This is a genomic window from Paracoccus gahaiensis, assembly GCF_005048225.1.
Classification (GTDB): domain Bacteria; phylum Pseudomonadota; class Alphaproteobacteria; order Rhodobacterales; family Rhodobacteraceae; genus Paracoccus; species Paracoccus gahaiensis.
On record NZ_SUNI01000023.1, the window covers coordinates 1 to 51142 of the forward strand.

At 59.8% G+C, this 51142-nt stretch carries 57 protein-coding genes and 3 pseudogenes; 36 read left to right on the plus strand and 24 right to left on the minus strand.

Annotation, left to right across the window (positions count from 1 at the left end):
* Positions 1 to 539: 539 nt before the first annotated feature.
* Complete coding sequence (locus FA743_RS16955; protein ID WP_246055022.1) at positions 540 to 2153, plus strand: Na/Pi cotransporter family protein; 1614 nt, start codon at positions 540 to 542, stop codon at positions 2151 to 2153.
* A 402-nt stretch (positions 2154 to 2555) separates the two neighbouring features.
* On the opposite strand, the gene FA743_RS16960 is transcribed toward FA743_RS16955, so the two are convergent.
* Complete coding sequence (locus tag FA743_RS16960; RefSeq protein WP_246055015.1) at positions 2556 to 3752, minus strand: MFS transporter; 1197 nt, start codon at positions 3750 to 3752, stop codon at positions 2556 to 2558.
* The gene (locus tag FA743_RS16965; protein ID WP_136887270.1) at positions 3734 to 4270 is read right to left on the minus strand and encodes a TetR/AcrR family transcriptional regulator; all 537 of its coding nucleotides are present in this window, start codon (positions 4268 to 4270) and stop codon (positions 3734 to 3736) included. Before FA743_RS16965 ends, FA743_RS16960 begins: the two co-directional genes overlap by 19 nt.
* 341 nt (positions 4271 to 4611) lie before the next feature.
* Between FA743_RS16965 and FA743_RS16970 the strand changes: the two are divergent.
* Positions 4612 to 5082 (plus strand): annotated as a pseudogene (locus tag FA743_RS16970) (transposase); the annotation flags it as partial.
* Positions 5083 to 5416: 334 nt separating this feature from the next.
* On the opposite strand, the gene FA743_RS16975 reads toward FA743_RS16970, so the two are convergent.
* The 5 genes from FA743_RS16975 to FA743_RS16995 all read right to left on the minus strand — a co-directional run bounded on the left by FA743_RS16975 (position 5417) and on the right by FA743_RS16995 (position 10313).
* The gene (locus FA743_RS16975; protein WP_136887271.1) at positions 5417 to 6847 is read right to left on the minus strand and encodes a bifunctional metallophosphatase/5'-nucleotidase; all 1431 of its coding nucleotides are present in this window, start codon (positions 6845 to 6847) and stop codon (positions 5417 to 5419) included.
* Positions 6848 to 7087: 240 nt separating this feature from the next.
* Positions 7088 to 8056: an MBL fold metallo-hydrolase gene (locus FA743_RS16980; protein WP_425467203.1), complete on the minus strand. Its 969-nt coding sequence runs from the start codon at positions 8054 to 8056 to the stop codon at positions 7088 to 7090.
* Complete coding sequence (locus FA743_RS16985) at positions 8053 to 8979, minus strand: MBL fold metallo-hydrolase (protein WP_136887272.1); 927 nt, start codon at positions 8977 to 8979, stop codon at positions 8053 to 8055. Before FA743_RS16985 ends, FA743_RS16980 begins: the two co-directional genes overlap by 4 nt.
* A 45-nt stretch (positions 8980 to 9024) precedes the next feature.
* The gene (locus tag FA743_RS16990) at positions 9025 to 9579 is read right to left on the minus strand and encodes a thioredoxin family protein (protein ID WP_136887273.1); all 555 of its coding nucleotides are present in this window, start codon (positions 9577 to 9579) and stop codon (positions 9025 to 9027) included.
* Positions 9576 to 10313 carry a cytochrome c biogenesis CcdA family protein gene (locus FA743_RS16995; RefSeq protein WP_136887274.1) on the minus strand — a complete coding sequence of 246 codons (738 nt, stop codon included), beginning with the start codon at positions 10311 to 10313 and terminating at the stop codon, positions 9576 to 9578. Before FA743_RS16995 ends, FA743_RS16990 begins: the two co-directional genes overlap by 4 nt.
* Positions 10314 to 10427: 114 nt before the next feature.
* Here FA743_RS16995 and FA743_RS17000 point away from each other — a divergent pair, with 114 nt between their 5' ends.
* Both FA743_RS17000 and FA743_RS17005 read left to right on the plus strand, forming a co-directional pair.
* Entirely contained in the window at positions 10428 to 10874 is a 447-nt protein-coding gene (locus FA743_RS17000; RefSeq protein WP_211242307.1) for a thioredoxin domain-containing protein, read from the plus strand.
* 36 nt (positions 10875 to 10910) lie between these two features.
* Positions 10911 to 11393, plus strand: a complete 483-nt coding sequence (locus FA743_RS17005; RefSeq protein ID WP_246055016.1) for a DUF302 domain-containing protein — start codon at positions 10911 to 10913, stop codon at positions 11391 to 11393.
* 46 nt (positions 11394 to 11439) lie between these two features.
* Here the strand turns inward: FA743_RS17005 and FA743_RS17010 are convergent, their stop codons facing one another.
* A complete protein-coding gene (locus tag FA743_RS17010) occupies positions 11440 to 12504 on the minus strand; it encodes a YeeE/YedE family protein (protein WP_246055017.1) in 1065 nt (354 codons plus the stop codon).
* Positions 12498 to 12902, minus strand: coding sequence for an ArsR/SmtB family transcription factor (locus FA743_RS17015; protein ID WP_136887275.1), 405 nt, complete (start codon positions 12900 to 12902; stop codon positions 12498 to 12500). Before FA743_RS17015 ends, FA743_RS17010 begins: the two co-directional genes overlap by 7 nt.
* A gap of 158 nt (positions 12903 to 13060) precedes the next feature.
* Here FA743_RS17015 and soxX point away from each other — a divergent pair, with 158 nt between their 5' ends.
* The 8 genes and pseudogenes from soxX to FA743_RS17055 all read left to right on the plus strand — a co-directional run bounded on the left by soxX (position 13061) and on the right by FA743_RS17055 (position 19643).
* Positions 13061 to 13540 (plus strand): sulfur oxidation c-type cytochrome SoxX, encoded by a 480-nt coding sequence (soxX, locus tag FA743_RS17020; protein ID WP_136887276.1) that lies wholly within the window; start codon positions 13061 to 13063, stop codon positions 13538 to 13540.
* A 53-nt stretch (positions 13541 to 13593) separates the two neighbouring features.
* A complete protein-coding gene (gene soxY / locus FA743_RS17025) occupies positions 13594 to 14040 on the plus strand; it encodes a thiosulfate oxidation carrier protein SoxY (protein ID WP_136887277.1) in 447 nt (148 codons plus the stop codon).
* Between the two features lie 22 nt (positions 14041 to 14062).
* On the plus strand, positions 14063 to 14392 hold the full coding sequence (soxZ, locus tag FA743_RS17030; protein ID WP_136887278.1) for a thiosulfate oxidation carrier complex protein SoxZ: 330 nt from the start codon (positions 14063 to 14065) through the stop codon (positions 14390 to 14392).
* Between the two features lie 80 nt (positions 14393 to 14472).
* Positions 14473 to 15345 carry a sulfur oxidation c-type cytochrome SoxA gene (gene soxA, locus FA743_RS17035; protein ID WP_211242308.1) on the plus strand — a complete coding sequence of 291 codons (873 nt, stop codon included), beginning with the start codon at positions 14473 to 14475 and terminating at the stop codon, positions 15343 to 15345.
* Between the two features lie 72 nt (positions 15346 to 15417).
* Positions 15418 to 17109 (plus strand): thiosulfohydrolase SoxB, encoded by a 1692-nt coding sequence (soxB, locus tag FA743_RS17040; protein WP_136887320.1) that lies wholly within the window; start codon positions 15418 to 15420, stop codon positions 17107 to 17109.
* A 13-nt stretch (positions 17110 to 17122) separates the two neighbouring features.
* A complete protein-coding gene (gene soxC / locus FA743_RS17045) occupies positions 17123 to 18394 on the plus strand; it encodes a sulfite dehydrogenase (RefSeq protein ID WP_136887279.1) in 1272 nt (423 codons plus the stop codon).
* Positions 18378 to 19082 (plus strand): annotated as a pseudogene (locus FA743_RS17050) (c-type cytochrome); the annotation flags it as partial. The gene soxC and the pseudogene FA743_RS17050, both read left to right, overlap by 17 nt.
* 126 nt (positions 19083 to 19208) lie before the next feature.
* The gene (locus tag FA743_RS17055) at positions 19209 to 19643 is read left to right on the plus strand and encodes a pseudoazurin (RefSeq protein ID WP_136887281.1); all 435 of its coding nucleotides are present in this window, start codon (positions 19209 to 19211) and stop codon (positions 19641 to 19643) included.
* A 62-nt stretch (positions 19644 to 19705) separates the two neighbouring features.
* Here the strand turns inward: FA743_RS17055 and FA743_RS17060 are convergent, their stop codons facing one another.
* From FA743_RS17060 to FA743_RS17080, 5 genes are read right to left on the minus strand one after another with little or no spacing between them, the layout of a single operon-like run.
* Positions 19706 to 21448 (minus strand): SulP family inorganic anion transporter, encoded by a 1743-nt coding sequence (locus FA743_RS17060; protein ID WP_136887282.1) that lies wholly within the window; start codon positions 21446 to 21448, stop codon positions 19706 to 19708.
* Positions 21449 to 21451: 3 nt separating this feature from the next.
* Positions 21452 to 21835, minus strand: a complete 384-nt coding sequence (locus FA743_RS17065; protein WP_211242309.1) for a rhodanese-like domain-containing protein — start codon at positions 21833 to 21835, stop codon at positions 21452 to 21454.
* 10 nt (positions 21836 to 21845) lie between these two features.
* Positions 21846 to 22763: an MBL fold metallo-hydrolase gene (locus FA743_RS17070; RefSeq protein ID WP_136887283.1), complete on the minus strand. Its 918-nt coding sequence runs from the start codon at positions 22761 to 22763 to the stop codon at positions 21846 to 21848.
* Positions 22760 to 23200, minus strand: a complete 441-nt coding sequence (locus FA743_RS17075) for a DUF6691 family protein (protein ID WP_136887284.1) — start codon at positions 23198 to 23200, stop codon at positions 22760 to 22762. Before FA743_RS17075 ends, FA743_RS17070 begins: the two co-directional genes overlap by 4 nt.
* Positions 23200 to 23706, minus strand: a complete 507-nt coding sequence (locus tag FA743_RS17080) for a YeeE/YedE family protein (protein ID WP_342774415.1) — start codon at positions 23704 to 23706, stop codon at positions 23200 to 23202. Before FA743_RS17080 ends, FA743_RS17075 begins: the two co-directional genes overlap by 1 nt.
* A gap of 42 nt (positions 23707 to 23748) precedes the next feature.
* Here FA743_RS17080 and FA743_RS17085 point away from each other — a divergent pair, with 42 nt between their 5' ends.
* Positions 23749 to 24063 (plus strand): ArsR/SmtB family transcription factor, encoded by a 315-nt coding sequence (locus FA743_RS17085; RefSeq protein WP_136887286.1) that lies wholly within the window; start codon positions 23749 to 23751, stop codon positions 24061 to 24063.
* A gap of 34 nt (positions 24064 to 24097) precedes the next feature.
* Here the strand turns inward: FA743_RS17085 and FA743_RS17090 are convergent, their stop codons facing one another.
* The 5 genes from FA743_RS17090 to dsbD all read right to left on the minus strand — a co-directional run bounded on the left by FA743_RS17090 (position 24098) and on the right by dsbD (position 28723).
* Entirely contained in the window at positions 24098 to 24646 is a 549-nt protein-coding gene (locus tag FA743_RS17090; protein ID WP_136887287.1) for a L,D-transpeptidase, read from the minus strand.
* A 78-nt stretch (positions 24647 to 24724) separates the two neighbouring features.
* On the minus strand, positions 24725 to 25357 hold the full coding sequence (locus FA743_RS17095; RefSeq protein ID WP_136887288.1) for a DsbA family protein: 633 nt from the start codon (positions 25355 to 25357) through the stop codon (positions 24725 to 24727).
* A complete protein-coding gene (locus FA743_RS17100; RefSeq protein ID WP_246055018.1) occupies positions 25354 to 26118 on the minus strand; it encodes a L,D-transpeptidase in 765 nt (254 codons plus the stop codon). Before FA743_RS17100 ends, FA743_RS17095 begins: the two co-directional genes overlap by 4 nt.
* Positions 26118 to 26918, minus strand: coding sequence for a TlpA disulfide reductase family protein (locus FA743_RS17105; RefSeq protein ID WP_136887290.1), 801 nt, complete (start codon positions 26916 to 26918; stop codon positions 26118 to 26120). Before FA743_RS17105 ends, FA743_RS17100 begins: the two co-directional genes overlap by 1 nt.
* Positions 26915 to 28723, minus strand: coding sequence for a protein-disulfide reductase DsbD (gene dsbD / locus FA743_RS17110; RefSeq protein WP_342774416.1), 1809 nt, complete (start codon positions 28721 to 28723; stop codon positions 26915 to 26917). The genes FA743_RS17105 and dsbD overlap by 4 nt, the downstream gene beginning before the upstream one ends.
* Positions 28724 to 28808: 85 nt before the next feature.
* Between dsbD and FA743_RS17115 the strand changes: the two genes are divergently transcribed.
* From FA743_RS17115 to FA743_RS17205, 19 genes and pseudogenes are all read left to right on the plus strand, one after another.
* The gene (locus FA743_RS17115) at positions 28809 to 29483 is read left to right on the plus strand and encodes a winged helix-turn-helix domain-containing protein (protein WP_136887291.1); all 675 of its coding nucleotides are present in this window, start codon (positions 28809 to 28811) and stop codon (positions 29481 to 29483) included.
* Positions 29483 to 30808, plus strand: a complete 1326-nt coding sequence (locus FA743_RS17120; protein WP_246055020.1) for a sensor histidine kinase — start codon at positions 29483 to 29485, stop codon at positions 30806 to 30808. Before FA743_RS17115 ends, FA743_RS17120 begins: the two co-directional genes overlap by 1 nt.
* A gap of 100 nt (positions 30809 to 30908) precedes the next feature.
* Positions 30909 to 31529 (plus strand): DsbA family protein, encoded by a 621-nt coding sequence (locus FA743_RS17125; protein WP_136887292.1) that lies wholly within the window; start codon positions 30909 to 30911, stop codon positions 31527 to 31529.
* A 4-nt stretch (positions 31530 to 31533) separates the two neighbouring features.
* Positions 31534 to 31728: pseudogene (locus FA743_RS17130) on the plus strand (DUF411 domain-containing protein); the annotation flags it as partial.
* Positions 31729 to 31754: 26 nt separating this feature from the next.
* Complete coding sequence (locus tag FA743_RS17135) at positions 31755 to 32288, plus strand: L,D-transpeptidase family protein (protein WP_425467205.1); 534 nt, start codon at positions 31755 to 31757, stop codon at positions 32286 to 32288.
* A gap of 164 nt (positions 32289 to 32452) precedes the next feature.
* Positions 32453 to 32860 carry a hypothetical protein gene (locus tag FA743_RS17140; RefSeq protein ID WP_136887293.1) on the plus strand — a complete coding sequence of 136 codons (408 nt, stop codon included), beginning with the start codon at positions 32453 to 32455 and terminating at the stop codon, positions 32858 to 32860.
* A gap of 71 nt (positions 32861 to 32931) precedes the next feature.
* Complete coding sequence (locus tag FA743_RS17145; protein WP_136887294.1) at positions 32932 to 33150, plus strand: hypothetical protein; 219 nt, start codon at positions 32932 to 32934, stop codon at positions 33148 to 33150.
* Positions 33147 to 34550: a TolC family protein gene (locus FA743_RS17150; RefSeq protein WP_246055021.1), complete on the plus strand. Its 1404-nt coding sequence runs from the start codon at positions 33147 to 33149 to the stop codon at positions 34548 to 34550. Before FA743_RS17145 ends, FA743_RS17150 begins: the two co-directional genes overlap by 4 nt.
* A complete protein-coding gene (locus tag FA743_RS17155; RefSeq protein WP_136887295.1) occupies positions 34547 to 35914 on the plus strand; it encodes a multicopper oxidase family protein in 1368 nt (455 codons plus the stop codon). Before FA743_RS17150 ends, FA743_RS17155 begins: the two co-directional genes overlap by 4 nt.
* A 33-nt stretch (positions 35915 to 35947) precedes the next feature.
* A complete protein-coding gene (locus FA743_RS17160) occupies positions 35948 to 36427 on the plus strand; it encodes a cupredoxin domain-containing protein (protein WP_136887296.1) in 480 nt (159 codons plus the stop codon).
* A 17-nt stretch (positions 36428 to 36444) separates the two neighbouring features.
* Complete coding sequence (locus FA743_RS17165) at positions 36445 to 36726, plus strand: copper-binding protein (protein WP_211242310.1); 282 nt, start codon at positions 36445 to 36447, stop codon at positions 36724 to 36726.
* Positions 36727 to 36755: 29 nt separating this feature from the next.
* A complete protein-coding gene (locus FA743_RS20810; RefSeq protein WP_136887297.1) occupies positions 36756 to 37304 on the plus strand; it encodes a DUF305 domain-containing protein in 549 nt (182 codons plus the stop codon).
* 178 nt (positions 37305 to 37482) lie between these two features.
* Positions 37483 to 37944, plus strand: coding sequence for a Cu(I)-responsive transcriptional regulator (gene cueR / locus FA743_RS17175; protein ID WP_136887298.1), 462 nt, complete (start codon positions 37483 to 37485; stop codon positions 37942 to 37944).
* On the plus strand, positions 37941 to 38396 hold the full coding sequence (locus FA743_RS17180) for a DUF411 domain-containing protein (RefSeq protein ID WP_136887299.1): 456 nt from the start codon (positions 37941 to 37943) through the stop codon (positions 38394 to 38396). The genes cueR and FA743_RS17180 overlap by 4 nt, the downstream gene beginning before the upstream one ends.
* A gap of 8 nt (positions 38397 to 38404) precedes the next feature.
* Complete coding sequence (locus tag FA743_RS17185) at positions 38405 to 39166, plus strand: MauE/DoxX family redox-associated membrane protein (RefSeq protein ID WP_342774417.1); 762 nt, start codon at positions 38405 to 38407, stop codon at positions 39164 to 39166.
* Positions 39167 to 39332: 166 nt separating this feature from the next.
* Entirely contained in the window at positions 39333 to 39815 is a 483-nt protein-coding gene (locus tag FA743_RS17190) for a DUF305 domain-containing protein (protein ID WP_136887301.1), read from the plus strand.
* Positions 39816 to 39972: 157 nt separating this feature from the next.
* Positions 39973 to 40173: a heavy-metal-associated domain-containing protein gene (locus tag FA743_RS17195; protein ID WP_136887302.1), complete on the plus strand. Its 201-nt coding sequence runs from the start codon at positions 39973 to 39975 to the stop codon at positions 40171 to 40173.
* A 176-nt stretch (positions 40174 to 40349) separates the two neighbouring features.
* Entirely contained in the window at positions 40350 to 40634 is a 285-nt protein-coding gene (locus FA743_RS17200) for a CopG family ribbon-helix-helix protein (protein WP_136887303.1), read from the plus strand.
* The gene (locus FA743_RS17205) at positions 40622 to 40915 is read left to right on the plus strand and encodes a type II toxin-antitoxin system RelE/ParE family toxin (RefSeq protein WP_136887304.1); all 294 of its coding nucleotides are present in this window, start codon (positions 40622 to 40624) and stop codon (positions 40913 to 40915) included. The genes FA743_RS17200 and FA743_RS17205 overlap by 13 nt, the downstream gene beginning before the upstream one ends.
* Positions 40916 to 41119: 204 nt before the next feature.
* On the opposite strand, the gene FA743_RS17210 is transcribed toward FA743_RS17205, so the two are convergent.
* Together FA743_RS17210 and FA743_RS17215 are read right to left on the minus strand one after the other, a co-directional pair.
* Positions 41120 to 42445 carry a DUF2254 domain-containing protein gene (locus FA743_RS17210; protein WP_136887305.1) on the minus strand — a complete coding sequence of 442 codons (1326 nt, stop codon included), beginning with the start codon at positions 42443 to 42445 and terminating at the stop codon, positions 41120 to 41122.
* A 142-nt stretch (positions 42446 to 42587) separates the two neighbouring features.
* Positions 42588 to 43799, minus strand: coding sequence for a class I SAM-dependent methyltransferase (locus FA743_RS17215; RefSeq protein ID WP_136887306.1), 1212 nt, complete (start codon positions 43797 to 43799; stop codon positions 42588 to 42590).
* 323 nt (positions 43800 to 44122) lie between these two features.
* Here FA743_RS17215 and FA743_RS17220 point away from each other — a divergent pair, with 323 nt between their 5' ends.
* Complete coding sequence (locus FA743_RS17220; protein WP_136887307.1) at positions 44123 to 45148, plus strand: fatty acid desaturase; 1026 nt, start codon at positions 44123 to 44125, stop codon at positions 45146 to 45148.
* 624 nt (positions 45149 to 45772) lie between these two features.
* Here FA743_RS17220 and FA743_RS17225 read toward each other — a convergent pair.
* Complete coding sequence (locus FA743_RS17225) at positions 45773 to 46195, minus strand: BLUF domain-containing protein (RefSeq protein WP_136887308.1); 423 nt, start codon at positions 46193 to 46195, stop codon at positions 45773 to 45775.
* A 342-nt stretch (positions 46196 to 46537) separates the two neighbouring features.
* Entirely contained in the window at positions 46538 to 46924 is a 387-nt protein-coding gene (locus tag FA743_RS17230; RefSeq protein ID WP_136887309.1) for a hypothetical protein, read from the minus strand.
* A 281-nt stretch (positions 46925 to 47205) separates the two neighbouring features.
* Between FA743_RS17230 and FA743_RS17235 the strand changes: the two genes are divergently transcribed.
* Entirely contained in the window at positions 47206 to 47967 is a 762-nt protein-coding gene (locus FA743_RS17235; RefSeq protein WP_136887310.1) for a Crp/Fnr family transcriptional regulator, read from the plus strand.
* Positions 47968 to 48410: 443 nt separating this feature from the next.
* The gene (locus FA743_RS17240) at positions 48411 to 48620 is read left to right on the plus strand and encodes a hypothetical protein (protein WP_136887311.1); all 210 of its coding nucleotides are present in this window, start codon (positions 48411 to 48413) and stop codon (positions 48618 to 48620) included.
* Between the two features lie 120 nt (positions 48621 to 48740).
* Here FA743_RS17240 and FA743_RS17245 read toward each other — a convergent pair whose 3' ends face one another.
* Positions 48741 to 49166 carry a response regulator gene (locus FA743_RS17245; protein WP_136887312.1) on the minus strand — a complete coding sequence of 142 codons (426 nt, stop codon included), beginning with the start codon at positions 49164 to 49166 and terminating at the stop codon, positions 48741 to 48743.
* A gap of 388 nt (positions 49167 to 49554) precedes the next feature.
* Here FA743_RS17245 and FA743_RS17250 point away from each other — a divergent pair, with 388 nt between their 5' ends.
* Positions 49555 to 51048 (plus strand): sensor histidine kinase, encoded by a 1494-nt coding sequence (locus tag FA743_RS17250; protein ID WP_136887313.1) that lies wholly within the window; start codon positions 49555 to 49557, stop codon positions 51046 to 51048.
* Positions 51049 to 51142 lie beyond the last annotated feature (94 nt).

A 51142-nucleotide genomic window follows, 5' to 3' on the forward strand; every position in this document is an offset into this window, starting at 1 on the left:
CTACGGCACTACCGAGGTCGAGGTGCTCGCCTTCACTCCGTTCGGTGTCGAAAACCTGCTCGAGATGATCGCCATGGAACGCGACCATCAGATCTGACGTCACAGCGGCCTTCACCGGATGGATACTGGACAACTTCGGATACGTCCGAAAAACGTCCGTTTGATGGGCAGCTCCTTTGACAGGACTGTAGGATGTCATCGTCGATGCCGGGTGCGGCATCAGCGGCAGCAAGGCAGGCTATGCTTGCAGCGGTCATCGGGTTCCGGTGTGACAGTCGCGACTGGCTGCCGGTCATCGTTCTTACGACGGCTCAAGACCCAGTCATTGCTGGCGCAGACAGGCTTTGGATCGTTGACAGCATTCAGGCTGATTCTGGTGAGCATATTGGCCGTCCCTAGCACGATCCTGTCGGCTGGAAGCCGGCAGATCGGGCGCAGAACTCGGCAACATCGACGCCCTTGACCTTTCGATCTGATCCAGCGTTGGTTGATCTATCTTTTCAGGGGGTGCACGTCACATGGCCTCAATCCTCGTACTTATGCAAATCGGTGGCGCGGTCGCTTTGCTGCTGTTCGGGCTTGGGCTGGTACGGGAAGGGATCACAACGGCGTTCGGATTGCGATTGAAAGCGGCGTTGGGACTGGGGACGCGCACCGGGCCGCGCGCTTTTATCTCAGGGTTGGTGGCAACCTTGGGGCTTCAATCCTCGACCGCGACCGCAATGTTGACGGCGTCCTTTGTCGATCGAAAGCTTATCGGCGGTCGAATGGCGCAGATCGTGCTTCTTGGCGCTAATGTCGGAACCGCGTTAACCGCGCTGATCGTCTCGTCCGGTCTGTCGGCGCTTGCTCCCGCGCTGATCCTTGCCGGGGTGGTGACCGCCCGCAGAAAGCGGCCCGCCTTGATCGGGACCGGTCGGGCCCTGATCGGCCTGGGGCTGTTGCTTGTGTCGCTGGCGCTGCTGAACCAAGGCACAGCACCGTTGCGCGAGGCCCCCAGCATGGTAGCCTTCCTTGCGATGCTGGATGCCGCATGGCCGGTGGCGCTGATCTTCGGGGCAGCGATCGCGGCGCTTTGCTCGTCCTCGCTGGCGGCGGTGCTGCTGGTCTTGTCGTTGGATGTGACGGCGGGACTGGCGGTCGTTCTGGTCCTTGGGGCCAATATCGGCGGGGCGATCGCGCCCGTCCTTATGACGGCGGGGGCGAGTGCGCAGGCGCGGCGCCTGACGGTCGGGAACCTGCTGGTCCGTTCGGTCGGATGCCTCGCAGTCCTGCCCTTCGCGCAAGCGGCGGCGAGCGCGATCATCGACCTTACCCCCACCGTCGCGGGTCTGGCCGTCGTGGCGCATCTGGTCTTCAACATCGCCCTTGCCGCGCTGATCTGGCCCTTCACTGGCGTTCTGGCCCGCATGCTGCGCCGCGGCCTGCCCGACGATCCCCCGACCGAGGATCAGACGCCGCGATGGCTGGACGAGTCCAGCCTGGATCAGGCGCCGCTAGCCTTGGCCGGAGCCAGCCGACAAGCGCTGTCCATCGGTGATGATATTGCCCGAATGCTGGACCAGACGATGCTGGCTTTTCGGAAAAGCGATCCAGTGCCCCTTGCCGAGGTGTCGAAACTCGAGGATCGGGTTGATCTGCGACAGCAGCAGGTCAAGACCTATCTGTCCCGGCTTGGCCGCGATGCAGAGGAAGAGGACCGCCGACGCTCGATCACCATCCTCGATTACGTCATTAATCTGGAACATGTCGGCGACATCATCGAGAAGGGCTTGGCCGCCGGGGTCCGCAAGAAGATCGGGCTTGGCCTGCGGTTTTCAGATGCGGGCTATCATGAACTGGAAACGATGTTCCTGATGACCCGCGAGACGTTGCTGATCGCCCAGACCATCTTCATGACACGCGACAGCGAACTGGCCCGGCAGATGATGGAGCAGAAGGTTCAGATCCGGAACTCGGAACGGCAATCCGCGCAACGCCACCTGATCCGCCTGCGCGACGGCAACAGCCAGAGCCTGGAAACATCGTCCCTTCACCTAGACATCCTGCGCGACCTAAAACGGATCAACGCTCATTTCATCGCCGTGGCCCACCCCATCCTCGACGAGGAGGGCCTGCTGGCCGAAAGCCGGTTGAGGGGACGGTCAGGGTGACCTCTCATGTTTGGATACCGTTGCGTTTCGACACCCTGGTACAGCCGACAAGCACCGCAGTTCTCGCAAGAAAAGACAATTCATGCCCTGCAACGTGCCATAAATTTCCACAATGGGTTTTCTGGCACCGCCAATGGCTTCCAACGCTGCCTAACTGAATCGAATAAAAACCGCTCGTTTTTCTTTCAGCATCTCAACTGCTGTAACTGAACATGGCAAGCTGATTGGCATAAGAAGCGGACGTTTGCGGTCTCTAGAAGTTCGACGTGAAGATCCCTTTGCGGTCAATCGCTGCGCTTGGCATCCTCCAAGAGCGTCGATAACTGTGGCGATGGCAAAAATCTGACTACCACCAAGTATAATGGTCGCTGTAGCCGGCAACGGTTCAACCACCCCCTTTTTTTATGTCACGCTCGCTGGCTCAGGATGGTTTCCCGCACCCGCATCCTTGCGAGCGCTGTGCGGTGCAGGGATTGCGGCACAGGCCATTACGACAGCCGCGCCGGTCAGGGCTGCCGCGGTTCCCGTAGCCTCAAGCAGTCCACCAAAAAGTGGCGCTCCAATCATCTGGCCGACCGCGATCATCAGGAACGGTAGGCCTATCCCAAGATCGGAACGCGCTGGAAACAGGGTGATGCCCCAAAGCAGCAAGGCCCCACATGAGACGATATAGCCTGCACCGAATAGTCCCATTGCCGCAAAGGCCAGAACTGACATCCACGATCCGGCCGCCAGGCTTACGAGTCCGAGACCCATCAGGACCAGAGACATCCGGTTGACGACGGCAATGCCGAACCTGTCCGTGGCAGTGCCCGTCATTACGCTGACAAGCCCCGTCGTGCCAAGCGCCAGCCACGCCAGAGCGATCTGTTGATCGGAAAAATGCAGCTGTTCGCGCAGGATGTCGGCCCCGAAGGTCCAGATCGCAGTGCTGGCCGCGCCCATCATGGCTGCGGCAACACAGAGCGAGAAGAGTCCACGCGGCCTCATGTCGAAAGCGCCCGGCGAGGGCTTTGTAGTTTCCTCGCCCGGTATCGCCTGCCAGAGCCAAAGGGTGACAGCAGCTGCGATCACCGCAAAGCCCAGGTACAGTTCGCGCCAAGCGGCCGCGAAGGCCAATGCGGCAACACCCGAAAGCATGATCCCGGCAGCAGTCCCGGCATTGATCACGCCATTCGCCCGAGGTCGGCCAGCCTGCGGTATATGCCGTCCCACCGCAGCTGCCAGCGGAGGTGAGGCAAGGCCTGTGCTGATCCCAGCCAAACCCATGGCGACGCCGAGCGTGGTGGCCGATCCTGCCATGCCCATAAGGCCAAGCCCTGCGGTCGCGCAAAGCCCTGCCGCCACGGCCACCACGCGGGCGCCCCATCTCGGCACCCCCATGAATGCTGCGACGACGCCCCCGCAATAGGCGCCGAAAGCAGCGCTGCCGATCCAGCCGGCCGCCACCGTCCCCAGTCCAAGTTCGATCCGGATCTGAGGAAGGAGCAGGCCATACGCGAAACGCGCAAGCCCATAGGCCAGGGCGGTCAGTGCAAAGCCGACCGCCACCAGATTGGCCGTGCGCGGACCCACTCGCGTCATTCCGAGCAGGCCCACGCCAGAAGTGCCTCTGAAGCGTCTTTGGCAGGGCCGACCACCTGAGGGCCCATGACACTTGCTGCGGCGGTAGCCCCCTCGAAAAGCAGCCAGACCTGGAGTGTCAAAGTGTCGTCCTTTCGACCAAGCGCTTGCTCAATCCGTCGGGCGAACTCGACAAGAAACTCGTTCTTCTGACGGCGCACGCAAGCCACGATTTCTACGTTGCTGCCTGCATACTCGCCGTGGGCACGAAGCAACATACAGCCGCTTGCCCCGAACTCTTCCAGCCACACAGAGAGCGCATCAAACAGCCCTCCAACGCCACCGTTCGGCGCTGCCGCCAGCCGGTCCATGAAGGCTTGGTGGCGCTGCTCAAGGACAGCCAGAACCAGCCCGTCGCGTGACCCGAAATGCTTGTAGAGTGTGCGTGTTGAAGCACCTGACGGGGCAAGTACCGCATCAACGCCGATACCTCGGAACCCATGCGTCTCGAAGGTTCGCATCGCTCCGGTAATGATCTCATTTTGCTTGTTCATGCACCGCATGTAAAGCGTTCGTTTTACAAATACAAGCCCGTGTTCTCTGGTGATGATTGCTTCCTTGATGCTTGGGCTGCTTCACACAAACCATGTTCTACTATTAGCTCGAAGCGCAGCACCTCATGAGGACCGGGACAGGAAGTGGAGGCCGTGCCCCGGAAACTGATCAACCTTGCTAACGCCCTATGGGCACCTCGAAAAATTGCTTGGTCCGTGTTGCTGCGGAATGAATGAGGGTGATCGGCGGCTTGGAGTTTGACGATGGCTCAGTTACAGAAGGATGTTGATGCACGTTGGAGCGAGGAGGATCAGAAAACAGTCCGGGGACTGTTTTCCCGACGAGCAAGCATGGCAAGAGCCACTACGGCTACAAAAACCATGTGAACATGGACAGCAAGCACAAGCTGGTGCGGCGTTACCATATCAGTGATGCTGCCCTGCACGACAGCCAGGCCGTGGATTACCTGCTGATGCGGGGCAATACCGGGGCAGGGGTCTGGGCTGATCCCGCCTATTTGTCCGAGGAGATGGAAACCAGGCTGCGCGCCTTGAAGCTGAAAAGCCACATCCACCGTAAGGGCAACCGCAGCAAGCCGCTGACCGAACAGGCCAAGGGCAGTAACCGGACCAAATCCTCGGTGCGCGCGCGGGTCGCGCATATCTTCGGTGCGCAGACCAACGACATGGGCGGCACGCTGGTGCGCACGATCGGTATAGTTTGAGCGAAGGCCAAGATCGGGATCAAGAACCTGGCTTACAACATGCGCCGCCTCAGCCAGCTACGCCGCCTGAACCCGTGCCCGGCCTGACCCCGGGGCACGGCAATCAGGCCAGGAGGCACGAAACGCTGCGCGTGACAGGCCCAGCACCGGAAACCCCATAGCGCGCAAGGACGCCGGCTGGCGGTGTCATCCTCGTCTCAAGCAGCCCACCCCGCTAACCAAGGCTGGAAAACTCAAAAATCGAGGTGCCCCTACGTAAAAGTCGTCAGAAGTGGACGCCTTCGACCGCGTGAGGGATACAGTTGCTTAGTTATATTAAGATCCAACCTCCCACCGGGCGGAATGGGTCAAAGCATCACGGCGCCTTGCTCTATTCCGCCGCCATCTTTCCGCGGGAGGCCACTTGACCGGCGCCCGGGAACTAGACGATGCGTATCCGACCCGGACGAACAGGGGCCTTCACCCCAAACCATGCCAGCAAGGCTGCAACGGCCGTTACGCCCGTATTCCGGCGATCCGTGCCATATTTTGACGGAACGGCCTGCAGTGTGACAAAGGCGACGCGATACCGGGATTGCAGGGCCAGCGGCTGACCATTCGGGCCAAAAGCCTGTTCGATCCGGTGGCTCGAGGGATTTTCCAGTTTTACGCTAAAGTCCAGTCCGCAGAATCGTTTAACATAACCCCCACGCTGACCGAACGGGTCACAAGCAAATGTCGCCTCAAGGTTTTCTTCCATCATGGCGATGATTTCGGAGCCGCTCAGCTCGACCGTTTCGATCGGCGGGGTTGTGGGGATGATACACCACAGATCGTGGAGGGTCACAGGGCCTGCCGGAATTGGTGCACCGTAGCGCCAGCCATTGGAAAACGCGATTTGGGTGTCCGCGGCCTGTGCGATGGCTGCTAGCAGAACGTCGTCCATGGGCGCGTCCAGACAAGTGGCGCGATGCAGGATCTGGTCGGTCTGTCCCACAATAAACCTCCGCATGCCGGCCACCGGGGCGACGGCTTGCGTGACCATCTCTGCCACATCTGCCTCTTCGGGCAGATCCAGATTAATCGGGATCAGCTGATGATCGTGCCTGATGATGCGGCCCCTTTCTACCGTCAGGTCTAGGCGACCAAGAAAGCTGGCGTGACAGCCAGACTGGATCAAAATCGTATTGTTGACGATCCATGGTCGGTCCAACCGATTATGTGTGTGCCCGGACAAGATCACGTCGAGGCCATCCACCGCCGTCGCCAGCGCGCGATCTTGCGGTAGCCCCAGATGGGATAGAACCACGATCAGATCGCAGCCCTGGGCCCGCAAGCGCGCCGCGTGGGCGCGGGTTTCCTCGATCCCATCGGTAAAGCGCAACCCCGTTGAAAACGACGGCGGCATGGTCTTGTCTAGGATCGTTGCGGCCAGGCCGATCACGCCCACTGAAAGCCCTCCGGCACGGCATACTGTTGTTGCCGGGAAAGGGAGGCCCTTGTCGATCAGCGCGTGGCAGTTTGCAGCCAAAAAGGGATAATTTAGCATCCCTGCTAGACGTGCTGTCTGCGTAGGGCCATAGGCGAAATCCCAATGCCCCGTCATCGCGGACAAGCCAAGAGCATTCAGAATCGGCACGGCGGCCTCGCCCTCGCTGAGAGTAAGCGTTGGGGTTCCGTGGAAGGTGTCGCCATTGTCGAAGGCCAGCACCGAACCCGGTGCGGTTGTACGCGCCGCGTTCAACACACCTGCGATGCGTGCGAACCCGCCCATGATAGTCAGAGCCGGACCGTCAGGTGTCCAATGCAGTTCGGGATGCGGCTCTAGGTAGCCATGGCTGTCGTTCAGCTGAAATAGTGTCACGTCGGGCATGATCGGGCCCTGCATGGGGCCTTTGGACGCATACGGCCGGTCTACCTTAAGGCAACCTTACGTAATCGAAGATTACAACGAGACCGACCCCCACTCAGGGCTGAAGATGGGCTTGCTCCGCGAGTTCATTGCAGCTCAATCTTCCTGATCTTGTCCGGACCACAGTGGCACAAGTGCCGTCAGAAGGGGCTACCCAACCCATCATCAAAGCCGGTATGATCTGATCCATAACTATCAGTTTCATTCAAACTCTACCTCGGAAAAGACCATACCTGCATTTTTCGCGGCCAGTTCTTCGAAGGTGTCCATGTAAGCCCATTGGGACTGATCCACATAATAGGCTTGAGACAGATCGCCGCCGCTTTCGATATGCTCGCTGATCTTGGCACGCAGATCCTTCAGATAGTCGACTGTTCCATGACGCACTGTCGCTAAATCAGTCGGCGCGCCGTGACCGGGAACAACGATTTCCGCACCCAACAGTTGGAGCTTGGTCTCGAAGGTTTCGATCCAGCATAAGGTGCAGGTTCCCTCGAAGATCGGCGGCATCCGTTCAGAAAATGCGATATCGCCCGCGATCAGCACCTTGCTATCAGGTAACCAGACCTGTGTGTCACCTGGTGAATGGGCGGAACCAAGGTGCAGCACCTCGATCTTTGTGTCACCCATCTGGATATCTTTGCGGTGACTGAAGAGTTCGGTCGGCTCGACAATTCTCGTGCCGGCGGCGTTTTCGCCGGCATATTCGTTCAAGGCTTCCAGTCCACTGGGGCCGCTGACATCAATGAAATCGGCAGCCGCGTCTTTATGCGCCAAGATGGGTATGTTTTGCGTAGCCCAATAGCTATTGCCCAGCATTGAATGGCCTTGGCCATTTTCGTTTATAACCAGCTTGACAGGCTGGTCGGTAATCTTACGGATCTCGGAGTGTAGGGCCGCAGCCAGCTTCCAAGATGCGCCGCCGTTGACCACAGCCACACCGTCCGCGGTCACGATGAAAGACAAGTTATTGTTGTGGCCCGCATTCTCGTAAGTCGGAGGCTGCGTCGCGCCAATCGCACTGTAAACACCCGGAGCAACCTCGACGGGCGCACTGTAGAGCACCGAAGCGGGATACTTGTCTGGGATATCATCGGCCTGCGCTAACGTGACAGTTCCGCCCAGTACCATCGCGGCTGCAATCACTCGTGCTTCAAGACACATCTTCATATTTCGCTTTCGAAAGAAAATGCTGGGCCCTTCCGGCGAACCCGACCGATGCCACTGTCCGGCAGGTGGTAGCCAATGATCTGCCAATCCTCGTCCGCCAGTCGTGCAAGCATGGACGCACGCGTCTGCGCCGCAAGTTCGGGATCGTGATCGGTGGCGGTTCCTAAGTCCGGGCGCGCAAAACCTGTCAGCGAGGTGACAAAATCACCAGTCACGAAAATGCCCTCTTGTGGTGTTCCAACCGCGAAGGACATGTGGCCTGGTGTGTGACCGGGCGTCAGGACGGCGCGGATGCCCGGCAGGATTTCGACATCATCGTCAAACTGCTCCATCCGATCTCCGATTGCAGTCAGCCGGCGCATCGCTCCGGCAGCGAAGGATTGACGTTCCTCGCTGATGGTGTCCATCGTGCTAGGATCAGTCCAGTAACTGAATTCGACCTTTCCCATCTTCAGCGCGGCTTTGGGAAACAGCGGCTCGTCGAACTCGTCCAGAAGACCCCATAGATGATCGGGATGTCCGTGCGTAAAGATCACATCGGTCACATCCTCGGGTGAAACATCGATAAGAGAAAGCGCCTCGGCCAATTTGCCTGCAGTCGGCATGAAATCGGGGCCCGAACCCACGTCGAACAGCACAATATGATCACCCTGACGCAAAAGCGTGACATTAAGCGAGCTGTGAACCATTGCCAGAGGATCAATCTTTAGGCTGGCCAAAAGTTCGTCGCGCTCACCTTCCGGGATGATGGAAAAGGCGAATTCGGGCGGAAACTCGAGATGCCCGTCCGAGAGGCTATCGATGCGCAGATCGCCTGCAGTCATAGTGGTGACTGCCCAGCCACGTTGGGGCAGAAGCGGCAGTGCGGACACCGAGATCAGCGCGGCCGTCCGGGCCAGAACAAAGCGACGGGTGACGTGCATGGCGATTACCTTCCTGTCATCATGGCAGCATAGTGGTTCTTGTGATCACTCACGGGACAGGATGTCCCGGACGTTCTGGCTCGAAGTCGGCCCGCCAGTTTGGACCCACTCCAGAACGGCTAACAGATCATTGGCCTTCAGCACTCCTGGGGTCACTGCGATGGTGGCACCGGTAGCGTCCTTCTCCGTAGCGGGGACGGGAGACATAAAGACCAGCATCGGGGTTACCGTGACGCCCCACTTGGAAGCGGCCCGCTTTTCCGTCAGTACCGTACCGTCGATGTCCGTCAATTCGGTGCTGCCGAACAGATCAACCTGCACCACGTCGAAATGCTTGCGGATCATCCGGTCGATGCGGGGGTCACTCAACACTTGGTTATGCAGTTGCGCGCAATAGATGCAGCCCCGCTGCTCCACTATCAGCAGCAGGTGGCGCCCTTCCTCGGCGGCCTCCTGAATGTCTTCGGTCAGTACCTTGAAGCTGTTTTTCAGCCAGTCTGGCTTGTGCAGCCCGTCATCCCTCAAGAGCATTCGACCAGCCAAAGCCGGGGGCGTCAGAAGCGCTAGGACAAGGCTTAGGGCAAGACCAATTTGCATCATCGCGTTGTTGCACTCCAGTCCATGTTGTCCACCATGACGGCGGCAATTCGATTTACCCCATCTGTGACGATCAGGATGGCGAACAGAATAAGCATGGCGCCCATGATCCGCTCGACCAAGCCCAGCATTCGCCGGTGGCGGGCCACCCAGGACATGAACGGCCGGGAAAAGAACGAAATGAGAACGAAGGGAAAGGTCATCGACAGACCATAAACCAGCAGCAGTGCGGCCCCCTGCCATAGGCTGTCCTGCCCTGAGGCGACAAACAGGATGGCAGCAAGCGCCGGCCCCGCGCAGGGGGTCCAGCCAAATCCAAAAGCCAGCCCCATAGTATAGGCGCCGATCAATGTCGCAGGATCGCCGGAGGACTCAATTCTTACCTGCCTATAAAGAAACGGAATGCGGATGATGCCCAGGAAGTGCAGGCCGAACAGCCCTAAGATCGCAGCCGCGACCCAAGACAGTTCAGTTCGCCACTGGGAAAAGGCCGATCCGGCCGCTGTGGCACCAAGACCTAACAGTACGAAGATGGTCGTGACGCCAAGTGAAAACGCGATAGCGCCGACGACGATTCGCCGCTGTGCGCGATAATCTAATCTCCCAGATCCCTGGAGCTCTGCGATCGAGACCCCGGCTAAATAGCACAGATAGAACGGCACCATCGGCAGGATGCAGGGGGAGAGAAACGACAGTATTCCCGCGACAGCAGCCCCGACCCATGTGATTTCAGGCATCGACGACCTTTCGGCAAATCCGGCTAGTCGGGTGCCCCGCCTTCACCGTGCTTGCATTGACACCTTTATATCATCATATTGGAATACGTATCTCCATTCGTCAATGTGGTTCCCATGCCCATGATCCTGCGTCCGGCCCATTTTCGCCCTTCCGCCATGATCGTGGCCTTGATCGTGGCATGGGCAATGGTCGCCACAGCAGCCGCTGCGGCGCAGTTTCAGCTTCTCATGTTTGAACGCGATGGTTGCAGCTATTGTCGGCAGTGGAATGAGGAGATTGGCCCTGCCTATCCCAAGACTGCAGAGGGCCGAGCCGCTCCGCTTCAACGGCTCGACATCAATGCTCCTTTACCGCAGGGCGTGACGCTGACCGCGCGGCCTCCGGTCTTCACGCCCACCTTTGTGCTGCTGTCCGGCGGAACCGAGGTTGGCCGGATCGAGGGCTATGCCGGCGACGAATTCTTCTGGGTTTTCTTGGAACGCCTTCTGCACGATGCTGGGTGGTCGTTGTCCAAGCCCACTGACGAGACCTCGTCCGTTCCGGGAAGGTCCAAACCTTAGTTTCCAACGCCACATAATAGCAGGAGAGACGATCAGATGAACGACACAGCAAAATTTGGGGCTTGGGCTGCACTTTTGGTGTTCACCTTGTCTCAAGGACAGGCGGCTGCGCAGGATGCCTCGTCACCGGGCTTGGACGGCGAAACTTATATTCGCACAGTTGAGGGGACGTTCGACGATATTTCGTTCGCAGTGGAACAAGCGATCACAAACGAGGGCTTGGTGATCGATCTGACCAGCCATGTTGGCGACATGTTGGCGCGCACCAAAGACGATGTTGGTGGATCCAAGGATCTGTTTACCAATGCCGACATCTTCAGCTTTTGTTCGGCGTTGGTGTCTCGAGAGGTCATGGAAGCCGATCTAGCTAACATCCAGCACTGCCCCTATACCATCTTTGTCTACGAAACGGCAGACGAACCAAACAAAATAACGGTTGGCCATCGCTATTATTCTGGCAAGACAATGATGCCAGTTAACGAAATGCTGACTAAGCTGGTTGATAGTGGGACTAAATAACTGTGCGGAAGGTGGCAGCCAACGGCTCCAGCCGACAGCAGGAGCTTTACAAATCGCCGGGCATGAGCAGCCGCTGCAGGCCCACCCAAGCTCCAGCGCCAATTGAAAGCAGGGTCACAGGGCCTGACCACGCGAGCAAGGCAGTAGCGGTCAGGCCCTGGCCAATGGTGCAGCCCATCGCAATGACACCGCCGACACCCATCAGGATCGCACCTCCCAATTGGCGGCCCAGTTCCCGTGGATCGTCGCAGGCCTCCCATCGGAAGCTTCGCCGCCACAGCGATCCCGCTACTGCTCCAGCAAGTGTACCAAACACCAGCCCCACCGAGAACGATGGCGCCGTCCCCGTCGCGGTCATTAGATACAGAATCGAGCGTCCAACCGGCGCGGTATAAGAGGGACCCTCTACAAGAACGGCGTCCATGCTGTACTCGGCTATTTGAGTGGTGCCGAGGAAGGAAAGCATGACCGACATGCCCACACCGGCGGCGCAGGTTACCGTCAAGGCTGAGGTGCGCACCTGCGGATGGCGCATCCCAGTCACGATCAGAAGCAAACCCAGGGCGGCGGCAAGCCAGGTAGGGTCAAGACTGGTTATAGAAGATAGCCCTTCGCTGATCCCGGACCGCCCGGCCTGCTCGGTTTGAGGAAAGATGAAGGCTCGCAATGGGGCCAGCGGCCCTGCAAGCGTGGCGTAGGTGGCGATCCCCAAAACCACCACGATCAAGATGGAGCGGATATCACCGTCGCCGGCCCGCACCAAGGCTCCAAAGCCGCAGTTTCCGGCCATGGCCATGCCATAGCCGAACAGCAAGCCGCCCGCGACGCTGGCCACCGGGTTCCAAGCGAGGGTGTGATACAAGGTGCGGCCGATGTCGATCATGTTCGACGCATCGGCCAAATGGGTCGATATAATGGCGACACCGAGAGCAAGGCTCCAGATATGAAGACGGCGATAATCATGGCCGATCAACGCCGTTTCCAGCGCACCGAGTGTACAAAAATCGCCAAGCCGCGCGCATAGCCCTAGAAGGATGCCAACGCCGAGCCCGACGGTTCCGGCTTGGAGACCTGCCGCAACATCCGTTGCTAAGGCTACACCGATCACCACCTTTGACTATCTTTGTCGCCGAAGAGGCGTGCATAACAGATCAGCAGTTCGCCAATGCGCGGATCCTTGAGCGAGTAGAAAATTGTCTTGCCGTCCCGGCGCGCCGTAACCAGCCCTTCGATGCGAAGCCGCGCAAGCTGCTGGCTGACGGCCGACTGCCGCGCATCCAGCATTCCTTCGAGCTCTCCGACGTTTTTCGGCCCTTGTGCGAGATGACACAGGATCAAAAGCCGGCCCTCGTGCCCTAATGCTTTGAAAATGTTAGCAGCCTCCTCGATTGCTGCCGAGCAGGCTGCTGATTCTGCGTGGACGGCAGCCGAGCGGGGCGCACGGGCATCCTCCCGACCGAACAGCAGATTTCCCAAGCTGAAGCGCGCGATATTTTCCGATCCGCTCATCGGTCTCCTTTTGTAATGACCCAAGCCCTTGAGCCAGAACGTCCACTAAATATTCAGTTATTGCAATATTAGCATTGCCTCGAAGCTCAAAGATCCTAAAGTGATCAATGCGTGAGTCGCAAGTGACGGCGGCTTTCGCGCCTTTTGGGAGGGGGCGGATGCAGCGTATTTTTTTGCTTACATTTGTCGTTGCCGGCATCGGCGCGGCCGCAATGGCTGAGATCGCGCCGGACCAAGTGCTTTGGGCCGAAGATGGGTCGATCCAAGAGTCGTTGACGGACACGCCGGGCAACCCAGATGAGGGCGAGGTGATCATGGCGACAAATGCCTTGGGCAACTGCGTCGCATGTCATGCCGTTGAGGCCATGCCTGACGTACCATTCCAAGGCAATATCGCCCCTCAACTTGACGGTGTGGCAGATCGCTGGACCGAGGCTGAACTGCGAGGGATTGTTGTTGATGCGAAGCGCATTTTTCCTGAATCCTTCATGCCCGGAATGTACAAGGTAGGCCCGTTCATCCGTCCCGGAGTCGCTTACACGGCAAAGCCGCCGGAGATGCCCGAAGACATCAAGCCGATACTCTCTGCCCAGCAGGTCGAGGATGTCGTCGCTTATCTGATGACGCTCAGCGAATGAATCAGCAGTCTCCCGAAAGGGGCGCCTAGATCGCAACAAAGAAGGAAGAAACTATGCTCATTTCACGACGCGGGGTTCTGGCCGCCAGCGCTAGCCTTGCCGGATTGGCATTGTTACCGATGGCGGTGCGGGCCCAGGATGCCGCAGCGGCGCCCGTCCAGACTGCTGACGAGATGATCGCCGAATTTACCGGTGGCGCCGATGTGACCGAGGGCGACGCTGTGAAGCTAACTGCGCCCGAAATTGCCGAAAACGGCAACACGGTGCCAATTTCAGTCGAGGCAGCAGGGGCATCTGAGATACTGCTGATTGCCGCGGAAAACCCGACGCCAGGTGTGGCGAAGTTTAGCTTTGGCCCGTTGGCTGCAAAACAGGCTGCAGCGACGCGCATCCGTCTCGCCAAAACCCAAGATGTTGTCGCAATTGCCAAGCTGGCTGACGGCAGCTTTGTGCGTACCGCTGCCAATGTGAAAGTCACCATCGGCGGTTGCGGCGGCTAATTTAAATACAAGGAACAGGAAGATGGCAGAAAACGTCAAACCGCGCGTCCGCGTCCCGAAGACCGCCTCGAAGGATGAGGTCATTACCATCAAGACCTTGATTTCGCATCCGATGGAATCTGGTCAACGCAAGGACAAGGACGGGAAAACGATCCCGCGCTCGATCATCAACCGCTTCACCGTTGAGTTTAATGGACAGCTGGTTCTGGACTCCACGCTTGAACCGGCAATTAGCACAAACCCTTATTTCGAGTTCGATGCGAAGGTACCTGAAACAGGCGAGTTCAAGTTCACCTGGTATGACGACGATGGCTCGATCTACGAGGACGCGCACCAGGTCGAGGTTTCCTGAACATAGAACACAAGCTCAAATTAACCGGCGTCATGAAGCAAGATACGCGTGTCGCCATCGCCAGGGAGGACTACAGTACCATGAAACTGCCTCGCAGTTCGAAAATGGCAACCAGCCTTGCGGCGGCTACTTTCGCGTTCATTGCCTCCAGTGCGTCTGCTGAGCCGGTTAAGGACGATCAGTTGATCGTCAATGGCGAGGAAGAAATCGCTACGGAGGCACCGGCGCCCCCGCATCTTGATGGCGCAGTCGGTGATACGATCTATTCCGGCTGGCTGTTCCGCGACACCGAGACCCGGGCGATGCAAAAGGATGACTTCGACAATCCGATGTTCTTGTTCGTGGATGCGGGAATTGAAGCATGGAACACGCGTGAGGGAACCGCAGAAAAATCCTGTGCTGATTGTCATAATGAAATCGAGGACAGCATGAAAGGCCTACGCGCGGAGTTGCCCAAGGTGACTCCCGAGGGCGAACTTTGGTCTCTGGAAAATTATGTCAACGACTGCCGGACCAACCGTATGGGTGCCGAGCCCTGGGGCTGGAACAGTCAAGAAATGAAGAATATGACTGCCGCCATTGGCGTGCAGTCACGCGGGATGCCCGTCGCGGTAGAAATAGACGGTGATGCTGCGCCTTTCTGGGAGAAGGGCAAGGACATGTATTATACCCGCTATGGTCAGTTGGAAATGTCATGCGCCAACTGCCACGAAGACAATTTTGGAAATTATATTCGGTCTGATCATCTCAGCCAAGGGCAAATTAACGGCTTCCCGTTGTATCGGCTTAAAGATCAGGGGGCGGTGTCAACCCATCAGCGCTTCGTGGGCTGCGTGCGCGATACGCGCGGTGTTCCTTTCGAAGCTGGTAGCCAGGAGTTTCGCGAGCTTGAGCTTTATGTGGCTTCACGCGGACTTGGATTACTGGTGGAAACCCCCGCAGTCCGACATTGAACAGCAGCAATGTCGGGGCTCGGCGAAATGTCGTGCCTTACGTATGCAATATCCGAATATAGTGAGGTTACTGTGTCATCACGCAGGGAATTTCTACAGGCTGGGCTGGCGACATCGGCGATTTTAGCCGGGCTGGGTATATCAAACTGGTCACGCGCAATAGCTCAGCAGACGCTGACACAGGATCAACTTCTGCAGTTCGATGATTTTGGTAATCTCACGCTGATCCATGTTACTGATGTCCATGCGCATCTGCGGCCTGTCTGGTACCGTGAACCGGATACCAATATTGGAGTCGGCGAGGCCGCGGGCCGCGTTCCGCATGTCGTGGGCCACGCCTTCCAGAAGATGTTCGGGATCGCCCCCGGCAGCCCTGAAGCCTATGCCCTTACTTATCCTGAATTTGAGACATTGGCAAAAACCTATGGCCGCATGGGTGGGTTCGACCGGATTGCCACGATCGTCAAGGCGATCCGCGGAGCTCGCCCGAATTCGATCCTGTTGGATGGCGGCGATACGTGGCATGGCAGCTATACTAGCCTTAAGACCATGGGCGAGGACATGGTCCGGGTTCAGAACCTGTTGGGTGTCGAAGCGATGTCTAGCCATTGGGAGTTCACCTTTGGCACTGAACGGGTCAAGGAACTGATCGAAAAATGCAACTTCCCGTTTCTTGGTGCCAATATCTATGATGCGGAGTGGGACGAGCCTGCTTTCGAGCCCTACAAGATCTACGACAAAGGCGGGCTTTCTGTCGGCGTGATAGGTCAGGCCTTTCCGTATTTGCCGATCGCCAACCCAAAATGGTTGTTTCCCGAATACAGCTTCGGCATTCGCGAAGAGCGGATGCAGGAGGTGGTCGATGAGTTGCGCAGCCAGAATGTTGATCTCGTCGTGTGCCTGTCGCACAATGGCTTTGATGTCGATCACAAGATGGCAGGCCGGGTAAAAGGCATTGACGTGATCTTGTCGGGGCACACCCATGATGCCGTGCCCGAGCCAGTCTTGGTCGGCGAAACGATCATTATCGCCTCGGGAAGCCATGGCAAATTCGTTAGCCGCGTCGATCTCGATGTGCAAGACGGCCGGATGATGGGGTTTCGCCACAAGTTGATCCCAGTCTTTTCTGACGTGATTGCCCCTGACGCCGAAATGTCATCGCTGATCGAGGAGATTCGCGCGCCCTTCAAGGCAGATCTGGAAACGGTCGTCGGACAGACTGACAGGCTTCTTTATCGCCGGGGCAACTTCAATGGTACTTGGGACGATGTGATCTGCGACGGGATCCTTAAAGAGCGAGACGCCGAAATTGCTCTGTCTCCGGGCGTACGTTGGGGTGCTTCAGTCCTCCCTGGCAATATTACGCGGGAGGACATCCATTCAGTCACCTCAATGACCTATGGCCAGTGCTACCGCACAGAAATGACGGGTGAGACCCTGAAAACGGTGATGGAGGACGTGGCCGACAACATCTTCAACAAGGATCCCTATTACCAGCAGGGCGGAGATATGGTCCGGGTCGGGGGCCTTGCCTACACGATCGACCCAAACGCCCAGATGGGAAGCCGCATCACCAACCTACGCCTGCTCAAGAACGACGCCTTGATTGACCCGTCGCACAGTTATGTGGTTGGCGGTTGGGCCTCGGTCAATGAGGGCACTGAAGGACCGCAAATCTGGGATGTTGTCGAGGAGCATATTCGGAAATCCGACGGCGCACTTGCCCCGACGAAGACGTCTAACATCAGTATCAAGGGACTATGAAGGAGGTCGCCCCATGACCGGACAATCAGGACTGACCAGCCGCCGCGGCTTCATGCGCGCGGGTCTGGCTGCGGGCGTAGCCCTTCCTGCGATCGCGACGATGGCACGCGCGCAAGGCGGACCCGACCCGCTGATCACCGAAGTTCAAGACTGGGCCCGCTATTTGGGGGATGGTGTCGACGCCTCTCCCTATGGCATGCCGATCAGGTTTGAATCCGATGTTATTCGTCGGAATGTGTCATGGCTGACCGCTGATACGATCAGTTCGATCAATTTCACGCCTATTCATCAACTGGACGGAACGATCACACCTGCAGGCTGTGCCTTCGAAAGGCATCACTCAGGCGCTATCGAGCTCGCAAAGCCGGATTATCGACTGATGATCAATGGCCTTGTCGAGCGTGAGTTGATCTTCACCTACGAGGACTTGGAGCGCTTCCCCCGCTCTCAGGGGGTTTACTTCTGCGAGTGCGCTGCCAATTCAGGCATGGAATGGGCAGGGGCCCAGCTGAACGGGTCCCAGTTCACACATGGTATGATCCACAACATGGAATATGTGGGAGTCCCGTTGAAGACGCTTCTTGCGGAAGCTGGCGTGAAACTGGAAGGAAAATGGATTTTTGTTGAAGGGGCGGACGCCTCCTCCAATGGCCGTTCGATCCCGATCGAGAAGGCCGTGGACGACGTGATGGTAGCCTTCAAAGCCAATGGCGAGGCATTGCGCAAGGAACATGGCTATCCTGCGCGTCTGGTCGTTCCAGGCTGGGAAGGCAACCTTTGGGTTAAGTGGTTGCGCCGCATTGAGGTAACGGCCGGCCCAGTAGAAAGCCGCGAGGAGACGTCGAAATATACCGACACACTGGCCAATGGGATCTCGCGCAAGTGGACGTGGGTGATGGACGCCAAATCTGTGGTGACCGCCCCCAGCCCCCAGGTCGGGATCAAGCACGGTCCCGGGCCAATGGTCATCACTGGCTTGGCTTGGTCCGGCCGCGGGGCCATCACACGAGTGGATGTTTCGACGGATGGGGGAAAGAACTGGTCAGCCGCCCGCCTGGCCCAACCCGGGGCACCGATGGCGATGACCCGGTTCTATCTGGATCACGTCTGGAACGGTGAGGAGATGCTCCTGCAATCTCGCGCCGTGGACGACACCGGGTATGTCCAGCCGACCAAGACCGCGTTGCGCGAAATCCGCGGGGAGAATTCGATATATCACAACAACGCCATCCAGACCTGGTGGATCAAGAAAGACGGAAGCGCGGAAAATGTTGAAGTCTCGTAAAGCCGCGGCCCTGCTGATCGTCTTGGCCGCGAGTTCGGCTGCGGCACAGACACAGGTCCCGCAAACCGATGCTGAACCCGCCGCGGTGCAGTCTTTCGGCCTTGGCCGACCTGCACTTCCTGAGGAGGTAGCTGCATGGGATAAAGACGTCAGCCCCGATGGGACCGGTCTGCCGGAAGGGTTTGGAGACGTTGCAACGGGGGAAGAACGCTATCTCGAACATTGCGCTGCCTGCCATGGCGACTTCGCCGAGGGCCTTGATAACTGGCCGGCTCTGTCGGGCGGCGAGGGAACATTGGACCGTGCCGATCCTGAAAAGACTGTCGGCAGCTATTGGCCGTATCTTTCGACTGTTTGGGATTATGTTCACCATTCGATGCCGTTCGGGAACGCTCAGATCCTGACCGCCGACGAAACATATGCGATTACGGCTTATCTTCTGTACTCCAACGCACTGGTCGAGGACGACTTCGTCCTATCAAAAGACAACTTCACCGAAATCGAGATGCCCAATGCCGCCGGCTTTGTCGAAGATGACCGGGCCGACGTTGAGTATCCGATCTTTACCGCCGAGCCTTGTATGGAAAATTGCAAGGAATCCGTCGAGATCACCATGAACGCATCGGTTCTTGACGTGACGCCGGGCGACGATTCTGCAGCGCCGGACGCCGCCACCGAGGACGGGACCGCCGTCGCTCCCGTGAACTGACTGCTAATCTCCACCGGATCGAACCAACGCAGTCCTGCCTTTGAAAGCGTGTCATCGCTCCCGCCAGACCTTGCCTATGCTGAACCATAACAAAGGATATGTCCGATGAAATTTCTTTCCTTTTTTGCCGCTCCTGCAATCGTTCTGGCTCTTGCTGGTACTGGCTATGCCGCTGACCATCAGGTCAAGATGCTGAACAAGGGTGAAGCTGGGGCAATGGTGTTTGAGCCTGCCTACGTGAAGGCCGAGCCAGGCGATACCATTACTTTTATGCCGACAGACAAAGGCCACAACGTTGAATCTATAAAAGAAATCCTTCCGGAAGGGGTCGAGTCCTTTAGGAGCAAGATCAACGAGGAGTACACCTTGACGGTAACCGAGCCCGGCCTTTATGGCATCAAGTGCACCCCCCATTACGCGATGGGTATGGTAGGCCTGATACAGGTAGGCGAAGCGACCAATTTGGACGTCGCTCAAACTGCCAAGATGCCCAAGAAAGCCCGTGAACGGATGGACGAAGCCATCGCGATGGTCGAGTAAACTGTCTGGTCACGGTGGCCTGTGCTGCGACTACCCCACCGTGACCTTGAATGCGACATTCCTTACAGTCCGCCATGATTGGCGGCCTGTATCGCTTGGGGAGCGAGGGCCTCAAGAGCTTGGTAGTGCGACAAGAACACCTCCCCTGTAATGTGCGGGAGGAAGTCGCTGCGCTTCAGGCGGTCCATGACCGGGCCCTTGACCTCGGACAGGTGCAGGCGGATGCCAGCGTCTTCGAGACGATGCATGACCAATTCCAGACTTTCGAGGGCGCTCGCGTCGATGCTGTTGACTGCTGCGCAGTTCAGCACGACGTGGCGCAGGTCGGGGCGCTCCGCGACTTCGTGCTGAATGACATTCTCGATGGCGCGGGCATTGGCGAAAAACAGGCTTTCGTCGATGCGCAGTCCAAGGATCTCCGGTGTGCAGACCACATCGTGCCGCAGAACATTGCGAAAATGCTGCGTGCCAGGCACCTGGCCAATCACCGCGATATGCGGGCGTGATGTCGCCCAGAGATGCAGCAGGACCGAGACCGCCACGCCGGCAGTGATCCCAGTCTCAACGCCTCCGCCCAAGGTGACCAGCAGCGTGGTTGACAACGCCGCAAAATCCGACCGCGAATATCTCCAGGTCCGGGCCAAGGCGCCGAAGTCGGCCAGGCTCAGGACGGCCACGATGATCGTCGCAGCCAGAACGGCAATCGGCAGGTGGAACAGCAACGGCGTCAAGAACAGCGAGGCCAAGGCGATGCCGACAGCGGTGAATGCCCCGGCCGCCGGGGTCTGGGCCCCCGCATCGAAGTTGACCACCGACCGCGCGAAACCGCCCGTGACCGGGTAGCCGGACGAAAATGCCGCGGCCAGGCTGGCCATGCCCAGGCCGATCAGCTCCTGATCCGGGCTGATGGACTGGCGCCGCTTGGCGGCGAGGGTCTGCCCCACAGACACCGACTCCACGAACCCGATCAGGGCGATCAGCGTGGCAGCCGGCAGAAGCATGATCCAGAGCGACAGGTCCAGAACCGGGAGTGACAAGGGGGGCAAACCCTGGGGGACGTCCCCGACCACGGCCACGCCCTTAGCGTCGAGATCCAACCCGACGATAATTAGGATCGAGGCGATAACGACCATCACCGGACCGGTTCGGGACAGAAGGACCGCGATCCCTTCCGGGACATTCAGGGCCCGGAGCGTTGGCTTGAGAGACTTGCGCGACCAGAACAAGAAAGCAGTCGCTGATGCCCCGATCGCCAGTGTCGGCAGATGCGTGTCGCCAATACCTCCTATCAGAGACGGAAGCATCTCAAAAAAGGTATGCCCTTGCGCCTGCGTACCCAGAACGTGCTTCAACTGGCCGGCCGCGATCAGCAGACTGGATGCGGTGATGAAGCCGGAAATAACCGGGTGCGACAGCAGGTTTGCAACAAAGCCGAGGCGGAAGATCCCCATCGCCAGCAGGATCAGACCTGACAGAAGCGCCAGCGCCAGCGCTGCGGCAATATATTCCGGGCTCCCGGGAGAGGCGATGCTGCCGGCCGCCGTGGCGGTCAGAAGCGAGACGACCGCCACGGGACCCACCGACAAGGTGCGGCTGCTGCCAAGGAGGGCGTAGACGAGCAGCGGCAGGATCGAGGCATAGAGGCCGATGACGGGCGGCAGGCCCGCGAGCATGGCGTAGGCCAACGACTGAGGGATCAGCATGATCGTCACGATCACCGCTGCCATCCCATCACTGACGAAGGCGTGCCGGTCATAGGCACGCCCCCAGTTCAGGATGGGCAGGTAGCGCGCCAGCCCGGCCATGTCTCAGCCCTCGACGGGAAGGCCGTTGGCCTTCCAGGCTGTTAGGCCGCCTTCGATCAGGTCAGCATCATACCCCATGACGCGCAGCGTATCGGCGGCCAGCGCCGCGCGTCCACCAGAGGCGCACAGGACATGCACCCGGCCCGTGCCGCGCATGCTGGTCAGTTGCGAGACAGCGGTCGCAGCGGTGGCATCGGCGCGGGTTTCCAGGATGCCGCGCGGCACATGCAACGCGCCCGGCACCCGCCCGTCGGTTTCCAATTCCGCCGGTTCGCGCACGTCGAGAACAAGATCGCCCTGTTCGGCCGCCCGTGCGGCGTCAGTGGGCGAGACCGCCATCACACGGCTGCGGGCGTCCTCGACAAGCTCTTTCATGGTCATGGTCATGGCAGTCTCCTCAGAAGCGATTGACAGGGATCTTCAGGTAGGTGTGGCCGTCATCTTCGGCCGCAGGCAGGCGCCCACCGCGCAGGTTGATCTGCAGCGCGGCCAGGATCCGGTCGGGCAGGGCCAGAGTCGCGTCACGCTCGTTGCGCAGCCTGATCCAGTCCTCGCGCTTTGTGCCATCCTTGACGTGACGGTTGCGGGCGCGGTGCTCGGCCACGGTGGCCTCCCATTCCGGCTCGTCACGCTCGTCGGTGCCGTAGTCATGGCCAACAAAGAGGCGCGTGTCCCCTGGCAGGGCCAGGATCTCCTGGATCGAGTCCCATAGCTCCTCGGTGGTGCCACCGGGAAAGTCCGCGCGCGAGGTGCCGACGTCCGGTTGCATCAGCGTGTCATGGGTGAAAGCGGCGTCTCCGCAAACATAGGTGATCGAGCCGAGCGTGTGGCCGGGCGACAGCATCACATGCACCTCCAGATCACCGATGCGGAACGTCTCACCTTCCGCGAACAGTCGATCGAAGTCTCGCGCAGGATCAAAGACGCCAGGCAAGTTGTAGAGGTCGGCCCAGATCCCGGCAATGTCGCGCGCCTTCTCACCGATGGCTGCGGGCGCACCCGTGCGCTCCTTCAGAAGAGCAGAGGCCATGACGTGATCGGCATGGGGATGCGTATCCAGGATCCATTCGACACTCAGCCCATTCTTCTGCACCAGGTCCAAGACCTGCTCCATGCTTTCGGTCGAGAAGCGGTAGTTCTTCGGGTTCAGGTTCCAGACAGCGTCGATCAACGCTGCCTTCTTCGTGACCGGGTCTGCGCAGATATACTGGATCGACCCGGTGTCCGGCTCATAGATGCCCCAAACGTCGGGGCTCCTTGGCCCCCGCGACGGCGAGTGGCGCACGACCGGCTGCTTCAGTTTCGATGTGCTCATGTTGCTGCTCCTTTTGCGTCAAGAAGTCCCAATGCCTTCACCTTAGCCCCGATCCACATGCCAACGAGCAAGGCTGGCAGAAAGATCAACGTGCCGGGCGCGAGCAGGGGAAGTGCGGTCCAGGCCGGGCCCGGGCAGAAGCCGCCGATCCCCCATCCGATCCCGAACAGTGCGGCCCCTGTCATCAACGGCCTGTCGATGCTGCGGTTCGTGGGTATGTCGAAGGTCTGGTCAAGAACCGGTGCCTGGCGCCGCCAGACCAAACGGTAGCCGATGAATGCCGTGAGAGTGGCCCCACCCATCACGAAAGCCAGGCTTGGATCCCAGCTGCCTGCCAGGTCGAGGAAGTTCAGCACCTTTGCCGGGTCGGCCATGCCGGAAATCACCAGCCCCAGTCCGAAGACAAGCCCGCTGAGAAAACCCCATAGAATTCGCATCACACTCCTCCCAGGACATGGCGAAGAAGAAAGACGGTGACGAAGCCTGCCGCCATGAAGGTCGCGACTGCCACCAGGGAACGGCCCGACAGCCGCGCCAGCCCGCAGACCCCGTGGCCCGAGGTGCAGCCTGAGCCGAGCGCGGTGCCCGTGCCGACCAATAGCCCGGCAATCGCCATTGCGAACAGGTTCTGCGGAACTGTCTGCGTCACAGTTCCGCCCGCCGCCATGATGACCACCGGTGCTGCCAGCAGTCCCAGCAGAAACGCCCACCGCCAGTCCCGGTCCTTCGGCGCTCCGCGCAGCGGTACCACCCCACCGAGGGCGCCCTGGGTGATCCCGGCGATCCCGGCAATGCGGCCGAAGAGCCCCATGACAATCACCGCGCTCAACCCGATCAGCACACCGCCGCCAAGGGACGCCCATGGCGTGAACGCGGTTTGTGTTTCCATCTCCATTTCCGCTCTCCAATCATGGCGGCGACACTTGCCTCGCCGCTCCTGCACCGTTATATATTAACAATCACTAAATCAGTCAAGGCTAATATAATGAATTTGGACGATCAGGCCTCGCAGGTTCTGCAGGAGCGGGCCGACTATGTTGCCGGACGCCTGGCCCTGGTTGCCAATGCCAAGCGCCTGTTGATCCTGTGCGAGCTGGCCAAGGGGGAGCGCTCGGTCGGAGCGCTCCAGCAGGCGGTGGGCCTGAGCCAGTCCGCCCTGAGCCAGCATCTTGCCAAGCTGCGTGAGGCCGGCATGGTCGAGACCCGCCGCGAAAGCCAGACGATCTACTACCGGATCAGCGATCCCGACCTGTCCGTCCTGATGGCTGCCCTTTACGAGGCCTTCTGCAAGGATATCTGACGCGAAAGGGCGCGCCGGTTCACTAGGCGGTTCATCAGATGATCCGCACCTGAGTGCCGACAGGGCACATGCCGAACAGCTCTTCGATCTTCTCGTTGTAAAGGCCGATGCAGCCGTCTGACGACAGGCGCCCGATCTTGCGCGTGTCATGGGTGCCGTGGATCAGGTAGGCAGGCCAGGACAGATACATGGCATGGGTGCCCAGGGGATTGTCCGGGCCCGGACCCATGGGACGATAATCGGGAAACCTCTCCATCATGGAGGCGGTGGGTGTCCAGCTGGGCCCTTCCTTCTTGCGTACGATTTCCGTGTGCCCGCGCTTGGTCAGTTCGTCCGAAATGGGGACCGAGGTCGGATAGACGCGATAGGTCTGCCCGTCACCCGACCAGAAATGCAAGGCCCGCGACCCGGTGTCGGCCACAATCGCACCCAGACCCAAGGCGTCGAAATGATCCTGCCATTTCTGCATCGTAAAGCTGCTGATATTGCGATCCGGAGTGGTCTGCGCCCGAGCGATGGCCGGCATGGCCAGCCCCCCAAAGGCGATCAAGCCAAGCGTGCGCCGTCGGGATAATCCTGTCATCTGCTGTTCCTCTGTCTGTTGCTTGTATTGGAGACGCGTCCCCGGCGGGAATGATGAGGGCCGGACCTTAAGCGGGGCTTAATCCGTGGCGCGGGCCGCCGCGATGGCCCTGCGCAAGGCGGTGCGGTCCATTGCGCCCGCATGAATGGTGCGTTCCACGATGAAGGCCGGCGTGCCCTGCAACCCCAGCCCCGCCGCCTGCTGCGCGTTGCGCCCGAGCATCCCATCCCACCGCGCCCGGTCGCGACCATAGGCGCCCAGCAGCACATCCGGGTCCAACCCCGCCGCGCTTAGCGTGCTGCGAACGTCGTCTTCGGACAGGCGGGCGGGGGTGGCCATCAGCGCGGCCTGCGCACCGAGGTAATCGTCGGATGCGACCCCGCCCAGCACCATCTGGGCGGCGATGACAGAGGCTCCGCCGAAGATCGGCCAGTCTTTCATGATCAGGCGCAAGTTTCCGTCGGCCTCAACCTCTGCCATCAGGTCGTCATGGCCGCGCTTGCAGAAGGGGCATTGGTAGTCAAAGAACTCGGCCACGGTCACGTCGCCCTGCGGATTTCCCAGCACCGGCTGATCGGGGTCGAACAGCACTGCATGTACATCCGCGTCCGGGGCTGAACTGCGCAGGAACCGGGACAGGCCAATCCCGCCCAGAGCGACGATGCCAAGGCCTGCGCCCCCGCCCAGAACGGCGCGTCGTGTGACGGTCATGGGGTGCTTCCGGTGATGTCTGAAGTGTCATATGTCGCGGTGCTAGCAACTGGCGCGGGCGCGGTGCCGGGGGGCCTGGTGCCCATGCCCGACTGCGCCTGGCTGAGGACCACGACCTTGGCCATGCTGCGGGTGTTTTCCGCCAGATGGATGATGTCCTGATTGAACAGCCGGATGCAGCCGGCGGACGAGGCCGTGCCGATCGATTGCGGGTCGGGCGTGCCATGGATGCGGTAATAGGTGTCGCCGCCGGAATTGTGGATATACAGCGCGCGGGCCCCCATCGGGTTTTCCAGCCCTCCCTCCACGCCGTCGGCCGAGGGTCCGTAATGGTCGGGGTTCTCGGCCAGCATGTTGTCGGTAGGGGTCCAGCGCGGCCAGTCGCGCTGATAGGGGGTGTGCGCCTCTCCGGTAAATCCGTAGCCGGCAGCGCCGACGCCCACGGAATAGCGCATGGCGGTGTTGTCGGCCCGAACGTGATACAGCCGCGTGGCATAGGGATCGACGATGATCGTGCCGACCAAATGGTCGGTCCAGTAGGGGACGATCTGGCGGGCCTTGTCCTCGGTCAGTAGCGAGGGCGGGATCGCAGGCACTGTCAGATCGCCGTCGGGCCGGGCCGCATACATTGCCGCCGTGCCGGGGCTGACGGGGGCGGTCACGGGCGTTGCGGGGGCAGGGTCTGGCGCGGTCGCGGGCTGGCAGGCAGCTAGCGCCAGCAGGGCGGTCCCGACCAGCAGGGACTTTAGGGTTCGGGTCATCATGGCTCCTTCGCCGTCTCGATCAGGGTGCGTAGGGCGGCGCGCGAAATCTCTCCGGTATGGGCGCGCACCAGCGCGCCCTGGGCGTCGAACACCAGCGTCGTGGGCATGCCGACCGCGTTCAGGCGGCCCATCAGATGGCTGCCGGGGTCGCGTAGCATGCCTTGCGCGGGCAGGGTCTCGGCGGCAAGAAAGGCGGCGATGCGGGCGGCATCCTCGCCCTGGTTGGCAAAGATGAAATCGACATCAGGCATCTGGGTGGCCAGTTGGGTCATCATCGGCATCTCGCGCCGACAGGGCGGGCACCAGGTGGCCCACAGGTTCAGCACCACCACCCGGTTGCGCCCGGCCAGTTGCATCGGGGTGTCGTCCATCGCCAGCAGCTCCATCACCGGCAGGTCCACCGTTGTGCGTGGCATCAGCGACAGCGCCGCCTGATGCGCGCTTCCGGTCAGGACGGCCGCGATCAGCAGCGGACGCAGCACCGTCCGGCGGCCCCGCAGCGCCGCCACCAGCAGCACTGCGCCGCCCGCGACCCAGCCCGCGCGGGGGGCGAACCCGCCCTGCCAGACCGCCAGCGCATCCAGCGGATGGGCCGCGAAATCGTCCCAATGCGCGACGACGAACCCGATCCGCGCACCGATGATCCAACCCAGCACGGCCCATATGGCCCAACTGTCGGCGCCCTTCGGGCCACGACGCGCCAGCAGCCTCACGATCATCGTGAACAGGATGATCGCCAGCACGGCGGCCAGTCGCCCGGTCTCGAACACAAACGGTCCCAGGGCGATGGCGTTCATGGTGCCACCTGCCGGATCGAGGCCAGCAGCCGTTCGGCGCTCATGTTGCCGATCAGGCGGCTGTCCTGCGCCTCGGACCGGGCGGCATCGACAAAGACCAGCGTGGGCGGACCGGCGGCGGCCAGATCGGCCATGATCGCCTGCGCCTCGGTGCCGAAATCGGTGACATCGACCTTGATGCGGACAAGGTCCTGCATCGCGGCCATGACCTGCGGGTCGGCCATGGGACCGCGTTCGATCGCGCGACAGATCACGCACCAGTCGGCGGTGACATAGATCAGCGCCGGGTAGGATGCCTGCAGCGCCTGAGCCAACCCGGCCTGCGTGGTCACGGTCTGAAAGCTCAGATCATCGGCCGGAGCCTGCCGCGACCCTGCCAAAGGGGCCAGGGGCCGCGCCGGATCATCGCTGCCCAACGCCGCGCCCAGACCCTGCAACAGCCCTGCAAAGACCAGCAGCACGCCCGCCGCCGCCGCCATCCGCGCACTCCGTCCCGTCTCCGGCGCTAGCCGGTCCAGCGCCCCGATCGCCACGCCGCAACCCACTAGCAGCACGGCCCACAGGGCCAGCACGATAGGTCCGGGCAGGATGCGCCCCGCTAGCCAGATGGCCAGCCCCAGGAACACCACGCCAGAGGCCATCTTGACCCGCTCCATCCAGGCGCCGCGCCGGGGCAGGATCGCGGGACCGAAGGCCCCCACTGCCAGCAGCGGCACTCCTTGTCCCAGCCCAAGCGCGAACAGCGCCGCGGCCCCCAGCATCACGTCGCCCGTCTGCGCGATATAGATCAGCGCTCCCGCCAGCGGGGCCGTCACGCAGGGACCGACGATGAGTGCCGAGCCGAACCCGAGGGCAGCTGCTCCGCTCAATGATCCGGCAGAGCCTTGACGTCGTGCCAGACGGGCTTGCCAGCTTGCCGGCATCTGCAACTCGAACAGGCCGAACATCGACAGCGCCAGCGTTACAAAGATCGCTGCGATCACGCCGATCGCCCAACGCGATTGCAGCGTTGCCTGAAGATTGGCCCCCGACCAGGCTGCCACGACGCCTAAGAGTCCGAAGGCGGCCGCCATGGCGACAACATAGGCTCCAGTCAGTGACAGCCCGCGCCAGGCCGTCATATCGCCGCCTTGGCGGGTCAGCATTCCGGCAACAATGGGGACCATCGGCAACACGCATGGCGTCAGTGACAGGAGCAGCCCGAACCCGAAAAAGCCCAGCAGAACGAGCGCCACACCGCCGCGACTGGACAGGTCGGCCACGAGGCCGTCGTCCTTGGCGAGCTTCAGCCCGTCCTGCGCCCCGGAAGTCGTGCCGTCGGACAGGGCAGGTTGCACAGCACTGCCGCCCGCGCGCCAGGATCCGAACGCTTCGGCTTTGACGGCGTTCTCTGCGCGGATCGTTCCGTCTGCCTCCAGCACCACCTGCTGGGGCGCATAGCAGATGCCGTCCTGCTGGCAGCCCTGCCAGTGCAGGGTGACCTCGCCCTGAGGGTCGGGGATCGTTGTCGCAACCGGGGTTCGATAGATCTCGTCGCGCCCCAGCCACGGGTCGTCGTAAACCTCGCCATCGGGAAGGACGAGGGGAATGGCTTCACCATCAGCTTCGAACGCTTCTATCTTGCTGCGGTACAGGTAATAGCCCGGCTGCACCTCCCACGCGATCTGCAGGCTGTCCGCAGCGTCGGCTGTCACGCTCAGCACGAACGCGTCAGAGGGGTCCAGGGGCGGAGCGGGCTGTGCGATCGCAACAGCGCTCCAGCATGTCAACGCGGCCAACGCCGCTGATAGGGTTCGCATCATCATGGTGCAGCAGCTAAAGACGCCAGCTTAAGCGAGACTTAAGCTTGGCACGCCACACCGCCTAATAGGGCGACAGGAAGGGCCAGTGATGCGACTTTTGATCGTAGAGGATGATCCGGTGCTGTCAGAGGGGCTGGCTGTTGGATTGGGGCTGTCAGGGTTCACGGCCGATACGGTGGGCAACCTGGCAGATGCGCGCGCGGCGCTGGCGCACAGCGAGTTCGCCGGCATTGTGCTCGATATCATGCTGCCCGACGGGATGGGCACCGACCTGCTGGCGGAGATGCGGGCACAAGGCAACATGCTACCAGTCCTTCTGCTGACGGCACGCGACCAGGTGCGGGACCGGGTTGCCGGGCTGGATTGCGGCGCAGACGATTATCTCGGAAAGCCCTTCGATCTTGACGAGCTGGCGGCCCGGATCCGCGCCATGCTGCGTCGGCAGGGGGGGCGGGCCAACCCTGTGTTGCGCTGGAACGGGTTGGAGCTGGACCCGGCGGCGATGACTGCCAGTCGGGACGGCACCTGCCTGCGCCTGTCGCGACGCGAATTTGCCATCCTGCACGCACTGATCGAACATCCCGGCCGCATTCTATCGCGGGCGCAGCTGGAAGAGCGTCTGTACGGGTGGCAGGAGGATGTCGAAAGCAACACAGTCGAGGTGCATGTCCATCACCTGCGGGCCAAGCTGGGCCGCGCGGTCATCCAGACCGTGCGCGGCATGGGCTACTGCGTGCCGGCCAGGGAAGGGGCGCAAGACTGATGTCGATCCGTCTGCGTCTCATTCTCATTCTGACGCTCGCCACCAGCGCGATCTGGCTGTCAGCGGCATTGTGGATCAACGTCTCCACACGCGCGCAGGTCGAGCAGGTGCTCGATGCCCGGCTGGCGGAGGCGGCAAACATGGTCAGTTCCCTCATGGCGGACAGGCGCATTGCACTGGACGAAGGCGCAGGTCAGGCCACAATCGCGCTGCCGGGGGCGGGAGAGTACTCCCGTCTGTTGTCCTGCCAGATCTGGTCACTCCGGGGAAACCTGCTCGGGGCCTCTTCGGGGGCGCCCGATGCGAAGCTGTCCGAGGACGAAGGCTTCACCACGACCCTGATCGATGGCGAGCCCTGGCGCGTCTTTACCGTGGTCAATCCCGATGTGGGGGTGCGGGTCATGGTGGGCGACCGGATCCAGGTGCGCGATCGCCTGGTGGGGGATGTGGTGCAAGGGCTTCTGTGGCCACTGGCCGTGGTCTTTCCTGCGCTCGCACTGCTGATCTGGGTCAGCGTCGGCCGGGGGCTTGCGCCCTTGGTGCATCTGGAAAGCACGCTGCGCAACCGCAAGCCGGACGACCTGAGCCCGCTGGAGGGAGCGGGCGATCCACGCGAAATCCGGCCGGTGCGCCGGGCACTGAACAGTCTGTTCCAGCGGCTCGACGATGTTCGCCGGACCGAGAGGGACTTCACGGCGTTCGCAGCCCACGAACTGAAGACGCCCCTGGCCGGACTGCGGACCCACGCGCAGATTGCCCGAATGGCCTCCGACCCTGCAGTGCGTGACCGGGCGCTGGCGACGATCACCACCTCCGTCGACCGAACGGATCGGATGGTGCGCCAGCTTCTGGACCTCACGGCCATCGACCAGGATGCGGCCACGGTCGAACGCCTGGACGTGGCCAATCTGCTGTCTGAGCTCGCCCAGCAAGCCGAGGATCAGGCACGCCCCCGGGAGGTGCGCCTGGACGTGCAGGCCGAGGGGATCCCGCCGCTCCATGCGCCGCGCATCCTGGTCCACAGTGCCTTGAGGAACCTGATCGAGAACGCGATCCAGCACTCGCCTCATGGCGGGACGGTCAGGCTGATTGCCTCCTGCGATGGAGCTTTCGTCACGTTTCGGGTTCGTGACGAAGGCCCGGGGATCCGGCCCCAGGACCGGGACCGGGTCACGGACCGGTTCTGGCGCGGTCCGGGCAGGGAGGTCCATGGCAGCGGACTGGGTCTGGCAATTGTCGAAGCAGCCGTCCAGCGTATGGGCGGGCGGCTGGAACTCGGCAGCGGCAGTGGCGGGCAGGACGTGACCTTCGCTCTGCCGTTGTGACCTGCCTGATCCCTCGCATCCCTTAAGCCACTCTTAAGCTTGGTCGGCCAGCCTTCGACGATCCTGCGCGAGAGCGCGTCGAACTGTCAGAGGATGAAGAATGCAACGTCGGAACTTCCTGATCGCCAGCACGAGTTTGCTGGTCCTGCCCACCATTGCCCTCGCGGCACGGGACAATCCCATGCCTGATGAATTGAGACAGGTGCTGGAACACGATCCGACCGCCCCGGTCCTTGGAAATCCAGACGGCGATGTGACGCTGACCGAATTCTTCGACTACAACTGCCCGTTTTGCCGCAAGATGGTCGACCCGATCCATCGCCTGATCCTGTCCGACCCAAATCTGCGCGTCGTATTCCATGAATGGCCTGTCTTCGGAGCGGACTCAGAGGATGCGGCGCGCGCGTCGCTCGCCTCGCTGCAGCAGGGTCGGTATTGGCAGATGCACCGGGCCATGTTCAGCATCCGTGGCCGGGCCGGTGCCGATACCGCGATGCAGGCCGCCAAAGAGGCGGGCCTCGATCTGGCACGCCTCCAGCGGGACATGCAGGCCGAACAGGTGGAGCGTCACATCACCAACAGCTTTCTTCTGGGCGATCACATGGGGCTGATGGGCACGCCCAGCTTCGTCGCTGGCGACGAGGGCGCCTTCGGTGAATACAGTCTGGATGATATGCAGGCTCTGATCAGCCGCGCGCGGGACACCTTGGCACAGCGATGATGCCGGACATGTTCCGGCCACAGATATTTGCAACTGCTTCAAGGGCGCCCTGACGCCCTTGGACTGGCCGTTCCGGGCATGCCCTATGGCAGCCCCGGAATGGGCCCGGAAAGCCGCCGTGAGGCTTATGATGTCCTGTTTGGTGCTCAAGAATGGAAGCCACACGATCTTTAACCAATACGCAGCTTCGCCGGCCTGAAGCATGATCTCCAAGGAGCTCTCTCTATGATGACCTTTAATCGCCGACATGCGTCGCTGGCTATGCTCGCATCCGTTGCTGCATGCGGATCATCAGGACCCAGCACAGCCCCTGCACCGCAATTCAAGCGATACTCCGGCCCGCCGGTGACACAGGTAGCTGTCTACAAGGGCCAACGCCGGATGCACCTGCTGAACGGCCAGACTGTATTGCGATCCTATGACTTTGGGCTGGGCAACCAGCCGGTTGGCCCCAAGCAATTTGAAGGCGACGGAAAGACGCCCGAGGGGCTGTATTTCATCGACCGCTTCAACCCGCGCAGCAGGTATCACCTGTCTGTCGGCATTTCTTACCCCAACGAACAGGACAAGGCTTACGCCGCACAGTTTGGTCGTAGTGCCGGGAGCGACATCATGTTCCACGGGCGAGGCCCGGAGGGGAACGCCCTTGCACCACGCAACCGCGATTGGACAGCTGGGTGCCTTGCCCTGACCGATCAGGAAATCGAGGATGTCTACGCAATGCTGCAGCCGGGCGTACCGGTGATGCTTTATGCGTAGGGCTCTGAATGATCACGTTCGATCTGCAACAACTGCAGTTGGCACTCTAATGCATTTGCAGCAGCATTTCGCGAAGCAGCAACATCCTGCCGAGAGGGTAACATTCGTGCGTGAGCCTCTCGAAATCCATTGATGTCGAACTTTGACCTCAATAGACCTCACTCATGATCCACGTGCTGCGCCAGCTGGCTATGCTCTTCGTCGTGACCCTGGTCACGATGGGCATCACCGTGTCTGCTGGCAACGCGTCGATGGATCTGAAGTGCGAGATGATGCTGACAGCGGCATCGGTCGAGGCATCAGACGGTCATGGCCAGCATTCCGGGGCAGGTGGTTCCGACCATGTCCATGAACAAGCGGTGCTGGTTCAAGACCATGTGCATGACGAAGACACATCCTCCGAGGGACATGGCTCGCACTGCAAGGCCCATGCCTGCCCTGCGACCGCGTTCCTGACCTCCAGCGATGTTGCCCAAACCTTTCTGATCGGGCAGACCATTGATGCTGTCCGCACGGCGCCGTTGGTGGAACTGACTGTCTCCAAAGGACTGCGCCGCCCTCCGCGGGCCTGATCCGAACGTTGCAAGCTGCATCCTAACAGGCTGCGGCGATCATCCTTCTGATCAAAAAGCGGAATCTTCACATGAAATTCATGTTTGCGGCTGCGATGCCGCTGCTTGCGGTGGCCTGTGCGCCGCTGCCTCCACTGGATACGTCTGCGGGGCTTGTAGGCGTAGCCGACGCCACGTCGCCGGTCTCGACCCTGCAGGCTGGTCCTGCCGTCACCTATCGAAACCGCGCAGTTCAGGAGCCGGGAAACTGGACCGATCTGAACAATGCGCAAGGCCCGGGTGTCGAATGAAGACGGCATTGGGACTATCGATGGGCGCGTTGCTGTTGCTGACAGCCTGCGCGGATACGGCAACGATGAGCAAAGCCCGCGACGAGCGGGCAGGGTTCGCGACCGTTGCCGGCATCTCGCGTCAAGCGACGGGGGCAGAGGCAGCGTGGCTTCAGACCCCGGCCGAACGGCAGGCCCATGCGCAACGCGTGCGCGCCATCGTTCAGGGCAAGACGATCGGCGCCGAACAGGCGGTGCAGGTGGCGCTTCTGAACAACCCCGGCCTGCAGGCCAGTTATGCCGACCTGGGCATGTCCGCTGCAGACCTGTGGGAGACGGCTCTCGGACCGGTGCCAAGCGTCGGCATCTCTGTGTCCGGGCTGGTCAGTGGCGATGTCTCCCGGTCTGTGGAAGGCACGGTGGCGTCATCGATCCTGGACATGGTCACGAAGAAATCCCGCACGCGGGCAGCCGATCTGGAATTCCGTCAAGCGCAGCTGGCCGCCGCGGGTGAGACCCTGGCGCTGGCCCATGAAACCCGCCGGACCTGGATCGAGGCCGTCGGTGCGTTCGAGGCCGCCGGACTGGTTGGTCGGGCTCAGGGTGCTGCGGACGCGGCATCCGAACTGGCAGCGCAGCTTGGCGAAACGGGGGCACTAAGCCGTGCCGATCAGGCACGGGAACATGTGTTCACCGCAGAGCTGGCCGCCGAACAGGCCGAGGCAAGGCTGGAGGCCCAGTTGGCGAAGGAAAAGCTGGTTCGCCTGCTGGGTTTGTGGGGCACAGATACCGATTTCTATGTTCCCGACAGCCTGCCGGCACTGCCGGGCAACGTGCCGAACAGAGCCAATATCGAGCGTCTGGCCTTGGAAAACCGCGTGGATCTGGCTGCCGGCCGGTTGGAAATGGAAGCGGTGGCCGCCCGCTACAGGCTCAACGGTCAAACCCGGATGCTGTCAGATGCGGAAGTCGGTGCCGGCGTTGAGATCGAGCGCGAGGATGGCGAAACAGAACGTTCGCCGGTGGTCGACGTTGCATTCAGCATTCCAGTTTACGACACCAGCGGCCTGATCTCCCGGCGCGGAAAGCTGGAATACCAGCGCTCGGCGAACAGCCTCGCGCAGTCTGCGATCAATGCTAGGTCCGAGGCGCGGTCGGCCTATACGGCGGTCACGGGCAAGCATCAGATCGCTCTGCATTGGCGCGATCAGGTCCTGCCTCTGCGCCGGGAAATCGATGAGCAGGCGCTGCTGAGCTACAACGGCATGCTGACCTCAACCTTCGAGCTGCTGAACGATGCCCGCGAGGGTCTGGAATCCCAACTGAGCGCTGCCGAGGCAAAGCGCGATTACTGGCTGGCCGAGGCGGATGCCACCGCCGCGATCTGGGGTGGCGCAAGTGACAATGGAGAGGACGAATGATGAATCGTCGGCAAGTGATGGGTGCGGGCATCGGGGCAGGGGCTGCGGCCCTGACCGTCAACATGGGCCAGGCGGAAACACGGTTTCGCGATCTGCCCGAAGCCGCCAGCACCGACAGCCCCTATACGCAGGTGCCACCGCGCCCCACGACCGGGATCGAGTACAACCCGGTCGTGACCCTGAACGGCTGGTCGCTGCCCTATCGGATGAACGGCAACGTCAAGGAATTCCACCTTGTCGCCGAGCCGGTCGAGCGGATCATGGCGGACGGGATGATCGCGCGTCTGTGGGGGTATAACGGTCAATCCACCGGCCCGACGATCGAGGCCATCGAGGGCGAGCGGGTCCGGATCTATGTGACCAACCGTTTGCCTGAGCATACCTCGGTCCACTGGCACGGCCTGATCCTGCCATCCGGGATGGATGGCGTATCCGGCCTCAGCCATCCCGGCATCCCGTCCGGCAAGACGTTCGTTTACGAGTTCGACCTCGTGAAGTCCGGGACCTTCATGTACCACCCGCATGCCGACGAGATGGTCCAGATGGCCATGGGCATGATGGGGCTGTTCATCGTGCATCCGCGCGACCCGGCCTTCATGCCGGTGGACCGCGATTTTGCCTTTCTGCTGGCGGCCTATGACATCGATCCCGGCACCTATATCCCCCGCGTCGCCGAGATGACGAACTTCAATCTCTGGACGTTCAACAGCCGCATCTTCCCGGACATCGATCCTCTGGTGGTCAACCAAGGGGACCGGGTCCGCGTCCGGGTCGGCAACCTGACCATGACCAACCACCCCGTCCACATGCATGGCTATGATTTCGAGGTGACCTGCACGGATGGCGGTTGGGTCCGGCCAGAGGCGCGCTGGCCGGAGGTTAGCATCGACATCCCCGTGGGCGCGATGCGGGCCTATGAGTTCGACGCCGATCACTTGGGTGACTGGGCGATCCATTGCCACAAATCGCACCACACCATGAACGCCATGGGGCACGAATTGCCCACGATCATCGGCGCCGACAAGAGCCGCGTCACCGACATGGTCCGTAGGCACCAGCCTGGCTACATGTCGATGGGCACCGCCGGCATGGCGGATATGGGCGAGATGTCCATGGAAATCCCCGAGAACACGATCCCGATGATGACCGGTTGGGGTCCGCATGGTCCGCTGGAAATGGGTGGCATGTTCTCTGTCGTGAAGGTGCGCGAAGGCATCGCCCCTGACGACTATTCCGATCCGGGTTGGTACGAAAACCCTCCCGGTACGCAGGCATGGGAATGGACGGGCGAGTTGCCCGAGCATGCCAGCAACGACAGCCCCGAGACGATCCTGACGCCGCGTGGCGGCAAGCGCTTGGGCTGACCTGACCCTATCGAGCAACAAAAAGGAAACGCGATGAAATCGTTGATGCTGGTGACTGCTGTTACCCTTTTCCCGGCCCTGGCAATTGCCGCCGGAACCCATGAGGGGGGCCATGACGAGTACGCCATGGGCGCGCCCGCCGAGGCCTCTGCCGGCGATATGAAGACGGTCGAAGTCACCATGCGGGAAACCGAGGAGGGCACGATGATCTTCGAGCCTGCAGAGCTGTCGTTCGTGTCCGGAGAGACTGTGCGCCTCGTCATCACCAACGAGGGCGAACTGGATCATGAGTTCGTCATGGACACGGTGGAGGCCAATGCCAAGCACAAGGAGCTGATGGCCCGGTTCCCTGAGATGGAACATGACGATCCGAATGCGGTCCGTCTCCAGCCCGGCGAGACTGGTGAGATCCTGTGGACCTTCGAGAACGCCGGCGAATACGAATTCGCCTGTCTGATGCTGGGCCATTACGAGTCCGGCATGCACGGCCCCCTGAACGTCACCAAATCCTGAACCGCGAGGACCTGACCATGAACCTGATCCATTTGACCGCTGCGGCGTTGATCGTGTCGTCCGGGGCCGCTCTGGCTGACACGCACATCACCAATGGGACCGTCACCAAGATCGACACCCAGTGGAGCAAGGTGACCGTCGACCATGAGGAGCTGAAGAACCTGGATATGCCGGCCATGAAAATGGTCTTCCAGGTCGCAGAGCCGGAAATGCTCGATGACCTGAGCGAGGGACAGAACATTCGTTTTGCCGTCGATCGGGTGAAGGGAAAGCTGACCATCACTGAAATTCTGGAATGATCCGGAAAAACGAACATCGGAGAACGAAAATGATCACTTACAAAGCTCTTATCATCGCGGCTGTCGCTGCAAGCAGCCTCGCAACGCCGCTTTTCGCCCAAGAAGCGGACTTCCAGATGCCTGAGCAATGCGCCATGGCAGCACCGGCCGGAGACATGCCCGCCGCTGGCGAGATGCCTGCAGGAGACGCCCCTGCCACCGGAATGCCTGCGGGCGAGATGCCGATGGGAGGCATGCCCGAAGCCTCTGCCCATCACGGCAACAATGCAGGCGGCATGGGCGCCATGATGGGCATGGGCGGCATGGATATGGAGTCCATGCCCGAGCATGTTCAGGAAAACATGCGCCGCATGATGGTCACCATGCCCGCCATGCACGACGGCATGATGAATGAAGACGCCGACGTAGCTTTCGCCTGCGGGATGATTGCCCACCATCAGGGTGCGATCGACATGGCCCAAGTTCTTCTTGAGCATGGTGATGACGCGGAGATGATCAAACTTGCGGGTGAGATCATCGCAGCCCAAGTCGGCGAGATGGAGCAAATGACCACTTGGCTCTCAGAAAACGCCAACTAAGCCCACGTTGAGTCGCACGGCGATAGCCGTGCGGCTTTATTCCAAAGGCACGCGCCGTCCATGTTCGGCTGGCATGCAGAGCCGCACTGCATACTGAAGAAAAGATCTGCCGTGCCTCTTGACCTTCCCATCATGGGAAGCCCCATATCCGTGATGTTGCAGCTACGGAGCCTTGTCTATGAATATCGGAGATGCCGCCACCCGCTCAGGCGTGTCAGCCAAGATGATCCGCTATTACGAGCAGATCGGGTTAATCCCGACCGCCGCGCGAACGGTCTCTGGCTATCGCAACTATGCGCCGGACGACGTTCATGTGCTGAGGTTCATCGCTCGTGCCCGTGACCTGGGCTTTTCGATCGGCGAGATCTCCGAACTGCTCGACCTCTGGCGCGACAAGAACCGGCACAGCGCCGATGTGAAGGCTTTGGCACAGGCGCGGGTCACGGATCTTCGTCTGAAGATTGTGCATCTGCAGGACATGGCCGACACGCTAGAAAATCTTGCCCATTCCTGCGGTGGGAACGAGCGTCCGGACTGCCCGATCCTGCAGGGCTTGGAGGTTGCAACAGGCGAGCCGGCAGGCAGCACCACACATCAGGCCGTCAACTTCTCAAGTTTCAAGAAAAGGACCGCAACATGATCCACAGGCGCATTTTTATCGGCTCGCTGGCCGCTCTTCTTGCTCCGGCAACAGGAGTTCTGGGCGCATCGCCGCTTCAGGAAGAAACCCGGATCGCAGTGGTTCGCTCGCCTGACTGCGGCTGCTGCGGCGCGTGGATCGATCATCTGCGGGAAAGCGGGTTTACCGTCGAAGAAACCCTGGCGGACGACGTCGACGCATTCAAGGATCAGCACGCCATTCCCCAGCCTCTTCGGTCCTGCCACACCGCCCTTGTCGAAGGCTATGTCATCGAGGGCCATGTTCCTGCCGAGGCTATCCGCAAACTCTCGGCAGAGCGCCCTCAGGCCGCAGGCCTGGCCGTTCCGGGAATGCCGATCGGCTCGCCCGGCATGGAGATGGGCGATCACCGCGATCCCTTCGACGTCATTCTCTGGAGCGGGCCCGAGACCCGCGTCTTTGCGAGCTATTGAGGTCAAGCATGACAAATTCAGACACAAAATCCGCCATCCTTCACCGGATGGTCATGACGAAGCACATGTGCCCCTATGGGCTGAAATCGCTCGATCTGCTCAAGCGCCAGGGCTACAGCGTCGAGGATCGCCACCTGACAACCCGCGCCGAGGTCGATGCCTTTAAAGAGCAGCATGGCGTCCAGACCACCCCGCAGACCTTCATCGGCGGCCAGCGGATCGGCGGCTATGATGACCTGCGGCGGCATTTCAGAAAGACCGTTCGCGACAAGAGCGACACCACCTACCGTCCGGTGATAGCGCTGTTCGCCATGGCTGCCGCCATGGCCCTGGCCACCAGCTGGGCCGCGTTCGGCGCACTGATAACCGTCGCTGCGGCGGAATGGTTTGTGGCCTTCGCGATGTGTCTGTTGGCCCTGCAAAAGCTGAAGGACGTGGACAGCTTCGCCACCATGTTCCTGAACTATGACCTGCTGGCGCAGAGATGGGTGCGCTACGGATACGTCTATCCCTTTGCCGAAGGTCTGGCAGGTGTCCTGATGGTTGCGGGCGCGCTGATGTGGCTGTCGATCCCGGTCGCCCTGTTCATTGGCACGATCGGTGCCGTATCGGTCTACAAGGCGGTCTATATCGACAAGCGCGAGATCAAATGCGCCTGCGTAGGTGGCGACAGCAACGTGCCCCTGGGCTTCGTGTCGCTGACCGAGAACCTGATGATGATCGCCATGGCCATCTGGATGCTGATCAAGGTCACCATGCTGGGACATTGATGGCGCGGCTTTTCAAATAGCGGGGCTGCAGAGCGAACTACGTTGTCAGCACGACGTCTTACCTGAGTGTTCACACAGACGTGGATGGTTTTGGTCCCGGTCGGAACCTTCTTTTGCACACAGTCACGAGTTTTAGAAGGAACTCTCAGAATAAAGGAAACATATCATGGGATATGGACGCTTTTTCGCGATGATCGCGACGTCGACGATCGTCATGTATGGATTAATGTATCTGAATACCTATTCGATCGATCACATCGAATTCTCGCAGACCCGTATGTGGATGGCGATTTATATGGGATCGGTAATGGCGGTCATCATGCTTGCATTTATGCTGGGCATGTACTCCGATCGAAAGAAGAACATCGCGATTTTCATAGGCTCTGGTTTAGCGTTTCTACTTTCGCTTTGGCTCGTACGAAGCCAGGAGACGGTTGAAGATCTCGCTTGGATGAAGGCGATGATCCCCCACCATTCGATTGCCATCCTGACCAGCGAACGGGCTGATATTTCAGATCCGAGGGTTCGGGCCCTTGCAGACGCAATCATTGAAGCGCAGCGTGACGAAATTGCAGAAATGAAGAGCTATATCGCCGATATTGAGGAAAACGGCGACGCACCAGCAGGCACTCGCCGCACCGCCGACTAGGCGTGTCGATCGCGGCAATCTGCTGCACCCTGTTACCGGGCGGTTGTTGTCCCCGGTGATCGCAGCGGGGGGCGATGAGTCTGGCCTCCGTCTCAGTTATTCCCAACGCCCTCCGCCTGCGGCGGGCTGTTGTATATGACAACAAAAGGAGAAACGAATGACGACGTTCAATATTCCCAATATGAGCTGCGGCCACTGCAAGGCAACGGTTGAGAAGACCATCCATTCGGTCGACCCCAAGGCACAGATCGATTTTGACATGGCGTCGCGAAAAATCACTATGGACAGCGGGGTTGAGGCGGACAACGTCCAGGCAGCACTGGCCGCAGCCGGATACTCTGCCACTCTGGCTAAATGACAGTCTGGCCAATTATCGATTATGTCACTGTAGGCGATGCAGGTCCTCGGTTGCCGTCGGCTACAGACTTGTCCGAGCGGGAAGGCTACGTTCGTGAATGCGGGCCAGATGCCCGTTGGCGCCGGGGCGCCCCGATGGTATAACGAGGTAATACCTCATTTGCCCCGGAGGACTTCATGGCTGCCGTTCACCCTGTTGCCGTAAAGCTGGATGCTGAAGTTCATGCCCGGATGCGGGAGCTTGCCAAGGCACAGAACCGCACCCCGCATTACCTGATGCGCGAGGCCATCGCCCAGTATGTCGAGCGTGAAGAGAAACGCGAGGCATTCCGGCAGGAGGCGCTGACGGCATGGGCGACCTATCAGACCACCGGCCTGCATGTGACTCACGCCGAGGCGGACGCCTGGTTGGCTCAGCTCGAAGCCGGTCAGGATGTAGAGCCGCCTGAATGTCACAGCTGATCTGGACGCCGAAGGCCCTGCAGGGTGTCCAACGGTGCTATCGGTTTCTGGCTTCCCAAAACCCGGAGGCGGCGTCCCGCGCCGTGCGTGCGATCCGCGAGGGAATGCAGATCGTGGCCGCGCAGCCGGGTGTGGGGCGTCCGGCCGACAAGATGGCCCCGGAGTTCCGGGAATGGCTGATCGCGTTCGGAGACAGCGGCTATGTGGTCCTCTATCAGGTGGATGGCGAACTGGCCGTGGTCCTGGCGGTCAAGCATCAGCGTGAGGCAGGGTATTCCTGATCCGGAGAGGCAGCTTTGCGTGCCGGCCGACCTGAATGTCGATCTGCGCCACGCTGATCTTTCGCTGCAGCATACCCGCGATGATGCGGCGCTCGGAGAGGGTGAGATGCGACGTCACGGGGGAGCTCCTCGATCTGTAAACACCACCAAAATCATGGCTTGTCGCATCTCTCTGTCCCAAGCCGGCGAAGAGGTGGGGACATTTCAGCATTCTGGTAAAGTTAGCGCCTGTCGAGCTGCTCGATAGTTGCGCTCGATATCTGCAATGTCAGTGGCTTCCGGCGCTCCGCGGCGGCCGCTTTCAGCGATGATGGCTGCGTGGTCGAGCAAAGCGGTACGCTGGCTGGATAAACGAACATTGACCGCGAGTCGCGCGATGATGTTGAGCATGTGCCTGATAACCGCAGGGTGAGTAGCGCCGGCTTGCCGGATCTGGTGGAATGCGACGTCCGCGAAACCCCGGAAGCTTGGAGCACGACCGACGACGCGCACGACACCGGCTTCATCGCAAAAAACCTCCGGCTGGAGTTCGCGCTGCATCAGGTCGCCAAGCGAAGCGCCCAAACGATCGATAACGGCAATGGCAGTAAAGGGATCGTTGATGCCAGATGAAAGGGCGCGCAAAGCTATCTCGACCAGGTGTCGCATTGCGAATTCTATGTCTTGAACCGGTGTGCGCTCGTTGCCGATTAGGATCGCGCCCTCCAATTTGGTGGCCAGATCTGGTTCCAACAGGCGCCCTGGATAAATGTCGGCCCTGTATGAATTACGAATGACGAAATGACCGGCACGGAAGTTCAAGCGGATCACCACCTTGTGCCGGCTTGCGATGCGGACAAGCCGCTCATACTCGATCGCCTGCACGTAGCCTTCGCCGGACATCCATAAAGAGGTCATACAGTCATCAAAATCTGCTGGAAGTACGTCATCTGCAGACCGCCGCTCGGTGAGTTTGTTGCCCTCCTTGGGCAATAGACCTGAGATCGCGTGGCGGAGATCTCTGTCGACCCGCCGGATCGCTGTATCGGAAATGATCGACCGAGCCAGGACATGAATAAAAAACAGCAGCGCGAAAAGGTTTATCAGGGCCAGCGCAGTGCCGAGTGTCACCGCGATGTGCGGCACCGCGGCGTTGGCGAGTCCGCTGTTAAGGGTGCGAAGTACGAGCAGGCAGTAAATGATGGTCATCAAGAAGATGCCGAACACGAGCTGTGTGCGGAGATCGCCCATGAAATTACGAACGAGTCGCGGACCAAGTTGACTTGCCGCAAGCGTCAGCACCACCATGGTGATCGATATGACGAGTGACGCCATCGTGACCATCGAGGAAAAGACGGTCGACAGCAGATTGCGGGCGTCCTCAGGCCCGCCGCTGTGGAGCCAGAATCGCCGCGCCTGTTCCTCCGGCACGTTGGCATCAAGCTTGAGGGCCAGGATTGCCAGCCCGATCGCGCCGACCCCCATGAGCGTGGGTATAAACCATAAGCTGGTCCGGAGGGTCGCCCAGAGGGTGTAAAGGCGGCTGAGCATCGGTGTCCTCGCGAGATGATATACAATCCGCCACGTTCAACTCTGGCAGATGAATATCATGGGGTAACACCGATGATCTTTTCCGACCAGCGGCGGAGCGGCAGCGTGGTAGAGGCGCCCTACGCGACTCGCGGGGGCTATCTCAAACTGGCCGCTTCACCGTGATCTGCGTCACGTCGCAGTTCCCAACCGCAAAGGCCGCGGCACAGGAGGTGAGATAGAAATTCCACGTCCGCCGAAATCGCTCATCAAAGCCTTGCTCGGCAATTTCACTCCAGTTTTCGTTGAACGTGTTGTGCCAGTGGCGGAGTGTCTGGCTGTAGCTGTCGCCAAACTCCACTGAGCGGACGAACCGCAGGTTAGCTCGCTCAAATTCGGCGAGGAGCGCGCTGCGAGAGGGAAGCATGCCCCCTGGGAAGATGTATTTCTGGATGAAATCGACGCCGCGGCGGTAGACCTTCCAGCGGCGGTCGGGAACGGTGATGATCTGTAATGTCGCGTGGCACCCGGGCTTCAGGCATTCGCGGACGGTGTCGAAGTAAACCGGCCAGTAGCGCTCACCCACAGCCTCAAACATTTCGATCGAGGCGATGCCGTCATAATTGCCGCGCGCGTCCCGGTAGTCCTGGAGCCTGATGTCGACATGGTCGTCGAGACCAGCGCGCCGGATGCGCTCCCGTGCGTAATCATGTTGTGCTTGGCTGATGGTGAGCCCGGTAACCCGCAGCCCACGCTCGGCCGCAGCGTATTCGGCGAAGCCGCCCCAACCGCAGCCAATCTCCAGCACGTGGTCGCCCGGCTCGGCACCTATTTCATCGATCAGGCTCGCGTATTTGGCGTTTTGCGCCGCCTTCAGACTCTCCTGACCGGTCGCAAACATTGCCGCAGAATAAGTCATCGTGTCGTCGAGCCAAAGCCGATAGAAGTCGTTACCAAGGTCGTAGTGAGCAGCAATGTTGCGCCGCGCCTGAGATCGCGTGTTCCCGCGGAACGCGTGCTGTGTCTGCTCCAGGAGCCGGATCAGCCCCATGCCCGGAAAACCATCGTAGATGTCGCCGCCAGCGGCGCGAACAAGATCCATAAAAGCTTGTAGATCCGGCGTCGACCATCCGCCGTCCAGATATGCCTCCGCGAACCCCAACTGCCCCTCGCGGATCAGCCGCGCAAAGATATGGGGATCATGCACGTGCAGCTCTGCGATGGGTCCCGATTGCACGCCATCCGCCCGGAACCGGCGGCCGTCGGGCAGCACGAAGGTAATCCTCCCCGCCTTCATTCCATGGGCTTTAGCAAAAACCTGCGCGAAGTATCGCGGCAAATTGCTCTGACCCTCGGTTGTCGTCAGCGCGTTCATCCGGGCCTTCCATCGTTTTGAGAGTAGGATAGGGGAGCACCCCTTCCTCGGCAACGCTTACAGCTGCAGCAACTTTCGATCGTGGGACTGCAGAGAACAGCAGGAGGGTCAGCACTCTTGACTCCTGGGCACCGCGCAGTCAAAGGCCGGTTCAGGGTGGTGTTGTCGATCAGATCCAAAGAGCTTTGCCTGCGGAACTAATAGGTCAGCAGAGCATTCAAAAACGTCCTCTCCCTGCGTTGCTTGCAGGACGCTCATGTCGCTGCCTTCTGGCAAGGCTGTTAACCGCCAGAGCGAGACTGGCCCTCAAGCTATAGGCTTTGATGCCCAACAACTATCATTCTCCCCGCACATCCCGCGAATGGCTCAGGATACTGGCGCGCTATCGCGAGCCTTCCAACCGCCGGAGCCTTTTTGAGCTGGCAGCGACTTTGGTGCCGTTCGTCATCCTGTGGGCTTTGGCTTGGATAGCGCTCTCGGTCAATTGGGCGCTGACATTGGCTTTAGCCATGTTCAATGGCTTGTTTCTCGTGCGGCTCTTCATCATTCAGCACGACTGCGGGCACGGGGCTTTCCTCACGAACAGGGGTGCGCAGGATTGGCTGGGGCGTCTGCTGGGTGTTCTGACCCTCACCCCTTATGCACTCTGGCGACGCACCCATGCGATCCACCATGCTCATCACGGCAACCTTGATCAGCGCGGGATCGGAGACGTGCTGACCCTGACGCTTGATGAATATCGGGCACGTTCACCGAGCGGGCGCTTCAGGTATCGTTTGTATCGTCATCCTGTGGTGTTGTTCGTGCTGGGGCCCAGCTATCTCTTCTTCTTGCAAAACCGCATTCCCATTGGAGCCATGAGATCGGAGCGGCGCTCCTGGATGTCGACAATGGGCACCAACGCTAGCATTGGCGTCATGCTGGGGTTGATCCTGTGGTTCGGAGGCTTTCTGCCTGTGCTGCTGATTTTTCTGCCCACGACGATTGTTGCAGCGACGTTTGGGGTCTGGCTGTTTTACGTGCAGCACCAGTTCGAGGAAACGCACTGGTACACAGGCGAGAACTGGCAGATCCATGATGCGGCTCTCGACGGCAGTTCACACTACGTCCTGCCGCAGCCCCTGCGTTGGCTGTCAGGAAATATCGGCATCCACCATGTTCATCATCTTTACTCGCGCATCCCCTTCTACCGCCTGCCCGATGTGATCCGCGACCACCGCGAACTGGCCGAAGCGCAGCGCCTGACCATCCGCGAGAGTTTTGCCGGGGTGAACCTCCACCTGTGGGACGCTCATCAAGAGAAGCTGATCTCCTTCACCGAAGCCCGCGCACGGTATCAGTTCGATTGAGGCCAAAAGGGGCGGGTGGATCTTGTCCGCGTTTTGGCGATAGGCCGGCGTCGCAGTACCGCGACTTGTTGGTGCGATCCTTCTCAAGAACGGAAGAAGGCATTATGGGGGCGCTGTTGCGCAAAGCTGAAGCGGGTCGCAATGCCCCTATCCCCAGACCCGCTTATCCTGCGGCGATCGATGATATGGGTCGGCGACTTTGCTGCATCTACATTGGCGGCAAAGGGGATGAACGTTGTAGAAGGGCTCCTTGCATCAATGTCCGGTCGCGACACTGGCGGCAGCTATGCGGGACGGAGGTCCCGCTCATTATGCTGATCCGGAAAGGTAGCTTTGCGTGCCGCTCGAGCTGAACGGCAATCTGCGCCAGGCTGATCTTTCGCGGCACCATAGCTGCGATGATGCGGCCTCGGGGAGGTGAGATGCAATGCCGACGAGATGTCCTCAAGCACCCACCCCTCCTAGTTCAAATTTTGCAATAATCAAGGTTGCGTCGGGAAGATCAGTAGGCGTGGATCAAGGTCCCCACCCCGGTCCGATCTCGCGACCGGATGACGTCACGCAGAAACCGCCCGGGCTTTAACGGAAGTCCCGCAAACACTAATTCTCTGTGAAACTATCAAATCATATAGTTGCCATGCGGGGCTGTGCGGACAGTTCCCGGCACAGATCCTCGATCGCAACCTGCGACATTCGGGCCGGATCAAATGTCCCGTTGATCCAGTAGCGGGAGACAATGCCCTTATCGACTTGCGAGGCATCGAGGGAACACATGCTCCACTCTGAGAACAGGCGGGCCCCACTCTCGCCGGCCATGAGAACCCGAATGCTCTGGTGCCGATCATCTTTCATAATGCGCATGAAGCATTCGGCGACAACTGCTCGACCCCCTTCGAGAAGCTGCATGAAGTCCTCGTCACTAGCAATCAGCACCCCGGTAATCCCGTCGCGTTCATTGTTGGCACGAGATTTCAGCAAGAGATCATCAAGGGCCTTCGCCGTCAGGCCCCCGTGGTTAGATGTGTATATAAGCTTGGTGAGTTGCATGAAAGCCTTTCCAAAGAGGTAAAATTCGTCAGTTACGTCAGACCTTGAACTATGTCGGAGCTGGTAGATCTTCTGCGAAAGGGCGGACCGGTGAGGGCGCGGTACCTTCCCTTGCACGATACAATCTGTTTCTTCAGCTTAGGCGCAGATGCTTTAAAGGAAACGCGGGAACAGCAGGGCGTTTTTTAGATGAACATACGCCCTCAGGTCGTCCGCAAATTCCTTTAATCCAAAACCAAGCGCGTGCCAAAAAGTGTGAGCAGCGGCAGGTGCTTCCGAAGCCTTCCCCAGATCCTGCAACTCTCCAAGAAGAGCAAGCTGGGAGCGGTGCTTCGCCATTGCTCAATGGATGAGGAAGGTCATTCTCGGACGCTCGCTCGACAACATCATCGGAAATAGAAACGACTCGTCTTCTTGGATCTGCGCAGTAAGCAGGGCACGGGTCCTAAGTAGTAAGCCTACGGCTCCATAGAAGGAGCGCGCGCCACTGCCGCCATGTAGATCGACTTCCTGGGCCAGACGGAGCAGCTCTTCCAGGTCATTGAGCTGGCTGTCATGGTAGCGCTGCTGGATGAAGTCAATCAGGGCGTCGGTAGCTTCAGGCGCGTCTTCTGCAGATTGCACCAAGGTGGCACCATCGCAGAGCATGCCACTTTCCGCAAACGCGGGATCAGGGGCACAGCTTGTTGCGGAATCAACCCCTATTGCCCTCATCGTGTCATTGCCCATGCTCGAAAACCTTCGTTTGTAATATCTGTCGCCAATACTGACCCAATTCAAATGCCGGCCTGCAGCCTGGTTACCTCATCGGCAATTACCATCCCTCAGGGCCCGAAGGTTGCATTATCCGGAAAAAACGCCTTTATCCGACAAAAGACGCCTTTGCTTATGCCAGTTCCGCCATGTTGTCTGTTGCCTGCCCAACATACGGACGGAACTTACTTGCGATCCTGTGCGCTCTCTTCCGAGCACCTGTCACAGCTCATGATGCTGGCTCCGGGTAAATTACTATGAGAACCCCCTTAAAAAATCAGACGACACACGAAAACCAGCTGCTTGGCGCGTTTCCGTTTGCGGCACGCCAACTTCTCGAACAGCATTTGGAGCCCGTGGAGATGGACTTGGGCGCCACCATTTGCGAGGCAGGTGGACAGTTGAAGCACGCTTATTTTCCCCAGGGATGCGTCCTGTCACTTCTGACCGTGCTGGAAAACGGCTCGGAAATCGAATGCGCGAATATCGGGCGAGAAGGGGCATTCGGACTATTCGCCGCGATGTACAGCGGAGTTTCCTATAATCGCTGTACGATTCAGCTAGAGGGCTCGATGCTGCGTTGCAGGATCGAACCATTACGGGAACTGTTCCAACATGATCTCAACATTCAGGATCTGTTCGTCAGCTTTTCAGAGACCCTGCTGTCCCAAGTGATGCAAACGGTAGGGTGCAACTCCCTTCATTCCGTCGAGGAGCGCATGTGTCGCTGGCTGCTGATGATGCATGATCGAGCCGAAGGTGACAGGCTTACCTATACACATGAATTTTTAGCACGCATCATGGGGGCAAATCGGACATCTATCACGCATGCAGCCCAATCTCTGCAAAGGAAAGGTCTTATAACCTATCGCCGCGGACTGATGCAGATCGAGGATCGCGTCGGAATGGAGGCAGAGGCATGCGAATGTTACGAAATCGTAAGAAAACGGTTTGACGCATTTCTCACACCGCCACCATCGGCCTCTCAAAAAACCACCGGCCATCGAGTTAAAGAGTAATAAGACGAAATTATTTTGTTTTTGGTTAGGCGGCATGAGTGACAGGTCGAAATTTAAGAATGACGCATATCTTGATGCATCTCTGCCATGGAGTATGAAAAAGCGAAGTCATGGTTTTTGTAACTCCATTTGGTGGAAAGCCGTGATTAGTCACGAGAACACCATATTAGCGACTGTATCTCTCAAGCTTTTCGAAGGCGCCCATTTCTGACGGCCTTTACACAGGGCGTTATAAAGCTGACCAGTTTCCGAGCTACCGCTGTTATGATGACCTTGTGCGGTTTCCTAGTTTTTCGCAAACGATCAGCGAAGGTGTTCATGGTCGGGTTGTGATGCGCGGCGACCAGAGCAGATAAAGACGGCGGTCGGCTTCAATTCGCCGAAAGTCTTGTGCGAATTTGACAGCTGGCCCAAGGCAAAGAGATGATGAACGGGTCACAACCATGAGGCTTACCATGGCAATTACACAAAAAGGGTCCCTGACTACTGAACCGCAAAAGCTAACCACGCTCTTCTGGAAAATCCAGAAAAATGGAGGCAAGCGATGTCAGGCTGAGACGAGCGGACAGATGGCCAAGACAAACCTCGATGAAGACATCGAACGAATGATCGAGGCAAAAGTCGCTTTGGCTTTACGTGTTATAAAGCTCTGAAATTAAAAGCGAAGCCAGATATAGAAAGTAGTCATGGCAAAAATCGCTTTGCTTACCGACATTCAAGGCGGCCCGATGCAAATGCTGTTCTTCGCAAGAAACCATGCGATGGCAGTTGGCTTATGTGGATCCAAGAGCGCGCCGAGCAGCAGCCAAAAGCCGGCTTTCCTCGATCGGCTTTTGAACATTCTCCACATTGGCCAAAACCTTTACGGTCTGCAGTTGCGCTGCCTCGTACGCTGAGGAGAGGAAAAAAGGGATTTGAAGGCTCTGAAGACGTTCCGCGACCGGAGCAATCGTTTGGCCGCGAAGGTTCGCGTCAAGAACCGCCACGTCTGGCCGCGCACGATTCAAGAGGCGCAGGGCCATGTCGACAGAGGTAGCAGGCCCAAGCACATCGTAACCGTGTTCGTGGAAGATGATCCGCAGGTCGATGGCAATGATAGGTTCATCTTCGACGATGAGAATGCAAGGGCAATGGCCGGCATCAACAAGTGCGGTTTTGTGGGGCAAACGAACATCCTGTTGTTGCAACGGAGAAAACATGTGAAGCCTTTCCGAGCCTCTGCGAGAAGGTCAGGGTCGCAATGCAACCAATCGACTCGAACGAATGTTCCGAACTTGCAGCGAGATCTCTTTGGGCCACGAACGCGATCATTCGTATTTCAAAACCACGCACTGTTTCAAATCCCAAGAACTCTTTCGCATCGTTGACTGCAGGGTTGTGAATAAGTGTCGGCACGAGCAGATGGGCGGGTACGCTATTCGCGATGCAGCCTTAAACTGGATATTGCGGCATTGTACCGAAAGCACTTCGATAAAACATAGGAGTGACAGTCTGTTAACTCCAGTGCTTTGCCACACACAGGTTGCGTGACACGTGGTCGCGCCGTATCAAGATTTGCACGCCGCTGGAGCCAAGGTACACACCGCAATGTCGCAACCTGCCAAAAACGTAGAGGCTCAACTGCCGTTTCTTGACGGTGGCGGGGAGATGGCAGACCTAATCAGGCGGCATGATTGGTCCTTAACACCTCTCGGACCCATCAATGCCTGGCCAGAGGCATTGAAAGCGGCCGTTCGCATCGTACTTCGAACACCCATACCGATTGTCATGCTCTGGGGTCCGGAAGGCGTGATGATCTATAATGATGGCTATATCGAATTTGTGGCCGACCGCCATCCCGGGATGCTTGGCAAGCCCGTTCGTGAGGGATGGGCGGAAGTGGCTGATTTCAATGACAACGTCATGAAAGTCTGTCTTGCCGGGGGAACGCTCTCTTATGTGGATCAGGAACTGACGCTTTATCGAAATGGCCGCGCCGAGCCGGTCTGGATGAACCTGGACTACTCACCTGTCCTCGATGAGACAGGGAGACCCATGGGAGTCCTGGCGATCGTGATCGAGACCACCGCGCGGGTTTTAGCCGATCGCTGGAATGCGGAAGAACAGGACCGCCTGCAGAGGATGTTCGAGCAGGCGCCATCCTTCATGGCGATGATGCGGGGCGAAAACCATATCTTCGAAATGGTAAACCCTGGCTACATGCGCCTTGTGGGCAATCGAACCGTTCTGGGGAGGTCGGTTCTCGAAGCATTGCCAGAAGTCGCCTCACAGGCATTTATCGACATGCTTGATACTGCTTACAGCACGGGGGAGGCCATCACCGGCACTGCGACGCCGATCCTGCTTCAACGCGAAGAAGGCCCCCCCCCGGAGCTTCAATATGTAGATTTTGTCTTCCAACCGATCCGGGACCGTTGGAAAGTCGTAACTCATATTTTCGTTCAAGGGTCAGATGTCACCGAGCGTGTGGAGGCGGAGCAGCATCAGCGGCTGCTGATGAACGAACTCAAGCATCGGGTGAAAAATACGCTGTCGGTTGTGAACGCAATTGCTGCCCGAACCCTTCGGGGTGCCATCTCGGTTGAAGAGGCGCACAGTAGCCTGAGCGCCCGCATCATAGCCCTGTCACGCGCCCAGGATATTCTCACACAGCAAGGCGGCAATGCGGCTAATATCTGTGACGTTGTCACTGCTGCCACCGGACTGCATGATGACAGTTCAGGCCGGTTTCAAGTCAATGGTCCCCGACTGGATCTGAATTCGCGTGCTGCGTTGTCCTTTTCGCTGGCACTCCATGAACTCGCAACAAACGCGATTAAGTATGGTGCCCTTTCCACTGATGCCGGACGTGTCCGCATTAATTGGAGTGTTGAATCCCGGGAGGGTGTTTCCCTACTGCACTTTTCTTGGGAGGAGACCGGCGGCCCGACAGTGTCTCTGCCCCTGCGCAGGGGGTTTGGATCGACCCTGATCGAGGATGCCGTGGCCGTCGAAACTGACGGCACGGCCTGTCTCGATTACCGGCTTGGCGGTGTCTACTTCACGCTCAATGCCCCGTTATCGGCGATCTTGGAGATTTAGGGGCGATACCGGTCGCCGCGATGATGGCCGTGGACACGCATCCCACGCATGTGCCCCGACGCCCGTCCCGCCGCGGACGTGCACGCGGCGGGAC

Bases quoted from the DNA above. Each gene is read 5' to 3' on its own strand.
- FA743_RS17005 (WP_246055016.1), top strand. From the start codon at position 10,911: ATGAACGACACAGCAAAATTTGGGGCTTGGGCTGCACTTTTGGTGTTC.
- FA743_RS16995 (WP_136887274.1), bottom strand. From the start codon at position 10,313: ATGCCTGAAATCACATGGGTCGGGGCTGCTGTCGCGGGAATACTGTCG.
- dsbD (WP_342774416.1), bottom strand. From the start codon at position 28,723: ATGATGATGCGAACCCTATCAGCGGCGTTGGCCGCGTTGACATGCTGG.
- soxA (WP_211242308.1), top strand. From the start codon at position 14,473: ATGAAACTGCCTCGCAGTTCGAAAATGGCAACCAGCCTTGCGGCGGCT.
- FA743_RS17125 (WP_136887292.1), top strand. From the start codon at position 30,909: ATGCAACGTCGGAACTTCCTGATCGCCAGCACGAGTTTGCTGGTCCTG.
- FA743_RS16990 (WP_136887273.1), bottom strand. From the start codon at position 9,579: ATGATGCAAATTGGTCTTGCCCTAAGCCTTGTCCTAGCGCTTCTGACG.
- soxX (WP_136887276.1), top strand. From the start codon at position 13,061: ATGCAGCGTATTTTTTTGCTTACATTTGTCGTTGCCGGCATCGGCGCG.
- FA743_RS16985 (WP_136887272.1), bottom strand. From the start codon at position 8,979: ATGCACGTCACCCGTCGCTTTGTTCTGGCCCGGACGGCCGCGCTGATC.
- FA743_RS17200 (WP_136887303.1), top strand. From the start codon at position 40,350: ATGGCTGCCGTTCACCCTGTTGCCGTAAAGCTGGATGCTGAAGTTCAT.
- FA743_RS17235 (WP_136887310.1), top strand. From the start codon at position 47,206: ATGAGAACCCCCTTAAAAAATCAGACGACACACGAAAACCAGCTGCTT.
- FA743_RS17060 (WP_136887282.1), bottom strand. From the start codon at position 21,448: ATGGCCGGGCTGGCGCGCTACCTGCCCATCCTGAACTGGGGGCGTGCC.
- FA743_RS17070 (WP_136887283.1), bottom strand. From the start codon at position 22,763: ATGAGCACATCGAAACTGAAGCAGCCGGTCGTGCGCCACTCGCCGTCG.
- FA743_RS17000 (WP_211242307.1), top strand. From the start codon at position 10,428: ATGCCCATGATCCTGCGTCCGGCCCATTTTCGCCCTTCCGCCATGATC.
- FA743_RS17190 (WP_136887301.1), top strand. From the start codon at position 39,333: ATGGGATATGGACGCTTTTTCGCGATGATCGCGACGTCGACGATCGTC.
- FA743_RS17150 (WP_246055021.1), top strand. From the start codon at position 33,147: ATGAAGACGGCATTGGGACTATCGATGGGCGCGTTGCTGTTGCTGACA.
- FA743_RS17220 (WP_136887307.1), top strand. From the start codon at position 44,123: ATGCCCAACAACTATCATTCTCCCCGCACATCCCGCGAATGGCTCAGG.
- FA743_RS17095 (WP_136887288.1), bottom strand. From the start codon at position 25,357: ATGACCGTCACACGACGCGCCGTTCTGGGCGGGGGCGCAGGCCTTGGC.
- soxC (WP_136887279.1), top strand. From the start codon at position 17,123: ATGACCGGACAATCAGGACTGACCAGCCGCCGCGGCTTCATGCGCGCG.
- FA743_RS16965 (WP_136887270.1), bottom strand. From the start codon at position 4,270: ATGAACAAGCAAAATGAGATCATTACCGGAGCGATGCGAACCTTCGAG.
- FA743_RS17140 (WP_136887293.1), top strand. From the start codon at position 32,453: ATGATCCACGTGCTGCGCCAGCTGGCTATGCTCTTCGTCGTGACCCTG.
- FA743_RS17180 (WP_136887299.1), top strand. From the start codon at position 37,941: ATGATCCACAGGCGCATTTTTATCGGCTCGCTGGCCGCTCTTCTTGCT.
- FA743_RS17085 (WP_136887286.1), top strand. From the start codon at position 23,749: ATGAATTTGGACGATCAGGCCTCGCAGGTTCTGCAGGAGCGGGCCGAC.
- FA743_RS17135 (WP_425467205.1), top strand. From the start codon at position 31,755: ATGATGACCTTTAATCGCCGACATGCGTCGCTGGCTATGCTCGCATCC.
- FA743_RS17090 (WP_136887287.1), bottom strand. From the start codon at position 24,646: ATGACAGGATTATCCCGACGGCGCACGCTTGGCTTGATCGCCTTTGGG.
- cueR (WP_136887298.1), top strand. From the start codon at position 37,483: ATGAATATCGGAGATGCCGCCACCCGCTCAGGCGTGTCAGCCAAGATG.
- FA743_RS17155 (WP_136887295.1), top strand. From the start codon at position 34,547: ATGATGAATCGTCGGCAAGTGATGGGTGCGGGCATCGGGGCAGGGGCT.
- FA743_RS17065 (WP_211242309.1), bottom strand. From the start codon at position 21,835: ATGACCATGACCATGAAAGAGCTTGTCGAGGACGCCCGCAGCCGTGTG.
- soxY (WP_136887277.1), top strand. From the start codon at position 13,594: ATGCTCATTTCACGACGCGGGGTTCTGGCCGCCAGCGCTAGCCTTGCC.
- FA743_RS17100 (WP_246055018.1), bottom strand. From the start codon at position 26,118: ATGACCCGAACCCTAAAGTCCCTGCTGGTCGGGACCGCCCTGCTGGCG.
- FA743_RS17230 (WP_136887309.1), bottom strand. From the start codon at position 46,924: ATGGGCAATGACACGATGAGGGCAATAGGGGTTGATTCCGCAACAAGC.
- FA743_RS16975 (WP_136887271.1), bottom strand. From the start codon at position 6,847: ATGCCCGACGTGACACTATTTCAGCTGAACGACAGCCATGGCTACCTA.
- FA743_RS17240 (WP_136887311.1), top strand. From the start codon at position 48,411: ATGAGGCTTACCATGGCAATTACACAAAAAGGGTCCCTGACTACTGAA.
- FA743_RS20810 (WP_136887297.1), top strand. From the start codon at position 36,756: ATGATCACTTACAAAGCTCTTATCATCGCGGCTGTCGCTGCAAGCAGC.
- FA743_RS17245 (WP_136887312.1), bottom strand. From the start codon at position 49,166: ATGTTTTCTCCGTTGCAACAACAGGATGTTCGTTTGCCCCACAAAACC.
- FA743_RS17015 (WP_136887275.1), bottom strand. From the start codon at position 12,902: ATGAGCGGATCGGAAAATATCGCGCGCTTCAGCTTGGGAAATCTGCTG.
- FA743_RS17215 (WP_136887306.1), bottom strand. From the start codon at position 43,799: ATGAACGCGCTGACGACAACCGAGGGTCAGAGCAATTTGCCGCGATAC.
- FA743_RS17055 (WP_136887281.1), top strand. From the start codon at position 19,209: ATGAAATTTCTTTCCTTTTTTGCCGCTCCTGCAATCGTTCTGGCTCTT.
- FA743_RS17195 (WP_136887302.1), top strand. From the start codon at position 39,973: ATGACGACGTTCAATATTCCCAATATGAGCTGCGGCCACTGCAAGGCA.
- FA743_RS17210 (WP_136887305.1), bottom strand. From the start codon at position 42,445: ATGCTCAGCCGCCTTTACACCCTCTGGGCGACCCTCCGGACCAGCTTA.
- FA743_RS17160 (WP_136887296.1), top strand. From the start codon at position 35,948: ATGAAATCGTTGATGCTGGTGACTGCTGTTACCCTTTTCCCGGCCCTG.
- FA743_RS17105 (WP_136887290.1), bottom strand. From the start codon at position 26,918: ATGAACGCCATCGCCCTGGGACCGTTTGTGTTCGAGACCGGGCGACTG.
- FA743_RS17115 (WP_136887291.1), top strand. From the start codon at position 28,809: ATGCGACTTTTGATCGTAGAGGATGATCCGGTGCTGTCAGAGGGGCTG.
- FA743_RS17185 (WP_342774417.1), top strand. From the start codon at position 38,405: ATGACAAATTCAGACACAAAATCCGCCATCCTTCACCGGATGGTCATG.
- FA743_RS17075 (WP_136887284.1), bottom strand. From the start codon at position 23,200: ATGCGAATTCTATGGGGTTTTCTCAGCGGGCTTGTCTTCGGACTGGGG.
- FA743_RS17120 (WP_246055020.1), top strand. From the start codon at position 29,483: ATGTCGATCCGTCTGCGTCTCATTCTCATTCTGACGCTCGCCACCAGC.
- soxZ (WP_136887278.1), top strand. From the start codon at position 14,063: ATGGCAGAAAACGTCAAACCGCGCGTCCGCGTCCCGAAGACCGCCTCG.
- FA743_RS17225 (WP_136887308.1), bottom strand. From the start codon at position 46,195: ATGCAACTCACCAAGCTTATATACACATCTAACCACGGGGGCCTGACG.
- FA743_RS17145 (WP_136887294.1), top strand. From the start codon at position 32,932: ATGAAATTCATGTTTGCGGCTGCGATGCCGCTGCTTGCGGTGGCCTGT.
- FA743_RS17205 (WP_136887304.1), top strand. From the start codon at position 40,622: ATGTCACAGCTGATCTGGACGCCGAAGGCCCTGCAGGGTGTCCAACGG.
- FA743_RS16955 (WP_246055022.1), top strand. From the start codon at position 540: ATGCAAATCGGTGGCGCGGTCGCTTTGCTGCTGTTCGGGCTTGGGCTG.
- FA743_RS16980 (WP_425467203.1), bottom strand. From the start codon at position 8,056: ATGAAGATGTGTCTTGAAGCACGAGTGATTGCAGCCGCGATGGTACTG.
- FA743_RS17165 (WP_211242310.1), top strand. From the start codon at position 36,445: ATGAACCTGATCCATTTGACCGCTGCGGCGTTGATCGTGTCGTCCGGG.
- FA743_RS17250 (WP_136887313.1), top strand. From the start codon at position 49,555: ATGTCGCAACCTGCCAAAAACGTAGAGGCTCAACTGCCGTTTCTTGAC.